Raw genomic sequence first — 57,410 nt, forward strand, 5'->3', positions numbered from 1 at the left:
CTCGATCAGCTCCACGCGGCCCAGCACGTCCGACACCGGCGCGCCCTGCTTCGGGTGCACGCGCAGGCCCTCGGGGCGCACGCCGAGGAAGCCGTCGTTCGGGAGGCGCCCGCCGGTGGCCGCAGAGAAACTCGGAATGGCAGTTGCCGACACCATGTTCATCGACGGCATGCCGATGAACTGCGCGACGAACTGGTTGGCCGGGCGGTCGTACAGCTCCAGGGGCGTGCCGACCTGCTCGATGAGCCCGTCTTTCAGCACCACCACGCGGTCGGCCAGCGTCATGGCCTCGACCTGGTCGTGCGTCACGTAGATCGTGGTCGCGCCGAGCGCGCGGTGCAGCTTGTGGATTTCCACGCGCGTGTTGCCGCGCAGCGCCGCATCGAGGTTCGACAGCGGCTCGTCGAAGAGAAACACCTTCGGCGCGCGCACGATCGCGCGGCCAATGGCCACGCGCTGGCGCTGGCCGCCCGAGAGGTCCTTGGGCGTGCGGTCCAGGTACTGCGTGAGGTTCAGCGTCTTGGCCGCGTACTCGACCTTGGTCCTGATCTCGTCCTTGGCCACGCCCGCGAGCTTGAGCGCGAAGGACATGTTGTCGTACACGCTCATGTGCGGATAGAGCGCGTAGCTCTGGAACACCATCGCGAGGTCCCGCTTGCCCGAGGGCGCCCAGGTGATGTCCTTGCCGTCGAGCATCAGGTTGCCGCTGGTGATCGGCTCCAGGCCCGCGATCAGCCGCAGCAGCGTCGACTTGCCGCAGCCCGAAGGCCCGACGAAGACGATGAATTCGCCCTTCTGGATTTCGAGATCGACGCCCTTGATGATGTTGACGTCACCAAAGCTCTTCTTGATGTTCTTGAGTTCGAGGTAGGCCATGAGATGTCTCCCTTTTCTTTACTTGACGGCGCCGAAGGTCAGGCCTTGCACCAACTGCTTTTGGCTGAACCAGCCGAACACGACGATGGGCGCGATGGCCATGAGCGACGCGGCCGACAACTTGGCCCAGAACAGGCCCTCGGGGCTGGAGTACGAGGCGATCAGCGTCGCCAGCGTGCCGGCCTTGGCGGAGGTGAGGTTCAACGCCCAGAAGGCCTCGTTCCAGCTCAGCACCAGGCACAGGAGCCCGGTCGATGCGAGGCCGCCGACCGACAGCGGCATCACGACATGGCGGAACTCGGTCCACAGGCTCGCGCCGTCCATGCGCGCGGCCTCCAGGATCTCGTTCGGGATGTCCTTGTAGGCGCTGTAGAGCATCCACACCATGATCGGCAGGTTCGACAGCGTGAACACGACGGTGAGCGCGGTGAGCGAATCCAGCATGCCCGCGGTCTGCGCGAGCACGTAGATCGGCACCAGCGCGCCGACGGCCGGCATCATCTTGGTGGAGAGCATCCACATGAGGATGTCGCGCGTCTTCTTCGTGCGGAAGAACGCCATCGAGTACGCCGCGGGCGCCGCGATCAGCAGGCCCAGGATCGTCGAACCCAGGCTGGTGATGAGCGAGTTGCGCGCGTACAGCAGGTAGTCGCTGCGGCGCTGCACTTCGCCGAAGTTGTCCAGCGTGGGCTCGAAGATGAAAAGCGGCGGCACGTGGATCGCCTGCAACTCCGTCTTGAAGGCCGTGAGGAACAGCCAGCCGAGCGGGAAGAACAGGAGCAGCGCCACGGCCCACGCACCGACGGTGCGCAGCAGCTGGGGAAGGAAGTTGCTGGGTTGCATGGTCGTTCCTTCAGTCGAGGTTCTTGCCGATGATGCGGATGAGGAACACCGCGACGATGTTCGCGAGCACCACCGCGAAGAGCGCACCGGCGGAGGCCACGCCCACGTCGAAATTCATCAGCGACTGCTTGAAGATCAGGTAGGTCATGTTCGTGCTCTCGTTGCCCGGGCCGCCATTGGTGGTGATGGCGATCTCGGCGAACACGCTGAGCAGGAAGATCATCTCGATCATGATCACCACGGCCATCGGGCGGCCCAGGTGCGGAATGGTGAGATAGAAAAAGCGCTGGAACGAGCTCGCGCCGTCCATGCGCGCGGCCTCCATCTGCTCGCGGTCCAGCGACTGCAGCGAGGTGATGAAGATGAGGCACGCGAAGGGCAGCCACTGCCAGGCCACCATGATGATCACCGAGAGCAGCGGCACGTCGGTGAGCCAGTCCACAGGCTGCGCGCCGAAAAAGCGCCACACGTCGGCGAGCACGCCGTAGATGGGGTTCATCATCATGTGCTTCCACAGCAGCGCGTTGACCGCCGGCATGACGAAGAACGGAGAGATGAGCAGCACCCGCACGATGCCGCGGCCCGGGAAGGGCTCGTTCACCAGGAGCGCGAGCAGCACGCCGAACACCACGGTGATGACGATCACGCTGCCGATGAGCAGCAGCGTGTTCCACGTCGCGGGCCAGAAGTCGGGGTCGGTGACGAAGTAGTGAAAGTTCTCGATGCCCGCGAACGTGCGTTCGCCGGGCTGCATGAGGTTGTAGTTCACGAAGGAGAAGTACAACGTCATCAACAGCGGCACGATCATCCAGAGGAAGAGCGTGAGCACGGCGGGCGCCATGAGGGCCCGGGGCAGGAGTCTTTTCATTGTGTGTTCCTCACTGGCTGCTGGCTGCTGCCCCCTCTCCCGTGCGCGGGAGAGGGTTGGGGTGAGGGCGTGCAGCGCTTCCCATGGGCACGCCGCCCCCTCACCCTGGCCCTCTCCCCGCGGGGGAGAGGGAAACAGGCGCTTACTTGTACTGGCCCGACTTCTTGATCTCGCGCTCGGCCAAGGTCTGCGAGGTCTTGAGCGCCTGGTCGACCGTGACCTTGCCCGAGAGCGCCGCGCTCATCTGCTGGCCCACGCCGGTGCCGATGGCCTGGAACTCGGGAATCGCCGCGTACTGCACGCCGACGTAAGGCGACTTGGGCAGCGTGCTGTCGCTCAGGTTGGCGCTGTCGATGGCCTTCTTCTCGGCCGCCGCGAACTTGGCCACCTTCTGGAACTCGGGGTTCGCATAGGTCGACTTGCGCGTGCCGGTGGGCACCGAGCCCCAGCCGCTTTCCTTGGCCACCAGGTTGACGTACTCCTTGGAGGTCGCCCACTTCACGAAGGTCTGCGCAGCGGCGCCCTTGGTCGAGCTGGCGGGAATCGCCAGGTTCCAGGTCCACAGCCAGTTGGCGCCCTTGGGCGTCACGGCCACGGGTGCCTGCGCGAACGCGACCTTGTCGGCCACCTTCGATTGCTTCGGATCGCTGATGAAGGATGCCGCGATGGTCGCGTCCACCCACATGCCGCACTTGCCTTCGTTGAAGAGGGCCAGGTTCTCGTTGAAGCTGTTGGCCGAGGCGCCCGGCGGGCCGTAGGCCTTCATGAGGTCCACGTAGAAGGTGATCGCATCCTTCCAGGGCTTGGTGTCGATCTGCGGCTTCCATTGCATGTCGAACCACTGGCCGCCGTTGGTGTTGACCAGCGTCGTGAGGAAGGCCATGTTGTCGCCCCAGCCCGGCTTGCCGCGCAGGCACATGCCGTACACGCCCGCCTTCGGGTCATGGATCTTGCCGGCCAGCTCCTTCACCTGCGCCCAGGTGGGCTGCTCGGGCATCTTGAAGCCCACCTTGTCGGCCAGGTCCTTGCGGTACATGAGCATCGAGCTCTCGCCGTAGAAGGGCGCCGCGTAGAGCTTGCCTTCGTACGAGAGGCCCGCGCGAATGGCGGGCAGCAGGTCGTCCGCGTCATAGGCGGCGTCGGTGGCGATGGGCTGCAGCCAGCCCTTCTTCGACCAGATCGGCGCTTCGTACAGGCCGATGGTCATCACGTCGAACTGGCCGCCCTTGGTGGCGATGTCGGTGGTCACGCGCTGGCGCAGCGTGCCCTCTTCCAGCGTGACCCACTTGAGCTTGATGTCGGGGTTGGCTTTCTCGAAGAAGGGGGTGAGCTTCTGCATCTCGATCATGTGGCCGTTGTTCACGGTCGCGATCACGAGTTCGGTGGCGGCCTGGGACACGAGCCCCGTGCCGAGGAGTGCGAGGACGAGGCCCGCTTTCAGAAAACGCTTCATGTTGTCTCCTAGAGGTGAGCGACGCCCTCCTGTTGTCGGGTCGCCGTGGGGGGATTCTGGAGAAACTCAGTTGCGGCTTTGGTACTTCGTCGGTTACCTCCAGTACTTTCATGCACTGGTTGGCTAGTGAATTCCCTAATTGGTGCAACACAGCATGGAAAACCGCAAGCCAAAGGCCTCAGGCGAACTTCAGGTACCGCCGCCCAGCAGCTGGCGCCGGAACTGCGCGGCCGCCGGCGAGAGCGCGCGGTCCTCGCGGGTGATGAGGCAGATGGGCGGCACGCGCACCGGCAGCTCCACCGGCACGGTGCGCAGCACGCCCAGCCGGGCGTAGTGACTGGCTTGCGAGGCCGGCATCACGGCCGCCATGTCGGAGTTCTCCAGCAGCGCCGTGATGGCGATCGGCGATGCCGTTTCGATGATGTCCAGCCGCGCCTGGATGCCCGCCTCCCGCATCGCCGCCTCGAAGCGCCCGCGCTGCGGCGAGCCCGGCGGCTGCAGCACCCACGACCAGCCCGCCATCTCGGCCAGCGTGACGGCGCTCGCGCGCTCGAGCACCGGGTGCGCCGCGCGCACCACCACCACCTGCGACTCGCCCAAGAGCGGCACGCTCGCGTACTTCGCCTCGTCGTGGCCGTCGGTGAGCCGGCCCAGCACGAGATCGACATCGCCCTGCTCCAGCTGCGCCTGCATCACGTCGCTGGTCTCGACCACCACCGAGACAGCCACCTGCGGATGACGCCGGTGGTACTCCACCAGCGCCGGCGCCAGCAGCTCGGGCACGGCACCCGGCACGCTGCCCACGCGCAGCGCGCCGCTCAGGCCCGAGCGCAGCGCGAGCATTTCCTCGCGGGCGGTGCCGAAGTCGCTGAGCACGCGGCGGGCGTAGCGGATGAGGATCTCGCCGTAGGGCGTGGGCTCCATGCCGCGCGCGAGGCGCTCGAAGAGCTTTTCGCCGAGCGACTCTTCCAGCTGCTGCAGCAGCTTGGTGGCCGCGGGCTGGCTGATGTTCATGGCTTCGGCCGCGCGCCCGAGGTGGCGGTGGGCGTCGAGCCGGGCCAGCAGCAGCAACTGGCGCGGCCGCACGAGGAGCATCAGAGAGGCATCGGTCAGGCCCGGGGTTGCATCGGTCATGCACAAAAGTATATGGAGCTTCGGGCTTTTACGATTGGATTGCGAGGGTGAAGCTCCGTAGGCTCGGGCCAAACAGAACAGGAGACAACCCGATGAGCCTTTCTTCCCTGGCCCGCGCGGCCGGCATCGCCGCATTGGCGCTGGCCGCAACGGCAGCCGGCGCCCAGCCCAGCTATCCCGACAAGCCCCTGCGCATCATGGTGGGCGCTTCGCCCGGCGGCGGCACCGACATCCTCGCGCGCGTGCTGGCCGACAAGTTCGCGCCGGTCTTGAAGCAGCCCGTGACGGTGGAGAACCGCCCCGGCGCCTCCAACACCATCGCCGGCGAACTCACCGCGCGCGCGCCGGCCGACGGCGCCACGCTGCTCCTGGCCACCAACACCGCGCAGGCGGTGGCGCCGCACATCCTCAAGCTCAAGTACGACCCGCTGAAGGACCTCGTGCCCATCGGCCTCGTGGCCGTGATGCCCAATGTGCTGGTGGTGTCGGCCAGCTCGCCCTACAAATCGGTGAAGGACCTCGTGGCCGCCATGGCCGCCAAGCCCGGCGGCTTCAAGTACGCGTCGTCCGGCATCGGCAGCACGCAGCACGTGGGCGGCGAGGCCTTCAACCTGGCCACCGGCATGAAGTCGATCCACGTGCCCTACAAGGGCAGCTCGCAGGCGCACATCGACATCATCTCGGGCGAGGTCGACATGATGTTCGACAGCACCTCCTCGGCCATGGGCCAGATCAAGGCCGGCAAGTTCCGCGCGCTGGCCGTGAGCGCGCCGCAGCGCTCGCCCGAGCTGCCCGACGTGCCCACGCTCGCCGAGCAAGGGATCAAGGGCGCCGACGTGTCCACCTGGTACGGCCTCTACGTGACGGCCGGAACGCCCCGCCCCGCGGTCGACAAGCTCAACGCCGAGCTCGTGCGAACGCTCAAGCTGGCCGACGTGCAGGCGCGCATCAAGGCGCTGGGCGGCGAGACCGGCACGCTCACCGGCGAGCCCTTCGCGGCGATGAACAGGCAGGAGTTCGACCACTACGGCCAGCTCGTGCGCGACGCCAACATCAAGGCCGAATGAGGCCGCCCTCCATCTCACTCACTTGAACCTCCCGACCATGTCCACTTCATCGAAAACCCCGCGCGTGATCTCCGCCAAGCCCCGCATCGTCGTGCTGCTGGGCGACCCCAGCGGCGTCGGCCCCGAGATGGCCGTGAAGCTGCTCGCGCGCCAGCGCAACCTGGACGCCGCGCGCGTGCTGCTGATCGCCGACCCGGTCGTGCTGGCCGAGGGCGAACGCGTGGCCGGCGTGAAGCTCGATGCGCTGCAGGTCGAGGGCCTGAACGACCTGCGCTTCGAGGACGGGCGGCTGAGCCTGTACCTGCGCGACTGGATGGAGGGCGAGGCGCCGGTGCTCGGCGAATCGAACGAGCGCTCGGGCCGGGCCTCGTTCGAGGCGCTCGAGTACGCGACGGTCACAGTGCGGCGCGGGCAGGCCGACGCGATCGTCTTCGCGCCGCTCAACAAGCATTCGCTGCGCCTGGGCGGCCTCACGCACGAGGACGAGCTGCGCTACATGCAGGAGCGCTTCGCGGTCGCGGGCTTCGTCTGCGAGTTCAACCTGACCGGATCGCTCTGGACCTCGCGCGTCACCTCGCACATTCCGCTCAAAGACGTGGCGAGCCACATCACGGTCGAGGGCGTGGGCGACGCGGTGAAGATCATCGCGCAGGCGCTGCGCCGCGCGGGCGTGGCGCAGCCGCGCATCGCGGTGACGGGGCTCAACCCGCACGCGGGCGACGGCGGCTCCATCGGCATGGAAGAGATCGAGATCATCGCGCCGGCCATCGCGCAGCTGCGCGCCGAAGGCTACGACGCGCGCGGCCCGTTCTCGCCCGACACGGTGTTCATCGGCGCGCGCCGCGGCGACGTGGATGCGGTGGTCTCGATGTACCACGACCAGGGCCAGATCGCGATGAAGCTCATGGGCTTCGAGCAGGGCGTGACGCTGCACGGCGGGCTGCCCGTGCCCGTGGCCACATCGGCCAGCGGCAGCGCCTTCGACATTGCCGGCAAGGGCATCGCGCAGATCGAAGGGCTGCAACAAGCATTCGATCTGTGCGTGCGGATGGCGAGCGGCGGTGCGCCTCTGAAGGTGCCCGCCGAGGCTGCCGCGGCCTGAGGCCCCTTAAGAACTCAGGCGCTTCAGAAGGCCCGCCGTCGAGGCGTCGAGCCCCATGATGTCGCCCGAGGCGAGGCGCGGCTCGATGTCCCTGGCCAGCACCTTGCCCAGCTCCACGCCCCACTGGTCGAAGCTGTTGATGCCCCACAGCGCACCGCTGGTGAACACGCGGTGCTCGTACAGCGCCAAGAAGGCGCCGAGCGATTCAGGCGTGAGCTTCTCGAACACGAAGAAGGTGCTCGGCCGGTTGCCCGGAAAGTTCTTGTGGCCGCCCTCGTCCAGCTTGCCCACCATCAGCGCCTGCGCCTGCGCGAGCGCGTTGGCCAGGAGCTTGGGGTGGTGGCCTTCGAGGTCGTGCGCCGCATCGCGCACCGCCACGAATTCGAGCGGGATCACGTCGGTGCCCTGGTGCAGCATCTGGAAGTAGGCGTGCTGGCCGTTGGTACCGGGCTCGCCCCAGAGCACCGGCGAGGTGCCGAACGCCACGGGCTTGCCGCTCGCATCGACCTGCTTGCCGTTGCTCTCCATCTCCAGCTGCTGCAGGTAGGCCGGCACACGCTTCAGGGCGCTGTGGTACGGCGCGATGCTGCGGCTCGTGAACTTGTGGAAGTTGCGGTACCAGACGTCCAGCAGGCCCAGCCGCACCGGCAGGTTCTTCTCGAGCGGCGCGGTGCGGAAGTGCTCGTCCATCGCATGCGCGCCCGCAAGCAGCCGCCGGAATCCGTCGGCGCCGATCGCCAGCGCGATCGGCAGACCGATGGCCGACCACAGCGAATAGCGTCCGCCCACCCAGTCCCAGAAACCGAAGGTGGTGTCGATGCCGAACTTGTTCGCGGCCTCGACATTCGTCGTGAGCGCGGCAAAGTGGCCGGCGATGTCCGTGCCGCCCGACTGCTCGTACCAGCGCTTGGCCGAGAGCGCGTTGGTCATCGTCTCGGCGGTGGTGAAGGTCTTGGAAGCGATCAGGAACAGCGTGTGCTCCGGCGCCAGGTCGCGCAGCACGCCCGCCAGTTCATGGCCGTCGACATTCGAGACGAAATGAAAGCGCTTGCCCGGCGCGGCGAACTCGGCGAGCGCCAGCACCGCCATCTGCGGGCCGAGGTCGGAGCCGCCGATGCCGATGTTGACCACGTCGGTGATCGTGTGGTCGCCGCGCACCTTCTCGGCATAGGCCAGCATTGCGTCGAGCGTTTCGTGCACTTCGCGCAGCTTGTCGGCCGTCTTGCCGACCTTCGCATCGGCGGGGGCGCGCAGCAGCGTGTGCAGCACCGCGCGGTCTTCGGTATTGTTGATGTGCTCGCCCGCGAACATCGCGTCGCGGTGCGCCTCGAGGCCGCACTCGCGGGCCAGCGTGAACAGCAGCTCTTCGGTGCGCGCGTCGATCAGGTTCTTGGACAGGTCCGCGAAGACGAAGGGCGCCTCCTGGCTGAAGCGCTCGAAGCGCCCCGCGTCGTCCACGAAGGCGTGGCGCACGTCGAACTGGCGGCCCGCCGTCTCGAAGGCGGACTGCAGTTGCGCCCAGGCCGGCGCACGGTCGCAGCGTTGGGTCATTGCCATGTTTACTTGCCGCTTTCCTGCATGAGCTTCTCCAGCTTCACGGCATCGGCCGCGAAGGCGCGGATGCCTTCGGCGAGCTTCTCGGTGGCCATCGCGTCTTCGTTCAGCGCGAAACGGAAGGCCGGCTCGTCGTAGCTCAGCTTCTCGGCGTCGGGCTTGGGGGCGGACTTGGCCAGGGCATGTTCGAGCGGCTCGTTGCTCGCGGCCAGCTCGGCCAGCAGCTCGGGGCTGATGGTCAGCAGGTCGCAGCCGGCCAGCGCCTGGATCTGCCCGACGTTGCGAAAGCTCGCGCCCATCACCTCTGTCTTGATGCCGTGCTGCTTGTAGTAGTCGAAGATCTCGCGCACCGACTTCACGCCCGGGTCGTTGGCGCCCGCGCTCGCGGCTTCGTCCCACTTGGCGCCGGCCGACTTCTTGTACCAGTCGTAGATGCGGCCGACGAAGGGCGAGATGAGCTGCACGCCCGCCGCGCCGCAGGCCACGGCCTGCGCGAACGAGAACAGCAGCGTGAGGTTGGTGCGGATGCCGCGCTTTTGCAGTTCGCGCGCGGCCTCGATGCCTTCCCAGGTGGAGGCCACCTTGATGAGCAGGCGCTTCTCGGTGTCGATGCCTTCGGCCTTGTAGAGCGCCACGATGCGCTCGCCGCGGGCGATGGTGGCGGCCGTGTCGAACGACAGGCGCGCATCGACTTCGGTGGAGACGCGGCCCGGGATGATCTGGAGGATCTCGGTGCCGAAGTTGACCAGCAGGCGATCGATGACTTCATCGAGCGGCTTGCCCGCATGCTTCTTGACGGTCTGGTCCAGCAGGGGGCGGTATTCGGGCTTCTGAACGGCCTTCAGGATCAGCGACGGGTTGGTGGTCGCGTCCTGCGGCTTGGAAATGCTGAGCTGCTTGAAGTCGCCGGTGTCGGCGACGACGGTGGTCCACTGGCGGAGGGCATCGAGTTGGTTCATGAAATCATTATCCTGTGCGGGTTGTGACAAGTCCTGCACGCAGTTGCGCGTCGGCCGATGTTTTCATGCGCACCGTAGCACGGGTTTTCGCGCACATCCATCGGCCTTCTGCCCGCAGGGTTGTCGGCCGCCCTGCCCTACAGGCGCTGTGGTCCGTGACTGACGACGCGGCCCTGTCGGCGAGGGCTACCCTGAGTGTTACGAGCGATTTACGCCGAACGTCTTACCCCCAGGAGTGCCCCATGTCCCCTCGCCAACGACGCCCCGCCGCAGCCCCCGCCGGCCCCGCTTTCGACGACCGCCGCACTAGCCAGGCGATCGGCGCGATGGCCACGGCCTTTGTCGTCGGCGGCCTGGCAACCTGGCTCGCGCTGGGGGCCGCGCGCACCGCCCGCGCGCAGCCGGCCGGCCCGGCCGACGGCGCACCGCTGATGCGCGCCCCGCTGCAGGTGGTGGCGCCCGTGGACCTGCAACGCTATGCCGGCATCTGGCACGAGCAGGCCCGCCTGCCCAACCGCTTCCAGAAAACCTGTTCGGGCCCCGTCACCGCCGAGTACACGCCGCAGCCCGACGGCACGGTGCAGGTGGTCAACCGCTGCGTGCGGGCCGACGGCAATTTCAACGAGGCCATCGGCGCGGCACGCGTGGTGCCGGTGGCGGGCCAGCCCGGCGCGGGCCGACTCGAAGTGCGCTTTGCGCCCGCGTGGCTCGGCTGGCTGCCGATGGTGTGGGCGGACTACTGGATCCTGAAGCTCGACCGCGACTACCAGGTGGCGCTGGTGGGCACGCCCGACCGCGAATACCTCTGGGTGCTGTCGCGCGCGCCGCGCCTGGACGACGCGGCACTGCAGGTCGAGCTGGACTACGCGCGCAGCCTGGGCTTCGACGCCGACAAGGTGGTGCTCACCGGCAGGTAGCGCGAGAGCTGCGCCGGCAGCATGTCCGGCGCGGTGCAGTGAATCGCCTGCCAGCCGAAGGCGCGTGCCGCCTCGACATTGGCGGCCGAGTCGTCGATGAACACCGTTTCTGCCGCATCGAGCGCATGGCGCACCGCCAGCACTTCGAAGATTTCACGATCCGGTTTGATGAACTTCACGTCGCCCGAAAAAACGCCGCCGTCGAAGCGCCGCATGAATGGGTGCCGCCGCTCGAGCGCACGCGCATACGGCGCGGGCATGTTCGAGAGGTAGTAGAGCCGCAGCGGCTGGCCGGCTTCGCGGTGGGCGAACAGTTGCTCGAGCATGTGGACGGTCACCTCGATGGCTTCGAGGCGCTCGCCCAGGTTGCCGAGCATGGCATCGAGTCGATCCGCCGGCAGCGAGAGCCGCGCCGCCATGCGGGCGATGGCATCGTCCAGCGTGCGGGTGCCGCAATCGAAACTGGTCCAGTCGTCGTGATGGAACATCGCCCGGCCCAGCGCCGCGGCGGCGGCTTCAGTGGGCGCGTGGGGCGCGAGATGGGCCTGTACCAGCCGTGTGGGCTCCCATGCGAGCAGCACGGCGCCAAGATCGAAAACCACGTTCATGGCGCCATTGTTTCATGCGCCCGGCACCACGCTCACGCCATGGGCTCGCAGGGACAAGGTGGTCTCGGCGCCCGCGGCCAGGGGTTGCGACAGGTCGGTGGAGACCACGAAGACCGGACCCAGCGTGGTGTCGAAGCCGTATTCGTAGAAGCTGCCGAGGTACGCGGCCTTGCGCAAGGTGGCGGGCAGGCCACCGGCCGCGCCGATTTCCCACGCCTCGGGCCGCACCGCCACCTTCACCGTGCCGGGCGCGACCGCGTGGCGCGGCGTGAGGCGCAGCGGGCCGAGCGTGACGCTGCCGTCGGCCTCCGCCACGCCGGGGAACACCATCGCCTCGCCCATGAAGCCCGCGACGAACTCGCTCTCGGGCCGGCCGTAGAGCTGCTCGGGCGTGCCGCGCTGGGCGATCACGCCGTGGTCCATCACGATGATCTGGTCGCTCACCGCCAGCGCCTCGCTCTGGTCGTGCGTGACGTAGGCGACGGTGAGCTTCAGCCGTTGCTGCAGCGCGCGGATTTCTTCCCGCATCTCGCGGCGCAGGCGCGCGTCGAGGTTGGAGAGCGGCTCGTCGAAGAGCAGCACCGCGGGTTCGAGCACCAGCGCGCGCGCGAGCGCCACGCGCTGCTGCTGGCCGCCCGAGAGCTCGCTCGGCAGGCGCTCGTCGAAGCCGACGAGGCCCACGCCCCGGAGCGCCTCGCGCGCCCGCGACGTGGCCTCGTCCTTCTTCACGCCGCTCATGCGCAGGCCGTAGCCCACGTTCTCGATCACGTTCATGTGCGGGAACAGCGCATAGCTCTGGAACATCATGCTCACGTTGCGCTCGGCGGGGCCGAGCGTCGTCACATCGCGCCCGCCCATGAAGATCGAACCCGCGGTCGGCGACTCGAGCCCCGCGATCATGCGCAGCGTGGTGGTCTTGCCGCAGCCCGAGGGGCCGAGGATGGTGGTGAGCGTGCCGACCGGCACCTCGAAGCTGATGCCCTTCACCGCCATCGGCCCGTTCCTGTCGGTGCCGTAGCGCTTGGTGACGTTGCGGAATTCGATGCCGTTCATACGGAGAGGCTTTCCATTTTGTGATGCCCTTGGTGATCGGGCGTGGCCCCGCGCCGGCCCAGCTTGCGCTCCCCGACCACGAACTGCACCAGCGCGATCGCCAGCGACATCAGGATCATGAGCACCGTGCAGTACGCGAGCGCGATGCCGTAGTCGCCATTGCCCACGCGGCCGATGATGTAGGTGGTGGCGAGTTCGTTCTCGGCCGTGACCAAAAAGATCACCGCGCTCACCGTCGTCATCGCGCGCACGAAGCTGTAGACCAGCGCGGCCACGAGCGCGGGCTTGAGCAGCGGCAGCACCACCTTGAAGAGCGTCTGCGAGGTCGAGGCGCGCAGCATCAGCGAGGCCTCGTCGAGCGAGCGGTCCAGCTGCTTGAAGGCCGCGGTGCCGGCGCGCACGCCCACCGGCAAATTGCGGAACATGAAGCAAAGCACGATGATGAGCCCGGTGCCCGTGAGCTCCAGCGGCGGCACGTTGAAGGCCAGGATGTAGCTCACGCCGAGCACCGTGCCCGGAATCGCGAAGGCCAGCAGCGCGCCGAATTCGAAGATGCCCTGCCCCTTGAACTCGTTGCGCGCCAGGAGCCACGCGATCAGCAAACCGAGCGCCGCGGTGATCGGCGCCGAGATGCCCGCCAGCTTGAGCGTGGTGATGAGCGAGTTCCACGCCGTGCCCGCCCACACCAGCCCGAACTGGCCCCACTCCAGCGCGAACGCGTTCTTGAAGTGGTTGAGCGTGAAGCTGTAGTCGCGGCCCCAGGTCTGCACGAAGCCGCCCGCGAAGGCGAAGAGGTAGACCACCGCGGTGAAGGCGATCCACGGCAGCGCGATGCAGTAGATGGTGCGGCGCACGCCGTCGGGCAGCGCCATCGCGATGCCCGCGTCGCCCTTGCCGCTCACGGTCGTGTAGTTCTGCTTGCCCAGCAGGCCGCGCTGCAGCGCGAACACGCCGAGCGCGAACAGCGTGAGCACCCAGGCGAGCGAGGCCGCGCGGCCCTGGTCGTACTGCGCGCCGACGATGGCGAAGAAGATGTCGGTCGACAGCACCGAGAACTGCCCGCCCACCACCACCGGGTTGCCGAAGTCGGCAATGCTCTCGATGAAGCCGACCAGGAAGGCGTTGGCCAGCCCGGGTTTGAGCAGCGGCAGCGTGATGGTGAAGAAGGTGCGGCGCCGGTCGGCGCGCAGCATCTGCGCGGCCTCCTCCAGGCTGGGCGCGATGCCCTGCACCACGCCGCGCATGATCATGAAGGCGATGGGCGTGAACGCGAAGAGCTGCGCCACCAGCACGCCCGGCATGCCGTAGAACCAGCGCGTCGGCTCGATGCCGAACACGTTCTCCAGCAGCTGGTTGACGATGCCCGCGCGGCCGAACAAGAGGATGAGCCCCAGGCCCACCACGAACGGCGGCGTGATGATCGGCAGCAGCGCCAGCACCCGCAGCACGCCCTGCCCGCGCTTGCTGCCGCGCTCGGCCATCAGCGCCATCAGCGTGCCGAGGAAGGTGGTGCCTGCCGCCGTGAGCAAGGCCAGCACCAGCGTGTTCCACGCCACGCCGCAGCGCACCCCTCCCGCCAGGCACCCCAGGCCCCAGATGCGCTCGGTGAACACGCGAGCGACGAAGGCGCCGATCGACCACTGCCCGTCTTCGTTGAAGAACGCGCCCGAGAGCGCCTTGCTCACCGGGTAGGCGATGAACAACGCCATCAGCACGCCGCAGCCGATGACCGCGGCCGCGACGAAGAGATCGCCCTTGAAGAGCCCGAGCCGCGCGATGCCGAAGGCCGCCAGCAGCACGAGCGCCGTGAGCGCCACGAAGCCGCCCGCGCCGACGCCGAACTGGTTGATCGCCAGTTCGCCGAAGTGCGTGTTGAGCGCCGCGAAGCTCCAGCCGCGCGCGCCGATGGTGAAGCCCGCGACCGCGAGGCCGATGGCCCCGATCGCGCCGCCCGCCAGCAGCCAGCGCCCTTGGCCTCGGCCCGGCGGCAGCCAAGCGCCGACCGCGCACATCAAGAGACCCGCCAGCCCGATGAAGAGCCAGCCGCGCCCCTGCGTCGCGGCCTGCATCAGGCCGTTGGCGCCCTCGGCCTGCCCGAAGACCTGCGGAACGGCCTCGTACCAGGTCGCGTCCTGGATCGCATACCAGGGCAGCAGCAGATACGCCGCAAAACCCAGCGCGACCCAGGCCCAGATCCAGCGCTGCGAGCGCCGGGCGGCGGCCACTGAAGCCGGATTGACCGGCCCGGTGCCGGCAGCAACGGTAGCCACTGGCTCAGCGCGGCAGCGAGTTGACGTCCTTTTCCCAGCGCGCGATCAGGCGCCGGCGTTCGGCGCTGGCGCCGTACTTGGCGTAGTCGTAGTTGATGAACTTGATCTTCTTGAAGTCGGGAATGCGCGGATCGAGCTTGGCGCCCACGTTGCTGGGCAGCTGGAACTGCTTGTTGGCAGCGCCCAGCTCCTGCGCGGCGGGCGTGAGCGCCCATTCGTAGAACTTCCTGGCCGCGTCCAGGTTGCGCGCGCCCTTGATGATGCTCATGGAGCCGATCTCCGCGCCGGTGCCGTCGCTCGGCGTGATGGTTTCGACCGGAAAGCCCTGCATCTTCTCGCCCGGGCCGTCGTGCACGAAGCTGATGGAGATTGCGGTCTCGCCGCGCGCCACCGCCTTGATCGGGCCGGTGCCCGAGCGGGTGTACTGGCCGACGTTCTTGTGCAGCGCCTTCAGGTACTCGAAGGCCTTGTCCTCGCCCATCATCTGCACCAGCGTGGCGATCATGGTGTAGGCCGTGCCGCTCGATGCGGGGTTGGCCACCTGGATGTCGCCCTTGTACTCGGGCTTGAGCAGGTCGGCCCAGGTCTTGGGCACGGGCAGCTTCTTCTTGGCGAGCAGCTCGGGGTTGTAGCCGAAGCCGAGCGGCCCCGAATAGATGCCCACGGTCTTGTAGCCCGACTGCTTGGCCTGCTGCTGGGCCCAGGGGTGCAGCTGCGCGAGCGTGGGCGACTTGTATTCGAGCGTGAGGCCCTGCTCGGCCGCCTGCAGGTGCGGATCGCCCGTGCCGCCGAACCAGACGTCGGTCTTGGGGTTCTCCTTCTCGGCGATCAGCTGGGCCAGCGCCTCGCCCGAGCCCTTCAGGGCCATGTTGATGCGAACGCCCGTGGTGCGGGCGTAGACGGTGGAGATCACGTTGCACCATTCGGCCTGGACCGAGCAGATCACGTTCACCGTCTGTGCCGATGCGGCGGCCGACAGGCCCACGAGCGCGGCTGCGCAAAAAAGCTTCTTCATTTGGTATTTCCCTGCCTCGTGCATAAAAAAAGGCCTTGCGGCCTGGGGGCAGCGTAGCTTTAGTACAGGTCGGGGGAATCGGTACAAGTACCATCGCGACTGGCGCGCCGGCAGGCCCGGACGTCTCCAGGCACTCAGACAAAGGAAAGTTTTCTCATGAGCTTCGATCTCGTTCTGTTCGGCGGTACTGGCGATCTCGCGTGGCGCAAACTCATGCCCGCGCTGTTCCAGGCCTTCCGGCACGGCAGCCTCCCGCAGGACGGACGCATCGTCGGCGTGGCGCGGGACGACCTGTCGGACGACCAGTACCGGGAGCTCATCCAGTCGCGCTTCAGTGCGGTCGAAGGCGCCAAGCGCCCCTCCCCGGAAGAGTTCAAGAAGTTCGCGTCGATGCTGCACTACCTGCGCATGGACCTGTCCAAGCCCGACGACTACGCCAAGCTCGCCGAGCTGCTCAAGCAGCGCGATGCCTCCACGGTCGTGATGTACGTGGCCACGGCGCCCGCCCTCTTCACGCAGGTGGTCGAGCAGATCGCCGCGGCCGGCCTGAATGGCCCGAAGACCCGCATCGTGCTGGAGAAGCCGCTCGGCCACGACCTCGCCTCGAACCGCGCGATCAATGCAGCGGTGGGCAAGGTGCTCGAGGAGAAGCAGGTCTTTCGCATCGACCATTACCTGGGCAAGCCCTCGGTGCAGAACCTGTTCGCGATGCGCTTCGGCAACGCGCTCTTCGAACCCATCTGGCGCCGCGAGCACATCGCCAACATCCAGATCACCATTGCCGAAGACCTGGGCGTGGAGAAGCGCGGCGCCTTCTACGACCAGACCGGCGCGCTGCGCGACATGGTGCAGAACCACGCGCTGCAGCTCTTGTGCGCGATCGGCATGGAGCCGCCGATCAACTCGCACGCCGATGCGATCCGCGACGAAAAGCTGAAGGTGCTGCGCGCCCTGAAGCCCTGGACGCCCGAGAGCCTGAGCCTGCACGCGATCCGCGGCCAGTACACCGCCGGCACCGCCTACGGCGAGCGGGTGCAGGGCTACCGCGACGAGCCGGGCGTGGACCCCGACAGCCGCACCGAGACCTTCGTCGCGCTGCGCACCGAAATCGCCAACTGGCGCTGGGCCGGCGTGCCGTTCTACATCCGCACGGGCAAGCGCCTGGCCTCGCGCGATGCGCGCATCGAGGTCAACTTCCGCCCGACGCCGCATGCGATCTACCGCGCGCCCGCGGGCAACGTCAACAAGCTGGTGATCAACCTGCAGCCCAAGGACGGCCTGGAGCTGCACATGCTCGCGCAGGCGCAGGACAACCGGCAGCGCAACGGCAACCAGAGCGCCGCCGCGCAGCTCGCGCCGGTGCAGCTGGACCTGGACTTCGACAAGCGCTTCGGCGTCGAGCGCGTGGGCGCCTACGAGCGCCTGCTGCTCGACGTGATCGACGGGCGCCTGAACCTGTTCGTGCGCAGCGACGAACAGGAAGAGGCATGGCGCTGGGTGGAGCCGCTGATCGAGAGCTGGGAATCGGACGGCGGCCCGCGGCCCTACGCGGCCGGCACCTGGGGCCCCAGCGCATCCAGCGCGATGATTGCGCGCGACGGCTTCTCGTGGGGCGAAGAGCAGTAACTCAGGCCCTGAAGGCGCGAAGGAACCGTCGCGAGCGCCCCGAGGTCGCGTCGAGGACCGCAGCCGTACTGGCGTACGGCGAGGACCGCAGGTGCGAGATCGGGGTGCGCAGCAGGTTCATTCGCGCCTTCAGCCGAACTGCACGCAGCGCATGCTGAGCGTGCCGGACTGGAACCCCTCGTAGACCGTCTTTGCGCGCTCGCCCGCGCCGGCGGCGCCGAGCGCGTAGAGGAACGGGAAGTAGTGATCGGGCATGGCCACCGCGGTGGATGCGCCTTCCAGCTTTTCATAGCCGATCAGCGCGCGGTCGTCGCGGCCCGCGAGCGCTGATTTCACCGTGTCGTCGAAGGACTGCGCCCAGGGGCGGCTCGCCTTCGGGCCGTCGGCGGTGCCGCGGTCGGTGGCGCGCAGGTTGTGCACCACGTTGCCGCTGCCCATCACGAGCACGCCCTTGTCACGCAGGGCCATCAAGTCACGGCCGACTGCATAGTGGAAGGCGGCGGGCTTGTCGTAGTCGATGCTGAGCTGGAAGACCGGGACGTCGGCCTTCGGATAGAGGTGCTTGAGCACAGACCAGGTGCCGTGGTCCAGGCCCCATTGCTCGGTGGCGATCACCGGCGCCTGCTTCACCGCGCCGACGGTTTCGCGGGCCAGCGCCGGATGGCCGGGCGCGGGGTACTCGACGTCGAACAGCGCCTGCGGGAAGCCGCCGAAATCGTGGATCGTCTTCGGCTTCGCCTGTATGCCGACGCCGGTCGCGCCGCGGCTCAACCAGTGCGCCGACACGCTGAGGATGGCCATGGGCGGCGGCAGCTCCCGGCCCCAGGCCGAGAGGCGGCGTGTGAATGCGTTGTCGGCGATGGCGTTCATCGGCGTGCCGTGGCCGATGAAGATGACCGGCATCCGCTGCGACGGCGCGCCGGCCGCCTGCACCGTGCAAGCGAGGGAAGCCAGCACGGCGGTCGCGCCCAGGGCGGTGCCCATCAGAAAGCCTCGGCGGCCCAGTTCGGAGGTAGCGAGTGTCGTCATTGGCATGGCCCGCACTCTGCAACGGATTCCCGCGCAAGGCGGTGCCTTTGCGCACACTTTTTCAGAACGGTCTCATTTCCTCGCCAGCACGGGCTCCCGCAATGGGCCGCCCTTGACCACCAACTGCACCATCACCGCCACCACGATGTTGAGCACCAGCGCAGTCAGCCCGGTGTACAGCGTGTAGCTGCCGTCGCCGATCACGAAGGTGTGCACGGGCTTGATGCCGTCCGAGAACGCCAGCCAGCTGCCGCCCACCAGCCCCACGGCCCATCCGGCAAGCAGCGCCGGCGCGCGGAACCAGCCGAAGAACAGGCCGAACACCACCGACGGAAAGGTCTGCAGGATCCACAGGCCGCCCAGCAACTGCAGGTCGAGCGCGAACTGCGTGGGCAGGAACAGGATGAACACCAGCGCCCCCAGCTTCACGACCAGCGAGACGATCTTCGCGACCTTGGCCTCGCCCGCCGGCGTGACGTCGGGCTTGACGTAGGCCTTCCAGAAATTGCGCGTGAACAGGTTGGCCGCGCCGATCGACATCACCGCCGCCGGCACCAGCGCGCCGATGGCGATGGCCGCGAACGCGAAGCCCGCGAACCACGAGGGGAACAGCGCGTTGAAGAGCGCGGGCACCACGTCGTTGTTGCTCTTGACCGTGAGGTGGGCCGCATAGGCCATGTAGCCCAGCAGCGCGATGAGGCCGAGCAGCACCGTGTACGCCGGGAGGAAGACGGCGTTCTTGCGGATCGTGTTGGCGCTTTTGGCCGCGAAGATGCCGGTGAGCGTGTGCGGATACATGAAGGCCGCGAGCGCCGAGCCGAGCGCCAGGCTCGCGTACGGCAGGTACTGCGCGGGCTTGAGGGTGAGGCCGGTCGCGCCGCCCTTGGCCGCGAAGGCATCGCCGGCCGCATGGAACACGCTGCTGTAGCCACCGAGCTTCATGGGCACCAGCACCACCGCGACCAGCACCACGATGTAGATCATCAGGTCCTTCACGAACGCGATGAGCGCCGGCGCACGCAGCCCGGCCGAATAGGTGTAGAGCGCGAGGATCACGAAGGCGGCCGCCAGCGGCAGTTCGCCCGTGAGGCCCAGCGCCTTGATGACCACCTCCATGCCGACCAGCTGCAGCGCGATGTAGGGCATGGTCGCGACCACGCCGGTCACGGCGATGGCCAGTTCCAGCGCGCGCGAGCCGTAGCGCCCGTACACCACGTCGGCCGCCGTCACATGGCCCGCCTTGTGCGCCGCATGCCAGAGCTTGGGCATGATCACGAAGACGATCGGGTACACGAGGATGGTGTAGGGCAGCGCGAAGAAGCCATAAGCGCCCACCGCATAGACCAGCGCGGGCACGGCGATCACGGTGTAGGCGGTGTAGAAGTCGCCGCCCACGAGGAACCAGGTGATCCAGGTGCCGAAGTTGCGCCCGCCCAGGCCCCATTCGTCCAGATGGGCGCCCTTGCTGTTCTTGCCTCCGCTCTGCCAGCGCGAGGCCCAGAAGCCCATCACCGTGACCAGCAGGAAGAAGAACACGAAGACCGAGAGCGCGGTCCAGTTGATGTGGCCGTCCATCATTCGTCTCCCTCTTCATACCCGCTGCGGTACACGATCCAGATCAAGAGCGCCGTGATCGGCACCCACAGCAGCTGGTACCAGTAGAAGAAGGGAAAGCCGAACAACTCGGGCAACGGGCTGTTGTAGAACGGAAGCCACAACAGACCCACGAAGGGCAACAGGAGCAGGGCCCACATGTGCTGTTCTCCTTGGTGTGATTTTTACGAAAGCACCAAGGAGTTATAGACCCAAAGCCGAACACGCGGCGCCGACCCGGAATAAGGAGCGGTGCTAGATGCGCCCCTCCTCCACCGCATGGCAAGCCACCTGCACGCCCTTGAGGCTCAGCAGCTTCGGCCGGTCCGCGGAGCAGCGCGCGTTCGCATGCGGGCAGCGCGGATGGAACGCGCACCCCGTCGGCGGGTTCAGCGGATTCGGCACCTCGCCCTGCACCGGCGTGCGCTGGCGGCCCGTGTGCTTCATCTGCGGGATCGCGTCCAGCAGCATGCGCGTGTACGGATGCTGCGGATCGGCGAAGAGCTTCTCTTTGTCCGCCACCTCGACCAGCCGGCCCAGGTACATCACGCCGACCTGGTCGGCCACATGGCGCACGACCGCGAGGTTGTGCGAGATGAAGAGGTAGGTGAGGCCTTGCTCCCGCTGCAGGTCCTTCATGATGTTGAGCACCTGGGCCTGCACGCTCACATCGAGCGCGGAGGTGGGCTCGTCGCACACCAGGAACTCCGGCTGCGTCGCGAGCGCGCGGGCGATCGAGATGCGCTGGCGCTGGCCGCCGGAGAACTGGTGCGGGTACTTGCTCATGTCCAGCGGCGAGAGGCCCACCGACTTGAGCAGTTCGCCCACGCGCTCGCGCAGTTCGGCCTTGCCGCTGAGGATGCCGTGCTCGCGCAGCGGTTCGCCGATGATGTCCTCGACGATCCAGCGCGGGTTCAGGCTCGCGTAGGGGTCCTGGAAGATCATCTGGATGCGGCGGCGGAGCTTCCGGCCTTCGGGGGTCTTGAAGGCGGCGTGCGCGTCCTGTCCATCGAACTGCAGGCCGCCGCGCGTGGGCGCGTAGAGGCCGACGAGAAGGCGCGCGACGGTGCTCTTGCCGCAGCCCGATTCGCCCACCAGCGCGAGCGTCTTGCCGCGCTCGATGGAAAAGCTCACGCCGTCCACCGCATGCAGCAGCACGCGCGGCTTGCGCTCGAGCACGCGGTTGAGCCAGGGCGGCGAGACGTCGAAGGTGCGCGCGAGATCGTGCGCGACGACCAAGGGCTCGCCGGCTGTTTCCTTGCGGGGTTCGATCACGGCGCTCATCGCGTCACCTCCGCGATGGGTTCGGCCGCTTCGGGCGTGGCGCGTTCGCCTGCGGCCAGCGCGTCGTGGTGCTTCGCGGCGATCTCCGCCTGGCCCGCATGCGGGTCGGCCGCGTCGTGCAGCCAGCAGGCCGCGCGCGTGGCGCCCGCGTGCAGCAGCTCGGGCCGCTCGGTGAGGCAGCGCGCGAAGGTGCGCGGGCAGCGCGGGTTGTAGGCGCAGCCCGCCGGAATGGCGTTCAGGCGCGGCATCGCGCCGTCGATCTGGTTGAGGCGCTCGCGGTCGCTCGCCATGTCGGGAATCGAGGCCATCAGGCCCGAGGTGTAGGGGTGCGCGGGCTGGTGGATCACTTCGTGCACCGGGCCGATCTCGGCGATGCGGCCCGCGTACATCACGGCCACGCGGTCGCAGGTCTCGGCGATCACGCCCATGTCGTGCGTGATGAGCATCACGGCCGCGCCGCGGTCCTTGCAGATGCGCTTGAGCAATTGAATGATCTGCGCCTGGATCGACACATCGAGCGCGGTGGTCGGCTCGTCGGCCACGATGAGCTTGGGCTCCGCGGCGAGCGCGAGTGCGATCACCACGCGCTGGCGCATGCCGCCGGAGAACTGGTGCGGGAAGTGATCGATGCGCTGCTCGGCCGCCGGGATGCCGGTGTCCTGCAGGAGGCTGATGGCGCGCTTGCGGGCTTCGGATTCGGTCACCGGCAGGTGCGCGCGGATGGTCTCGATGAGTTGCCGGCCCACGGTGTAGAGCGGGTTCAGCGAAGTGAGCGGGTCCTGGAAGATCGCGCCGATCTTGCGGCCGCGGATGGGGCGCATCGCATCGAAACTCAGGTTGTCGATGCGCTGCCCTTCGAGCAGGATCTGCCCGCTGGCCACGCGGCCCGGCGGCTCGAGCAGGCCGATGATGGCCGCGCCCGTGAGCGACTTGCCGGCGCCCGATTCGCCCACCACGCCGAGGATTTCGCCGGGCGCGATGTCGAAGGAAATGCGGTCGATCGCGCGCAGCGTGCCGCGGCGGTGCGGAAATTCGACGACGAGGTCTTGGACCTGGAGCAGCGTCATGGTGGCGTTCTCCTTTTCTCTTCAGCGCAGGCGCGGATTGAGCGCGTCGCGCAGCCAGTCACCGAGCAGGTTCACGCTCAGGGCGATGAGCACCAGCATCAGGCCGGGAAACACCGTGATCCACCATTCGCCCGAGAACAGGTACTGGTTGCCGATGCTGATGAGCGTGCCCAGCGACGGCGAAGTCGGCGGCACGCCGACGCCCAGGAACGAGAGCGTGGCCTCGGTGATGATCGCGGTCGCGACCTGGATGGTGGCCAGCACCATCACCGGCCCCATCACGTTGGGCAGCACGTGGCGCAGCATGATGCGCACGGGCGCGACGCCGGTGACGCGCGCGGCCTGCACGTATTCCTTGTTGCGCTCCACCAGCGTGGAGCCGCGCACGGTGCGCGCGTACTGCACCCAACCCGTGAGCGAGATGGAAATGATCAGCACGCCGAACGCGAGCGACTCGTGCGCGCCCGGGAAAAGCGCGCGGCCGACGCCGGCGATGAGTAGCGCGACCAGGATGGGCGGGAACGACAGCATCACGTCGCACACGCGCATGAGGAACGAATCGAGCCAGCCGCCGAGAAAGCCGGCCAAAAGGCCGAACACCACGCCGACGACGACCGAGAGAACCACCGAGACGACGCCCACGATCATCGAGATGCGCGCGCCGTAGATGACGGCCGAGAGGATGTCGCGGCCCTGGTCATCGGTGCCGAGCAGGTACTTGGACGAGCCCTCCGCGCTCCATGCGGGCGGCAGGCGAGCGTCGCCGAGTTCGAGCGTCGCGAGGTCGAAGGGGTTGTGCGGCGAGACCCATCCGGCGAACGCCGCGCAGAACAGGCAAGCCAGCGCGATGAGCGCCGCCACCATCGCCACGGGCGAGGTGCGAAAGCTGTAGCCGACGTCGCTGTCGAGCCAGCGGGCGAGTGTTTTTTTCATCGCCGGGCCGCCCCAAGATGAAAAACGGCCCCCTCGGGGGGCAGCGGACATTGCGCAGCAAGGGGAGCGTGGGGGTTGATTTTCATCGTGTGGCAAATGGAATGGGCCCGCAAGAAGCGGGCCCATGGTCGGGCCGTCAGGCCGCCCGAGGGGCGGCCGGGGGAATCACTTGATGCTCATCCACTTGAAGTACATGAAGTTGTCGGCCAGTTGCACCAGCTCGACCTTCTTGCTCACGCCCCACGCGAGCGACTGCTGGTGCAGCGGCAGCGTGCCGATGTCGTCCGCATGCAGCTTGAAGGCTTCCTTGATGAGCTCGTTGCGCTTGGTCTTGTCGGTCTCGGACTGGATCTTCTTGGTCAGCTCGTCCAGCTTCGGGTTGCAGTACGCGCCCAGGTTGAACTGGCCCGTGCCCTTGTCGTCGGGGCAGGCGGTCAGCGAGCTCAGCGCGTTGTGCGCGTCGTAGGTGGTCGGGGTCCAGCCGAGCATGTAGAAGCTGGTGTCGCGGCGCAGGATCTTGGGGAAGTAGGTGCCCTTGGTCTCGGCGGCCAGGTTGATCTTGACGTTGATGCGCGCGAGGTTGGCGGCCACGCTCTGGCAGATCTGGCCGTCGTTCACGTAGCGGTCGTTCGGGCAGTTCATCGTGACCTCGAAGCCGTTGGGGTAGCCGGCTTCGGTCATGAGCTTCTTGGCGGCCTCGACGTCGTAGGGCAGGCGCTTGTCCTGCTCGGCGGTCCAGCCGTTGATGCCGGGGCCGACCAAGAGGCCCGTGGGCCGCGAGGCGCCGCGCATCACGGTGCGCTGGATGCCGGCGATGTCGATGGCCTGGTAGAAGGCCTGGCGAACGCGCTTGTCCTTGAACGGGTTCTTGCCCTTGATGTTGGAGTACTGCAGTTCGTCGCGCTTCTGGTCCATGCCCAGGAAGATGGTGCGCAGTTCGGGGCCGGTGATGACGCGGGCGGTGGGTGCGGCATTGATGCGCGCGATGTCCTGCACGGGCACCGGCTCCATCACGTCCACTTCGCCCGAGACCAGCGCGGCCACGCGGGTGGCGGGATTGGCGATGGGAGTGAAGACGATCTCTTGCGCGTTGCCTTCGATCTTGCCCCAGTAGGTGCCGTTGCGCGTGAACACGGTGCGCACGTTCGGCTGGCGCTCGCGCACGCGGAACGGACCGGTGCCGTTGGCCTTGAAGGAGGCGGTGTTCTCGATGCCCTTGCGGCGGTCCACGGGCTTGGTGGCCTGGTTTTCCTCGCACCACTTCTTGCTCATGATCATGGTGAGCGAGATGACGTCGGGCAGGATCGGGAAGGGGCCGTTGGTCTCGATCTCGATGGCGAGGTCGCCGACCTTGCGCACGGCCTTGATGTCGCTCAACGTGGCGCGCATGTCGGAGCCGTCGCCCTGGGCGCGCGCGAAGCTGAAGACCACGTCGTCGGCGGTGAACGGCGTGCCGTCGTGGAAGACCACGCCCTTGCGCAGCTCGAAGCGCCAGACGTTCGGCGAGGTCTGCTTCCAGCTGGTGGCCAGCAGCGGCGCAAGGCTCAGGTCCTTGTTGCGCCCCACGAGGGTTTCATAGACGTTGGCGGTGACGCTCAACTGCAGCGACTCGTTGAGCGAGTGCGGATCGAGCGACAGCGCGTCGCCCTGGTTCGCGATCCGGATGGTCTGCGCGCTCGCGACCAGGCTGACGGCGCCCAGTGCGCACACGGCGGCGGCCGCGGCCACTTTTTTCTTGAAACTCATGGGGACACTCCTCGGGTTGAAATCGAACACATCACGATGCCGCGGTGGCGGCTGCTTTCCCTGGCTGCGTGCTGCGGGTAGCAGCAAGCGGCATGCCCTGCTCGATGAGGCCGGCATGCAGCGCGGCGCCCAGCGGCAGGATCTCGTCGTTGAAGTCGTAGCGGCTGTTGTGCAGGAACGCGCCTTCACGCACGTCCTGGCCGATGCGCAGGTACGCGCCCGCCTTTTTCTGCAGCATGAAGGAGAAGTCTTCGGCGCCCATGCTGGGCTCCATGCTGCGGTCGACATTCTTGGCACCCACCAGCGACTCGGCCACGTCGGCCGCGAACATCGCCTCGGGGGCGGTGTTGATGGTGGCCGGGTAGATGCGCTCGTACTTGATGGTGGCGGTGGCGCCGAAGCCGCCGGCGATCGCCGTGCACAGCTCGGTCAGGCGCTGCTCGACCTGGGCCTGCACCCGCGCGCTGAAGGTGCGCACCGTGCCGACCAGCGTGGCTTCGCCCGGGATCACGCTCATCGCGCCGAGATCGCCCGCCTGCACCGCGCAGATGCTGACGACGGCCGCATCGATGGGGCGCACGTTGCGCGAGACGATGGTCTGCGCCGCGGTGATGATGTGCGCGGCGACCACCACCGGGTCGATGGTCTGGTAGGCATGCGCGCCGTGGCCGCCCTTGCCCTTGATCTGGATGGTGATGCGGTCGGCCGCGGCCATCATCGCCCCGCGGTTGATGCCCACGGTGCCGGCCGGCATCGCGGGCCAGTTGTGCATGGCGTAGACGGCATTGACCGGGAAGCGGTCGAACAGACCATCCTCGATCATCACGCGCGCGCCGGCGAAGCCTTCTTCGCCGGGCTGGAAGATCAGCACGGCGGTGCCGTCGAAATCGCGTGTCTCGGCCAGGTAGCGCGCGGCGCCCACCAGCATGGTGGTGTGGCCGTCGTGGCCGCAACCGTGCATGAGGCCGTCGTTGGCGGAGCGCCAGCCGAAATCGTTGTCCTCGCGCATGGGGAGGGCGTCCATGTCGGCGCGCAGGCCGATCATGCGGCCGCTGGCGGTGGACTTGCCGCGGATCACGCCGACCACACCGGTCTTGCCGATGCCTTCGTGGATCTCGTCGACGCCGCAGGCGCGCAATGCCTCGCGCACGCGGCCGGCGGTGTAGACCTCTTCGAAGCCGAGCTCGGGGTGTGCGTGCAGGTCGCGGCGGAAAGCCGTGATCTCGGGATAGAAACTCGCGATGTGGGCGAACGCCCTTCCGGATGCCGTGAGGCGCGGAGCCGATGCCGTCATGTTCAATGTCCTCCGGCCTTGCCCACGCGCAACCGCGGATCGACCACGAAGTACAAGAGGTCGACCACGAGGTTGATCACGACGAAGATCAAGGCGATGAGGCACAGGTAGGCGGCCATCACCGGAACGTCGGCGAAGGTCACGGCCTGGATGAACAGGAGGCCCATGCCGGGCCACTGGAAGACCGACTCGGTGATGATGGCGAAGGCGATGAGGCCGCCCAGCTGCAGGCCGGTGATGGTCATCACCGGCACCAGCGTGTTCTTGAGGGCGTGGCCGAAATGGATGGCGCGGTTCGAAAGGCCGCGGGCACGCGCGAACTTGATGTAGTCGGTGCGCAGCACCTCGAGCATCTCGGCGCGCACCAGCCGCATGATCAGCGTGAGCTGGAAGATCGCGAGCGTCACCGCCGGCAGCACGATGTGGTGCCAGCCATCGACCTTGAAGAGGCCGCTCGTCCACCAGCCGAACTGCACCGTCTCGCCGCGCCCGAAGCTCGGGAACCAGCCCAGCAGCACCGCGAAGACGAGGATCAGCAGGATGCCGATCAGGAAAGTGGGCAGCGACACGCCGAGCAGCGAGACCGTCATGAACACCTGGCTCAAAAACGTGCCGCGGCGCAGAGCGGTGTAGACGCCCATCGGGATGCCGATGAAGAGCGCCAGCGCGGCCGCGACGAGCGCGAGTTCCAGCGTGGCCGGGAACCGCTCGCCGATCAGGCGCGACACCTTGGCGCCCTGGCGCAGGCTCAGGCCGAACTCGCCTTGCGAGGCATTGACGAGAAAGTGCCAGAACTGCACGAAGAAGGGACGGTCGAGCCCCAAGGCGGCGCGCATTTCACGGATCTGCTCGGGCTTGGCGTCCTGGCCCAGCAGGAAGACGACGGGGTCGCCGACGTATTGGAACAAGAGGAAGGCAATGAACGCGACCGCGATCATCACGATCACGGCCTGGATCAGGCGGCGCAGTACAAAGGCAATCATTAGCAAACAAAGTGATCGGGCATGCTAGCAGTGCAAGGTGCGTGCCCGCACGGGGGTTCCCCGGGGGTGCACACACATGGTGCTCATTGCCAACACTCTGTTCTTTGCAGCGGCAAAACGAAAAAAGCCACTCGACTTGCGTCGAGTGGCTTTTGAGCTTTTAGCTTTGATGCTGGCTTACGCCAGCGTCAAATCAGAAAGCGTGACGGATACCGAAGTCGTAGCCGGTCGAGGTCTTCGGGGTGAAGCCACCGGTGGTCACGAACGACGGGCCGCCAACGGTCAGAGCTGCACCGTTCTTGTTGCTCACACGAGCGATCGTTGCGTACAGAGCCGTGCGCTTCGACAGGTTGTGCACGTAGCCGATTGCCAGCTTGTTGGCCTTGCGGTCAGCCGGAGCCACTGCGAACGGGTTGAACGGATCTGCAGCGACGTTGTCGTCATACTTGACAGCCGAGTACGAAGCGCGGATCAGGCCAGCACCGACCGGCACGGTCACGCCGAGCAGGTAACCGGTCAGGTCAACGTCAGGACGGCCGCCCAGGAACGGTTCGGTTTCGTAGTCCAGCTTGTTCTTCGAGCGCGACACTTCACCGAAGAGCTTCACAGGACCGAAGTCGTACGAAGCGCCGAGGTTGAAGGTGTTGACCTTGTTGGTCGTGCCGACGTAGAACTGGTCGCCAACGGTGCTGCTGCCGTAGGCAGCTGCGATGTCCAGAGGACCGTTTGCGTAGCCGAAGCGGCCACCGATGTAACGACCAGCGCGCGAGTTGTTCGCGGCGTCAGGCGTAGCGGTACCAGGGCTGTACTTGGTCTTTTCGCTGAACGAGTACTGCAGTTGGCCGTAGAAACCACCCAGGTTCGGCGGCAGGAAGTAGCCGATGCTGTTGCTCGTGCGGGTGTAGTTGCTGGTGCTGACATTGGTGATGCCAATCACAGGTGCAGGAGCTGCACCGGCGAAATTGGCGAAAGCCGACGAAGCCGTGAAGACCAGGTTGGTGCCGACGCCGTTGGTGCCGAACGGATCGAACACGGTGTCGTTCCAGAACGTGGCGGAGTAGTCACGACCCAGACGCAGTTCACCGAAACCACCCGACAGGCTCACGGTCGAACGACGAGCGAACGTCGAAACGCCTTGCTGGCCGTCGTCATTGGTGATCGGAGCTTCGAGCCAGAAGCTGGCTGCCAGGCCACCACCGAGGTCTTCCGTACCACGGAAGCCCAGACGGCTGGAGTTGTAGCCCGAATTAGCCAGTTCGCGGCGGCTTGCCTTGACGCTACCCTGGTTCACGTAGAACGGGTTCAGGAACGTAGCACCGTTCAGGTCACGCGAGGTGGACGAGTAGCCGCTGATCGACGCGTCGACCACACCGAACAGCGTGACGGACGACTGAGCCGAGGCAACACCGGCAACAGCCAGGGCAGCCAGAGCAACTAGAGATTTTTTCATTGCAAGTTTCTCCAAGGTTAAACATAGGGCTCCGGTGCGAAGGGCTCACCGTGACTGGCACTTTGTGCTCCCACCGGACCCCGGGCCAACCTCCTTTTGGGAAGTTGTTGCTATTGCACCAGAGCCGCTTCGGCAGGGCAAAACAAATCGCCCGAAATCTCGGATGGCCACGGCGTTTCGTTGCAGTCCTGCAACAAAGGACTTAGCCCATCCGCCACACCACAATGCGGAACAAAACCGTAACTTTTTGCAGCGCTATCGAGGTGCGGTCAAATAGCTGCATGACGCTCTTGCTAGACCCCGTCCTGACCGCGGCAGACGCGGCATTGCGCACCCTTTTCGCCCGTCCTCATGCAACCCGGGCCATGCCCGCTCCGGCGCAGGCACTCGGCGAAATGGACGAAAAACAGCGTCGCGATGCCGGCGCATTGATGCGAGTCAACCATGTCGGGGAAGTCTGCGCACAGGCGCTTTACACCGCCCAGGCCGCCGTGGCGCGCGATCCAGCCCTGCGTGCCCAATTCGTTGAAGCCGCGCACGAAGAGACCGATCACCTGGCCTGGACGCGACAACGCCTGGACGAACTCGGCGCCCGGCCTTCGCTGTTGAACCCGCTCTGGTATGCCGGCGCCTTCGGCCTTGGCCTTGTCGCCGGACGCCTGGGCGATCCGCTGAGCCTGGGTTTCGTCGCGGAAACCGAACGTCAGGTGGAAGCCCATCTCGACAGCCATCTGGATCGGCTTCCGCCGGCCGACAGCGCCTCCAGGGCCGTGGTCGAGCAGATGAAGCTCGACGAGGCGCGCCATGCGGCGCAAGCCATCGATGCGGGCGCCGCAGAACTCCCGGCGCCGGTCAAGGGCCTCATGCGCCTGGCCTCTCGCGTGATGACCACGCTGGCGCACCGCATCTAGAAGAAGCGCAAGCGGGTCGCCTCAGGTTTCGACCAGATCGAAACTGGTGGTTATCTCGGCGGTCTTCGCCAGCATGATGCTGGCCGAGCAATAGGTTTCGTGGCTCAACGCGACCGCGCGCTCCACCGCAGAGGCCGGAATCCCCTTGCCGGCCACGGTGAAATGCATGTGGATCTTGGTGAAAACCTTGGGGTCCTTCTCCGCGCGCTCGCTGGTCAGCTTGACGCTGCAGCGCTCGACGCGGTGGCGGCCTCGCTTCAATATCAGCACGACGTCGTAGGCGGTGCAACCGCCCGTGCCCGCAAGCACCGTTTCCATCGGCCTCGCCGCGAGGTTCTGGCCGCCGTTTTCCGGCTTGGCCGCGTCGGGGGCGCCATCCATCATCAGGACGTGGCCGCTGCCCGTTTCGGCGACGAAACCCATGGCCGAACGCGTTCCCGCGTCGCCGGTCCAACTTACTGTGCATTCCATGATTTTTCGGATTCCAGTCGGGATGCCGGGCAAAAACGCACGCTGGCATCGATTTGTGTGGGAAATTTGTGTGGGAAAAGCATCACTCGCTTGTTGCAACGCAACAAACAGTCGATATACTTTATTTCATCGCGCATACGTTTGCGCTCACAGTTGTCTCCTCCACCCTTCCAATTGGTGGATTTAGCCCCGAGTTGCAAAACTCGGGGCTTTTTTCTTTCTGGACCGCCCCGGGCCAACCAGGACAGCGCGAGTGCCGGCCAGCCGGGCGCCTCTTATCATCGCCGGCTAGCCAATGAAAACTCCCCTGGAAAAAACCGTGCGCACCGCACCCGCTCCGGCGCCCCTGACGCCCCTCGCTCCCCTCACGCCCGCCGACTACCTGCGCAAGATCCTCAACGCCAAGGTCTACGACGTGGCCGTGGAATCCGCGCTCGAAAAGGCCAGCGCGCTCAGCGAGCGCCTGGGCAACACCGTGCTGCTCAAGCGCGAAGACCAGCAACCGGTGTTCAGCTTCAAGCTGCGCGGCGCGTACAACAAGATGGCGCACCTCAGTGCTGCCCAGTTGGCCAGCGGCGTGATCTGCGCCTCGGCCGGCAATCACGCGCAAGGCGTCGCGCTCGGCGCGCGCAAGCTCGGCACCCGCGCGGTGATCGTCATGCCGGTGACCACGCCCAGGCTGAAGATCGACGCCGTGCGCGGCTTCGGCGGCGAAATCGTCCTGCACGGCGACAGCTATTCCGATGCCTACCTGCATGCCCTCGAATTGCAGAAGCAGCAGAACCTGACCTTCGTGCACCCCTTCGACGATCCGGACGTCATCGCGGGCCAGGGCACCATCGCCATGGAAATCCTGCGCCAGCACCAGGGCCCGCTCGACGCGGTCTTCGTCGCGATCGGCGGCGGCGGCCTCATCTCCGGCGTGGCCAACTACATCAAGGCCGTGCGTCCCGAGATCAAGGTGATCGGCGTCCAGATGAACGACTCCGACGCAATGATGCAATCGGTCGCGGCCCGCCAGCGCGTGAACCTGCCCGACGTGGGTCTCTTCTCCGACGGCACCGCCGTCAAGCTGGTCGGCGAGGAAACCTTCCGCATCGCCAGCGAACTGGTCGACGAATACATCGCCGTCGACACCGACGCGGTCTGCGCCGCCATCAAGGACGTCTTCGTCGACACGCGCAGCATCGTCGAGCCCGCAGGTGCGCTGGCCGTGGCCGCGATCAAGCAGTACGCGGCCGACCACGGCCGCCACGGCGAGACCTACGCCGCCATCCTGTGCGGCGCCAACATGAACTTCGACCGGCTGCGCTTCGTGGCCGAGCGCGCCGAGGTCGGCGAGGAGCGCGAAGCACTCTTCGCCGTCACGATCCCCGAGGAGCGCGGCAGCTTTCGCCGCTTCTGCGAACTGGTCGGCGAACTGCCCGCGAGCGATGCCAAGGAATCCGGATCGACCGGCGGCGCGCTGCGCAACGTGACCGAGTTCAACTACCGCATCAGCGACGCGGCCAAGGCGCACGTGTTCGTCGGCCTCACGACGTCGGCGCGCGGCGAATCGGCCATCATCGCCAGGAGCTTCGGCGACCACGGCTTCGACGCGCTCGACCTCACGCACGATGAGCTCGCCAAGGAGCATCTGCGGCACCTGGTCGGCGGGCGCACGGGCCTTGCGCACGACGAGCGCCTGCTGCGCTTCGTGTTCCCCGAGCGTCCCGGCGCGCTGCTCAAGTTCCTGAGCCTGATGCGGCCGAACTGGAACATCAGTCTCTTCCACTACCGCAACCAGGGCGCCGACTACGGCCGCATCCTGGTCGGGCTGCAGGTGCCGGCCGGCGACGCCGCGGCCTTCGATGCGTTCCTCGAGAACCTGGGCTATCCCTGCGTCGAGGAAACGGCCAATCCGGCCTACCGGTTATTCCTGCAAGCTTGAGGCGACGTTCGCGTGCAACGAAAAGAGCCGGCGTGACAGCCGGCTTTTTTTCATTGTTGCGGCAGCAGGCTACTGCGCTGCTGCTGGCGCCTGACCTTGCTGCTGTTGCGACGCGTCGGGCTGGGGCGCCGGCGGCGGCATCGCCACGGCCGGCATGGTGGACGGCAACACCCCAGCCGAGCGCTGCGCCGGCGCCTGGGCCGTCGCGGGCATCGGCGACACGCCGGAGATCGGCGGCGGCGGTAGCCCCGCGCTGATCGGCGCGCGCACCGGCAGTTGCAGCGTGAAGGCCGGCGGCCCGTCGACCTGCGCACCGAGCGTCGCCGCGCGCACGCCCACCGACTGCAGCATGTAGTTGTCGCCGACGCGCGAGCCGACGCGGAACGGCTTGGGCGGCTTGCCGTCGATGGCGATCAGCGCAGCGCCCTGATTCGACGGATCGGCCACCACGCCCACCAGCGCAAAGCGGCTGGCCGCCTCGGGGGCTGCGGGCGCGGCCGTCTGCGCGGACACCACGCCGAGCAACCGCCCGACCGCCTCGGCATCCGCCGTGACCGAGGGCTTGGGCATCGCGGCCGCGGCAGCCACGGCATCGACCGGCGAAGACAGGCGCAAGGCCCAGAACACCGCAGCACCGGCGGCCAGCGCCCAAAGCCCCGTCGTTGCAAGTGGGGCATGCCAGCGGGCAGCGGAGTAAGGACTTGTCATGGGCGCGGATTATCATGCAGCGCGCTTTCCGAATCATGTCGCCCAACCTATGAACAAATTCCTTCGTGCCGCTTCCCGCACCGCCCAGCGCGGCTTCACGCTGATCGAACTGATGGTGGTGCTGGTCATCATCGGCGTGCTCGCCGCGCTGATCGTGCCGAACGTGATCGAGCGCGCCGACGACGCCCGCGTGACGGCCGCCCGCACCGACATCAACAACCTGATGCAGGCGCTCAAGCTCTATCGCCTGGACAACCAGCGCTACCCCACGGCCGAGCAGGGCCTGCAGTCGCTGCTCACGCGCCCCACCGTCGGCCCGGCCGCCCCGAACTGGAAGCCCTACGTCGAGAAGCTGCCCAACGATCCGTGGGGCCACCCCTACCAGTACATGAACCCGGGCATCAAGGGCGAAATCGACGTGCTCTCGTTCGGCGCCGATGGACAGAACGGCGGCGAGGGCAAGAATGCCGACATCGGCAGCTGGCAATAGCGGCAACGGCACATCGCGCGGCTTCACGCTGCTCGAGCTGATCATCGTGATCGCGATCATCGCGATCGCCACCGCCAGCGTGAGCTTTGCCATGCGCGACACCAACGCGGCCAAGCTCGACCGCGAAGCCGACCGGCTCGCCGCTCTCCTCGAATCCGCCCGCGCCCAGTCGCGGGCCAGCGGCGTCGCCGTGCGGTGGCGCCCCGTCGAAGGCAGCTTCGTCTTCGATGGCCTTCCCGCCGATGCGCTCCCGAGCGGCTGGGTCGCCGAAGGCATCACCGCCCAGGCCGCGCTCGGCAACGGCACGCTGGTTCCGGGGCTGCAGCTGGGGCCCGATCCGATCATCGCGGCGCAGCAGATCACGCTCTATTCCGCCGGCCCGCCCGCGCGCGCGCTGCGCATCGCCACCGACGGCCTGCGCCCCTTCACCGTCCTCCCCGTGCCATGAGACTGCGGCGCACGTTGGCCAGCGGCGGCTTCACGCTGATCGAAGTGCTGATCGCGCTGGGCATCGTCGCGCTCGCGCTGGCCGCGGGCTCGCAGGCCACCATGTCGCTCACGCGCAATGCGCAGCGCCAGTCCGACCTGGTGCTGGCCGACCTCTGCGCCGAAAACGAACTCGCCAAGGCCCGGCTCGCGCGGCAGATGCCGGCCGTGGGCGACTCGGGCTCCATCTGCGTGCAGGCGGGCGTTTCGTTCAACGTGACGACCTCGACCGTGCCCACGCTCAACCCGAACTTCCGGCGCGTGGACGTGCAGGTGCGCGACGAAGGCGACTCGCCGATCCTGCGCATCTCGACCGTGGTGGGGCGCTTCTGATGAAGACGAAGAGGAAGGCGAAAGCGCCGCGCGGCTTCACGCTGATCGAGCTGCTCGTGGCCATCTCGGTGATGGCGCTCCTCTCGCTCGTGAGCTGGCGCGGGCTGGACAGCATGTCGCGCGCCACCACGCAGAACCAGCAGCGCGCCGATGCCATCCTCACCCTGCAGGCCACGCTCGCCCAATGGGGCGCCGACCTCGATGCGGTGACCTCGATCGCGCAGACCCGCCCCATCGACTGGGACGGCAACGTGCTGCGGCTCACGCGCCGCGGCAGCGACCCGATGGCGCCCAGCATGCAGGTGGTGGCCTGGACCCTCAGGGCAAGCGCCGAAGGCCCGCGCTGGCAGCGCTGGCAGTCGCAGGCCTTCACCACGCGCGGCGAGTGGCAGCAGGCCTGGAACCTCGCGGCTTCCTGGGCGCAAGGCGGCGGCGGCACGCAAGGCGGCTACAACGACGTGGCGCTCATGCCCACCAGCGGCTGGCAGCTCTATTACTTCCGCGACAACACCTGGACCCCCGCGAGCTCGCTGCCCACGACGCCGGCCACGCCGGCCAACCCCGCGGGCCCGATCGTCAACATGCCCGACGGCGTGCGCCTGGTGATCAGCCTGCCGCCCGGCGACGGGCTGTCGGGCACGCTCACGCGCGATTGGGTCAAGCCGATCGTGGGGGGTGCGCGGTCATGACGAAGCGCGTTCCTGCATTCATGCGCCGTGCACGCGGTGCACGCGGTACACGCGGTGCACGCGGTGCACGCCGCCAGTCCGGCGCCGCCCTGCTCGCCGCGATGCTGACGGTGATGCTCGTGGCCACCTTCTCCGCGGCCGCGCTGTGGCAGCAATGGCGCGCGGCCGAAGTCGAAGGCGCCGAGCGCGCGCGCGTGCAGGCGGCCTGGGTGCTGATCGGCGCGCTCGATTGGTCGCGCCTGATCCTGGCCGAAGACGGCCGCGCCGGCGGCCCCGACCACCTGGGCGAACCGTGGGCCGTGCCGCTTGAAGAGGCGCGCCTCACCAGCTTTCTCTCGGCCGAGAAGAACGTGGCGAGCGACAACCTCGATGGCCTGCCCGACGCGTTTCTCTCGGGCCGCATCGTCGATGCCCAGTCCAGGCTCAACGTGCTGACGCTGGTCGATGCGGGCAAGCCGGTGCCGGCCAGCGTCGCCACTTTCACCCGGCTCTTCAACCTGCTGGGCCTGCCGGCTTCGGAACTCAGCCAGATGACCACGGGGCTCGCCAGGGCGCTGTCCACCGGCACCGACGAGGCCTCGGGCGGCGGCGATGCGGGCAATGCGCCGCTGATGCCGCAGGAGGTCTCGCAACTGGTGTGGCTCGGGCTCTCGCCCTCGACCGCTGCCGCCATCGAGCCCTACGTGACGATCCTGCCGGTGCGCACCACGCTCAACCTCAACACCGCCAGCGCCGAGGCCATCAGCGCCAGCATGGAAAACCTGCCGATCGCCAGCGCGCGGCAGCTGGTGGACAGGCGCACCCGCTCCTATTTCAAGACCATCGACGAGGCCAACGCCGGGCTGCCCAGCGGCGGCTCCCGCTTCAACGCGGCCCAGCACGGCGTGGGCACCCAGTTCTTCGAGGTCTACGGGCGCCTGCGCCTGGACCGCACCTGGGTCGAGGAGCACTCGCTCCTGCAGCGCAACGGTGTCACGGTGACGACGGTCTGGCGCACCCGCGGCGCCGGCGCAACAACCACTCCGGTCAAACCCTGAGTGTGGTTTACATATATTGATCAAAACGCCTTATAACGCCCGTCACATCTGTCGAGTACGCTATTTAAATAATAGCAATTGACTGTCAGACGCCCTCCTACAATCACCGGCTTTTCCGACACCCCCTCCATGACCCCGCTGCTGCTCATTGCCCCACTGCCTCCGGCCGACGCCGCGGGTGAGTACGACTGGGCCCAGGCCGGCGACGACGGCATTGCATTGCGCAACCAGGGCCGCGCGCTGCTGGCGCTCCTGCCCTCGGGCAGCGAAGTCACGCTCGGCATTCCTTCGGCGGCGCTGTCGTGGCACCGCGTCACGCTGCCCAAGGGCAGCATGGGCAGCGCCTCGAAGCTGCGCGCCGTGCTCGACGGCCTGCTCGAAGAGCACCTGCTGGACGACCCCGAGGCCCTGCACTTCGCGCTGGAGCCCGACGCGAAGGCCGGCGGGCCGGTGTGGGTGGCCGCCTGCAACCGCATCTGGCTGCGCAGCATCGTGCAGGGGCTCGAAGCGGCCGGCCGCCGCGTCGTGCGCATCGTCCCCGAATTCGCGCCGCAGACGGCCGACGGCCCGCCGCTGCTGCAGATCACCGGCGAACCCGAAGCCCCGCAGCTCACCGTGAGCGATGCCGACGGCGTGGTCTCGCTGCCGCTGGTCGGCGCGGGGCTCGCACTGTCGGGCGGCCTGCCGCTCGATACCGCCGTCATCACCACCGAACCCGCGGTCGCCGAGGCGGCCGAGCACCTGCTGGAGCGCCGCGTGCCGATCGTGCAGGCGCCGCAGCGCTGGCTCAACGCCGCGCGCACGCCGTGGGAGCTCGCACAGTTCGACCTCGCCGCAACGGGCCGCGCGCGCGCAGGCAAGAAATTCGCCTCGGTGCTGCAGACGCTGCGCTACGCACCCGAATGGCGCGCCGCGCGCTGGGGCGTCGTCGTGCTGCTGCTGACACAGCTCATCGGCCTCAATGCCTGGGCCTGGAAGGAGCGCAACGCGCTCGAGGCCAAGCGCCAGGCCGCCAAGACCGTCCTCACGCAGACCTTTCCCTCGGTGAAGATCGTGATCGACCCGCAACTGCAGATGACGCGCGAAGTCGCGGCGCTGCAGCAGGCCGTGGGCGACGTGGCCGCAACCGATTTCGAACCCATGGTCGGCGCCCTCGCCACCAACCTTCCGCCCGGCCGAACCCCTTCAGCCGTCGACTACACCGGTGGCCAGCTGCGCCTGCGCGGCCTCGGGCTGCAGCCGTCGGAGGTCTCGCAGATCACCGGCGCGATGGCGCCGCGCGGCTACAGCGTGCGCACCGAGGGCGATCTGCTGCTCGTGCAGGCCGAGGCCACCCCCCGATGAACTTCAGCGAACAACTCAAGGCCCGCTGGGCCGCCCTCGCGATGCGCGAACGCCAGATGGTCGGCGGCGCCATCGCGCTCGTGGCACTGGCCTTGCTCTGGTGGATTGCGCTCGCCCCCGCGTTGCGCACGCTGGCCGCGGCACCGGCCGAACACGCGCAGCTCGATGCGCAATTGCAGCAGATGGCCACCTTGCAGAACCGCGCGAAAGCGCTGCAGTCGCAACCGCGCCTGGCTCGCGACGACGCGCTGCGCTCGCTCGAAACCTCGGTGCGAGAAGTTCTCGGCGTCAACAACGCGCAACTCATGACGGCCGGCGGCGATGGCGCCACCGTCACGCTGCGCGCCACGCCCGCCAGCACGGTCGCCCAGTGGCTCGCGCAGGCGCGTGGCAATGCGCATGCGGTGCCGCGCGAAGTGCACCTGACACGCGCGCCCGCCACCCCGCCGGCACCGGGCAACAAAGACGCACCGCAGCTTCCGCAGGTGCGCTGGGAGGGCACGGTCGTGATGGCGTTGCCCGCCCCCCGATGAACAGCCCGGCATGGTGACGCGCGCTCCTCTTTCCCCGCTCTCCGAGCCCAAGCCGCGGCGCGGCTGGCGCTGGGCCCTCGTCGGCATCGCGATCGGCGCGGTGCTCGCGGTGGCGCTCTTCGCCCCCGCGCGCTGGCTCGCCTCGGCGCTGTCCAGCTGGAGCCAGGGCCGGCTGCTGCTGGTCAATCCGCGCGGCACGGTCTGGAACGGCGCGGCCGCCGTGGTGTTCGCCAGCGGCTCCGGCAGCGCGCAGGCCGTCTCGCTCCCCGGCCTCCTGCACTGGCGCCTGCGGCCCAGCTTCAGCGGCATCTTCGCCTCGCTCGATTTGCCCTGCTGTGCCCCGCGCCCTCTCGAACTCAAGGCCAGCCCGCGCGGCAACGGCATGAAGGTCGACTGGCTGGACGGCCGCTCGCGCTGGCCCGCCACGATGCTCACGGGCCTGGGCGCGCCGTGGAACACGCTCAAGCTCGACGGCGCGCTCGACCTTTCCACCAAGGCCTTCTCGCTGCAATGGGACGGCCCCGTGCTGCGCATCGCGGGCCAGGCCACGCTCGATGCCACGGATGTTTCCTCCAGCCTGTCGACCCTCAAGCCGATGGGCAGCTACCGGCTCTCGCTCGAAGGCGGCAACAGCCCCACGCTCCTGCTGAGCACGCGCGAAGGCAGCCTGCAGCTGAACGGCAGCGGCAGCTGGAACGGCACAACCTTTCGCTTCAACGGCGAAGCCAGTGCCGCGGCCGGCCGCGAAGACGCTCTTTCCAATTTGTTGAACATCATCGGACGGCGCGACAACGCGCGTTCGATCATCACCCTGGGTTGACCATGATGAAGCCACTGTCCACGCCCGGCGCACGCCTGGGCATCGTCGCGCTCGCGGCGCGCCTGCTGATCGCGGCGTCGTTCCTGCAGGTGCTGCCGCCCGCCTTCGCGCAGGGCGACGCGCCGCGCCGCGGCGAGCCGATCACGCTCAACTTCTCCAACGCCGACATCGAGGCCGTGGCCCGCACCATGGCGGTGGTCACCGGGCGCGACGTGGTGGTCGATCCGCGCGTGAAGGGCACGATGAACCTGGTGACCGACCGCGCCATCCAGCCGGCCGCCGCCTTCAACCAGTTCGCCTCGGCGCTGCGGCTGCAGGGCTTTGCGGTGGTGGAGGCCGACGGCCTCTACAAAGTGGTGCCAGAGGCCGACGCCAAGCTGCAGAGCAGCACGGTGAACACCTCGATCGGCGCCACCGCATCGTCGGGCAGCAACCAGATCGTCACGCAGATCTTCCGGCTCAACTACGAATCGCCCAACAGCCTGCTGCCGGTGCTGCGCCCGCTGATTCCGCCGAACAACACCATCAACGTGAACCCGGGCAACAACTCGCTCGTGATCACCGACTACGCCGACAACATGCGCCGCCTGGCGCGCATCATCGCGGCGCTCGACGTGCCCAATGCGTCGGACATCGAAATCATCCAGCTCAAGCATTCAGTGGCCAGCGACCTGCTGCCGCTCGTGCAGCGGCTGGTCGACGGCAGCGGTTCGGGCGCGGCGCCGGGTGCTGCGCCGGGCGCGGTCGATGCGTCGTTCCGCACCACGCTGCTGGCCGATCCGCGCAGCAATTCGCTGATCCTGCGCGCGGCCAACCCTGCGCGCGCGCAGCTGGTGCGCACGCTGGTCGAGAAGCTCGACCGCGCGCCCGCGGAAAGCAGCAACGGCCTGGCCGGCAACATCTACGTGGTCTACCTGAAGAACGCCGATGCGGTGCGCCTGGCAGCCACGCTGCGCGCCGCGATGGCGGCCAACCAGCAGTCCACGCCGGGCTCGCCCGGTGCCGCTGGCGGCGGCGGCAGCAGCCCCGCGCCGCAGCAGGCCAGCTTCCAGCAAAACAACCAGAACAGCTTGAGCGGCAACAGCGGACAGGGCGGCTCCGCAGCCGCCAACGCGCCGCTGAACAACGCCAACCAGCCTTCGACCGGCGGCCAGATCCAGGCCGACCCGTCGACCAACTCGCTGATCATCACGGCGCCCGAGCCGCAGTACCGGCAGATGCGCGCGGTGATCGACCGGCTCGACGGCCGGCGCGCGCAAGTGATGATCGAGGCGCTGATCGTCGAGGTGAACGCCACCAAGGCGGCCAGCTTCGGCGTGCAATGGCAGAGCGCGCTGGGCAACAACGCGCTCATCGGCACCAACTCGTCGCTCAGCGGCGCGAACATCCTGGCGCTGACGCAGGCCATCGCCACCAAGAACCCGGCCGGCATCCAGCTCGGGCAGGGCCTGAACCTGGGCATTGCCGGCAAGATCGGCGGCCAGTACATCCTGGGCGCCATTGCCAACTTCTTCAGCAACGACAACGACGCCAACGTGCTGTCCACGCCCAACCTGCTGACACTGGACAACGAAGAGGCCAAGATCGTGATCGGCCAGAACGTGCCCTTCCCCACCGGCTCGTACGCGAGCACGTCGGGCTCTGTGGGCATCAACCCGTTCACCACCGTGGAGCGCAAGGACGTGGGCCTCACACTGCGCGTGCGCCCCACGATCAACGAGAACGGCACCGTGAAGATGCAGATCTTCCAGGAGATCTCCAGCGTCGCGGCCGGCACGCTCACCGACCCGAACGGCCCCACGACGGACAAGCGCTCGCTCGAGTCGAGCGTGCTGGTGGACGACGGCGGCCTCGTGATGCTCGGCGGCCTGCTGTCGGACACCTACGGCACCAGCATCGACAAGGTGCCGCTCGCGGGCGACATCCCGGTGGTGGGCAACCTCTTCAAGAGCGAGAACCGCTCGCGCAGCAAGAAGAACCTCATGATGTTCCTGCGCCCGGTGGTGATGCGCGACGCCGCATCGACCGAGGCCTTCGCCTACGACCGCTACGACCAGATCCGCGGCCTGCAGCAGGTGGTGCAGCCCAATGCCGACAACGTGATGCTGCGCTCCGTCGATGCGGCGCCCATCCTGCCGCCCTCGCCGCCGCTGGGCACCACGACCGGCCGCAGCGGCAGCCTGCGCGAGCAGGGCACGCAACTGATCCCGCCGCCCGCGTTGCCGGCCGACAACCGCAAGCTCGCCCCGAGCCCCCTGCGCGGCGCCCTGCCTCCCACCGCCGACCCGGTCAGCGCGCGCGAACTGCCTTGATGTCCATGCGCTACCCGCTTCCCTACGCGTTCGCACGCAGCCAGCAACTCCTTCTCGAAGAAGCCGACGACGGCCGCTACACGCTGTGGATGTCGTCGCACCCCGCGCGCAGCGCGGTCGGCGAGGTGGCGCGCAAGTACAGCGTGCAGGCCTTCGAGGTGCTGGCCGACGCGGCGCTCGCACAGCGCATCAGCGCGGCCTACGCGCAGGGCGAATCGAGCGCCGCCGCGGTGGTGAGCGAAGTGCAGAACGACGCCGACCTCTCGCGCATGATGCAGGAGCTGCCGGCGGTCGAAGACTTGCTGGCCAGCGCCGGCGACGCGCCCATCATCCGCATGCTCAACGCGCTGCTCACGCAGGCCGCGCGCGACGGCGCGAGCGACATCCACATCGAGCCCTACGAGCGGACCTCCTCCGTGCGCTTTCGCATCGACGGCACGCTGCGCGAGGTGGTGCAGCCCAACCGCGCGCTGCACGCCGCGCTGATCTCGCGCCTGAAGATCATGGCCGACCTCGATATCTCCGAGAAACGGCTGCCGCAGGACGGGCGCATCAGCTTGCGCATCGGCACGCGCGCGGTCGACGTGCGCGTCTCCACGCTGCCGAGCGCGCACGGCGAACGCGCGGTGCTGCGTTTGCTGGACAAAAGCGAATCGAAACTCACGCTCGAATCGGTGGGCATGCAGGGCGACACGCTGCAGCGCTTCGAGAAACTCATCACGCAGCCGCACGGCATCATCCTGGTGACCGGGCCGACCGGCTCGGGCAAGACCACCACGCTGTATGCGGCGCTGGCCCGGCTCGATGCGAGCCGCAGCAACATCATGACGGTGGAAGACCCCATCGAGTACGAGCTGCCGGGCGTGGGCCAGACGCAGATCAACGCGAAGATCGAACTCACCTTCGCCAAGGCCCTGCGCGCGATCCTGCGGCAGGACCCGGATGTGATCATGATCGGCGAAATCCGCGACTTCGAGACCGCGCAGATCGCCATCCAGGCGTCGCTCACCGGCCACCTGGTGCTCGCGACGCTGCACACCAACGACTCGGTCAGCGCCGTCACGCGTCTCACCGACATGGGCGTCGAGCCATTCCTCCTGAGCTCGTCGCTCCTGGGCGTGCTCGCGCAGCGCCTCGTGCGCAAGGTCTGCACCAGCTGCGGCGGCGCGGGCTGCGACGTCTGCGGCCAGACGGGTTATCAGGGCCGCACCGGCATCTTCGAATTGCTGGTGGCCGACGAAACCGTGCAGGGCCTCATCCACAGCAAGGCGGCCGAGAGCGAACTGCTCCAGGCCGGCGCGCGCGGCGGTCTCAGGCTCATGCGCGAAGACGGCGAGCGGCTGGTGCAGGCGGGCATCACCTCGCGCGCAGAACTCTTGCGCGTCACACGCGACTAGCGGCCAGCGCCCCACCTCGTCACACCCGCCATGCCCGCCTATTCCTTCGAAGCCATCGACGCCAGCGGCCAATCGCGCGAAGGCGTGCTCGAGGCCGACACCGCGCGCAGCGCCCGCAGCCTGCTGCGCGCGCAGGCGCTGATTCCGCTGTCGGTCACGCCGGTCGGCAGCGACCACATCAACGGCACCGGCCAGCGCAGCAGCCTGAGTCGCTGGCTGGGCGGCGGCAAGCGCGTCTTCAATTCCACAGGCCTTGCGGTGTGGACGCGCCAGCTCGCGGGCCTCGTCTCTTCCGGCCTGCCGCTCGAACGCGCGCTCACGGCGCTCACCGACGAAGCCGAGTCCGAACCGCAGCGCAACCTGGTCGCGTCGCTGCGCGCCGAGGTCAACGCGGGTTCGCCATTCGCGCGCGCGCTGTCGGCGCACTCGCGCGAGTTCTCGCCCATCTACACCGCGGTGATCGGCGCCGGCGAGCAGAGCGGCAACCTGGGCCTCGTGCTCGATCGCCTGGCCGACGACCTGGAAGAACGCCAGGCGCTGCAGCAGAAGCTGATCGGCGCGGCGCTGTACCCGGCCATCGTCACGCTGGTGGCGATCGTGATCGTGATCTTTCTCGTGAGCTACGTGGTGCCGCAGGTGGCGCAGGTGTTCGCGGGCACCAAGCGCTCGCTGCCCTTTCTCACCACCGTGATGCTCTCGCTGAGCGCGGGCGTGCGCAACTACGGCTGGTGGATGCTGGGCGGCGTGGTGCTCACCGCCATCGGCGTTCGCGTGGCGCTCGCGCAAGAGGCGTTCCGCCTGAAGTTCGATGCGGCCTGGCTCAAGCTGCCGCTGGTGGGCAAGCTCGCGCGCGGCTACAACGCGGCGCGCTTCGCCAGCACGCTCGCGATGCTGGCCACCGCTGGCGTGCCGATCCTGCGCGCGCTGCAGGCGGCCTCCGAAACACTGGGCAACCGCGCGATGCGCGCCGACGCGCTCGACGCGCTGGTGCTGGTGCGCGAAGGCGCGCCGCTCGCTTCGGCGCTCGCGCAGAAGAAACGCTTTCCGGGCCTCGTGTCGATGTTCGCGCGCCTGGGCGAGCAGACCGGCACGCTGCCGCTGATGCTGCAGCGCGCGGCCAACCAGCTGGGCGCCGAAGTGCAGCGGCGCGCGATGCGCCTGGCCACCATCCTGGAGCCGCTCCTGATCGTGGCGATGGGCGGCGTGGTGATGCTGATCGTGCTGGCCGTGATGCTGCCGATCATCCAGCTGAACCAGTTCGTCAAATAACCCCAAGGGAGCCTCGCCGCCATGGCCAATCGGAGCTACCTGTTCGCCAGCCCGTTCGTGCCGGGGCCCGATCCCGCGAAGGACGATCCGCGGCAGGTCAAGGGCATCTCGGAGCGCAACTACGACATACCGCTGGTCTACCAGCTGCTGGTGTCCGCGGACGTGCAGCTGTGCCGCTCGATGATCTGGACCAGCCTGGACGAACCGACCGCGCTCGCGGGCCGCGCCGGCGCGGGCATCGGCCGGCTCCAGCAGTTTTTGGCCCGCATCGACCACCCTTCGGTCGCGCCGCTGCGGGACGAGGCCCTGGACTTCCTGAACCGCCACGCCGACCGCAACGGCTACTTCGTGCTGGAGTGCGCCGAGATCCTCGACATGGGCGACGAGCCGCTGGGCGAGCAGGCCGCGAGCCTGCTGCGCGACGTGCAGGACATCGACGCGGAGATCGAAGCCGCCATCGCCCGGCTCGCGCCGAAGAAAAAGAACTTCTGGGAGCGCATCTTCGCGCCGTCGCAGGAGAGCATCGAGGCGCCCCTGCGCGAGCTGGGGCTGGGCTACTGGTCGGATACGCTCTACTACGCGCCCGATGACGCGCCCGATGACGCGCCCGATGACGCGCCCAACGACGCGCCCAACGAAGCGAACTGAATCACCCCATGCCAGTCACCCTCGAAGACAAGCTCGTGGTCGCGATTTCCTCGCGCGCCCTCTTCAACCTCGAAGAAGAAAACCGCATCTTCGAGGCCGGCGACAACGAGGGCTACATGAAGCTGCAGCTGGACCGGCTCGATGTGCCCGCCGCCCCCGGCATCGCGTACTCGCTGATCCGCAAGTTGCTGCGCTTCAACGACGATGGCGTGCAGCGCGTGGAAGTGGTGATCCTTTCCCGCAACGACCCGGTCTCGGGCATGCGCATCTTCAAGTCGAGCGCGGCCGCCGACATCAAGCTGCAGCGCGGCGTGTTCACGCAGGGCCGCCCACCATTCGGCTACCTGCGCCCGCTGCGCGCACATCTCTTTCTCTCGGTCAATGCGCAGGACGTGCGCGAGGCGCTGGTCGCGGGCTTTCCGGCCGCGCGCGTGCTGGTCGAATCGGTGAAGGCGAGCGACGCCTGGCCCAACGAAGTGCGCATCGCCTTCGACGGCGATGCGGTGCTGTTCTCCGACGAAGCCGAGCGGGTGTTCCAGGCCGAGGGGCTCGACGCCTTCCAGGCGCACGAGTTGAGCAAGGCCGACCTGCCGCTGCCCGAAGGCCCGTTCAAGCCGCTGCTGATGGCGCTGCACCGGCTGCAGATGGCGGGCAATGCGCAGATGCGCATTCGCACCGCGCTGGTCACCGCGCGCAGTGCGCCGGCGCACGAGCGCGCGATCCGCACGCTGATGAACTGGAACATCCGCGTGGACGAAGCGATGTTTCTCGGCGGCCTGCCCAAGGGCGAATTCCTGCGCGAGTTCGAGCCTGATTTTTTCTTCGACGACCAGACCGGTCACGTCGATGCGGCTTCGCGGCATGTGCCCGCGGGGCATGTGTCCAGCGGCATCAGTAACGAGGGCTGACCCCCAGGCTTCGCGCACTTCGTGTCGCTTCGCCAACCCCCTTGCAGGGGGCAATATCTGCGGCCCGGCAAAGCCGGTTCCGCGATATTCGTTGAACGATACCGCCCACTTTGAAGTGCTGAATCCGCGCGTCGTCACGCGCACGACTTCGCTCTGTCATCGCGCATTCATTGCCGCGTAACGCGCGCTTCTTAGCCTCGCTGTCTGTTCGGTGCGCAGTGCCCTTGTGGCACTTTTTTTTTGCCGCGCCGGCTTCCATCCCTCCGACAGACAGACCCACCGGCTTACTCCGATGCGCCCGATCACACCTTCGCACGCCCCGCTTTCCACGCGCTGGCTCCTGCCCCTTGCCACGTCCATCGTGCTTGCCGCCTGCGGCGGCGGCGGTGGCGGCGGCCCCGCGTTCCCGCTCGTCAACGTGCCACCTGCCAACAATGGTGGTGGTGGTGTTGGCGGCGCCAATCCGCCGGCATCCGGCACGAACCAGGGCAAGAGCGGCCCCAAGGCACTCGTCGTCGAGATCGACGGCCTCACGCACGCCGCCCTGCGCGATGCGATCGCGCAGAACAAGGTGCCCGCGCTGCAGTCACTGCGCATCGCACCGGCATGGACCGGCGGCGCCAACGGCACGCCGAGCGAACAGCGCACCACCGACGGCCCGGGTTGGGCCACGCTGCTCACGGGCACCTGGGTGCCGCGCCACGGCGTGCGCTGGGACACGGCCGAGCAGCGCATCGACGCGAAGCTCGCGCCCTCGGTCTTCGCGCTCGCCAAGCAGAACAAGGCGGCCGGCTACAAGACCGCTTCGGTCACGGCCAATGTGCTCTATCCGCAGCTCATGGCCAGCGAGAGCGGCACCGTCGACGGCACCGTCGACGGCGCCGTCGATTGCGCGGGCGCCGATGCCTGCGTGACCGAGCGCACCGCGCAGTTCATCGATGCCGGCTACGACCTCACGGTCGCGCAATACGGCGCACCCGCCGCAGCCGTCGGCAATGGCTTGAAGAGCGATGCCTACCAGCGCGCAATCTCGGACACCTCGGCCGCCATCGGCCAGTTGCTCGCACGCATCGCCAAACGCACCGCCAACGATGCGAAGGAGGACTGGCTCGTCATCCTCACGACCGGCCACGGCCTGGATGCCTTCGGCACCGCCACCGGCCTGCAGGCGATCGACAACAAGACCGTCTTCATCGCCAGCAACAAGACGCTGGCCGCGTTGCCGGGCGTCGGCACGGCAGCGCCAGCAGACACCGCGTTGCTGCAACTCGCCGCGGCCACCGACATCGCGCCGACCGTGCTGCGCCATCTCGGCGCGCTGCCGGTCGCCCAGGCCTACACCTTCAACGGACAGGCGCTGCAGGCCGCGACGTCGTTGCGCAATCTCTCGGCCAAGGCCGGCGCGGACAAGACCAGCATCGATCTCGCATGGACGCTCTCGGGCGATGCGAGCGCGCCGGTGCTGGTGCTGCGGGGCGGCAAGCTGGTGGCTGCGCTGCCGGCCGGCTCGACCGCGTACAGCGATCCCATCGTGGCCGATGCCGATGGCGTCTACACCTACCAGTACACCGTCGTTTCCGGCGAAGCCAGCCTCGCGCTCGCCGCGCAGCTGGCCTACGTGAAGCCCGCGACGCTCGCGCCCACGCTGGCGAACGGCCTCGTGAACTACTACCCGCTGGACACGCTGCCCGCCGCGGACCTGAAGAGCGCCTCCACGCTCGCACCGTGGGCGGCCGATGCCAACGGCGGCACCGTGGTCGACGACGGTTTCAAGATTCCCTACAAGGTCAAGGCGCTGCGCGTGGACAGCACGGTGAAGAACGCGGGCGGCTCGGCCGGCTACCGCCTGCTGCAGACCACCGACGTGGCCACCAACCCGGCCGTCACCGCCTACACCCTCGGCTTCTGGGTGCGCACCGACGCCACCTGCAGCCAGGGCGTAAGCAACGGCGCCTCGATGCTCGCCAACAAGAACTACACCACCGGCGCGAACGCGGGCCTGGCGATCGGCCTCTTCGGCAGCTGCGAGATCCGCTTCAACGTGGGCACCGGCAGCGCGCGCGCCGACAGCAACGGCTACGGCCTCAGCGCGGGCCAGTGGGCCTATGTGGCGGTCGTGATCGACAAGGCCAACCTCCAGCTCACCGGCTACGTGTTCGATTCGGCCCGCGCCATGCAGACCGGCAGCGCCACGCTCACGAGCGCGCTGGTCGCGCAGCTGGGAGGCCTGAAGAACGGCATCGGCCTCAACGAAGACGGCACCGGCCAGTACTACCAGCGCGAGACCAGCTCGCCGCGCGGCGCGATGGACTTCAACGAGTTCGCGATCTGGAACCGCGCGCTCACCACCGACGAGCTCGCGAGCATCTTCAAGTCGGGCCAGCCGCTGATGTTGCTGCCCTGAACCGTCCCTGACCACCCCCCGACAACAAACGACTCGAGAGGATCTCCATCATGAATATTCCATTCCTTGCCACGCGCTTCGTGCCCGTGCTGTCCACGCTGGTCGTGGCCTGTGCCCTGTCCGCCTGCGGTGGCGGCAGCGATGGCGGCGGCGGCTTCTTCGGCGGCCTGCCGGGCGCCGGCACGCCGCCCACGACGACCCCGCCGGTCACCACGCCGCCCGACACCGGCGTCGCCCCCGTCAAGAGCTGCGCGCCCTGACCCCGCGCGACATGAACTCCCGCGACATGAACCCGCAGAACGACAAGCCCATGAAGAACTCGCGCCGCAACTTCCTCACGAGCACCGCCACCACCGGCGCTGCCGCCCTCGCGCTCTCGGCCTTTCCGCCGGCCATTCGCCGCGCGCTCGCCATTCCGGCCAACAACAAGACCGGCACCATCCAGGACGTCGAGCACATCGTGATCCTGATGCAGGAGAACCGCTCGTTCGACCACTACTTCGGCACGCTCATGGGCGTGCGCGGCTTCGGTGACCGCTTCACCATTCCGCTGCCCAAGGGGCTCAATGTCTGGCAGCAAGCCGACGACACGGGCAAGCCCGTGCTGCCCTACCACCTGGACCAGACCAAGGGCAACGCGCAGCGCGTTGCGGGCACGCCGCACGACTGGAACGACAGTCAGAACGCATGGGACGGCGGCCGTGCCTACCAGTGGGCCAAATACAAGAAGACGGGCACGGCGCCGTACACCCAGTCCATGGGCTACCTCAAGCAGGCCGAGTTGCCGTTCCAGTTCGCACTGGCCAATGCCTTCACGCTGTGCGACAGCTACCACTGCAGCATGCACACGGGCACCAACTCGAATCGCATGTTCCACTGGACCGGCACCAACGGCCCCACGGGCGCGGGCGTGGCCTCGGTCACCAACGAGTGGGACGACAGCTACACGCCGCCCTCGACCACCGGCTACGAGTGGAAGACTTTCCCCGAGCGCCTGCAGGCGGCCGGCATCAGCTGGATCGTCTATGAAAACATGCGCGACAACTTCGGCGACAACCCGCTCGTGGGCTTCAAGCAGTATCGGCAGGCCAGCGAGGCATCGGGCAAACCAGTCACGAACACCGGCACGGTGCCGGCCTACGACCCGGCCAGCGATGACGTCGGCAACCCGCTGTACAAGGGCATCGCCAACACCATGCCCGGCGCCAATGTGGATGAGTACCTGAACACCTTCCGCAACGACGTGAAGAACGGCAAGCTGCCGCAGGTCTCGTGGATCGTCGCGCCCTCCACCTATTCGGAGCACCCCGGACCGTCCAGCCCGGTGGAAGGCGCCTGGTACGTACAGGAAGTGCTGGACGCGCTCACCGCCGTGCCCGAGGTCTGGAGCAAGACCGTGCTGCTCATCAACTTCGACGAGAACGACGGCTACTTCGACCACTACCCCTCACCGGCCGCGCCCTCGCTGAACCCCGACGGTTCGGCCGCGGGCAAGACGACGCTGCCCGAAGCCGACATCGCCTTCGAGCGCTTCACGCACCCCAAGCCGCCGGGCACCACCCGGCAACCCGCGCCCGATGGCCGCGTCTACGGCCCCGGCGTGCGCGTCCCGATGTACATCGTCTCGCCGTGGAGCCGCGGCGGCTGGGTCAACTCGCAGGCCTTCGACCACACCTCGGTGATCCGCTTCATCGAGGCGCGCTTCGGCGTGAAGGAGCCCAACATCTCGCCGTTCCGGCGCGCGGTGTGCGGCGACTTGACGAGCGCGTTCAACTTCGCAACGCCCAACACCGAGGCGCTGCCCACGCTCGCGGGCCGAACCACGCGCACCGACGCCACCAAGACGCGCAGCGACCAGGAAGCCCTCGCGCAGGTGCCGCTGCCGCTCGATCCGCAACTGCCGCGCCAGGCCACCGGCACGCGCCCCTCGCGCGCGCTCCCCTACGAGCTGCACGTGAGCGCGCGCGCCGATTCGGTCGGCGGCAAGATCCAGCTGCTGTTCAAGAACAGCGGCAAGGTCGCAGCCGTGTTCCACGTCTACGACAAGCTGAACCTCGATCGCCTGCCGCGCCGCTTCATGGTGGAGCCCGGCAAGTCGCTGGACGACGCGTGGAGCGCTATGACCGACAACAGCGGCTTCTACGACCTGTGGGTGCTCGGGCCGAACGGCTTTCACCGCCACTTCAAGGGCGACCTCAATGCGCTGCGCACGAGCGGCGCGAACCCCGAGGTGCGCGTGTGCTACGACATCGCCAACGGCAACGTGTACCTGGAGATGCTCAACGCCGGCACGAACCCCGCGAAGTTCACCGTGCGCGCCAAGGCCTACCGCGACGACGGCCCGTGGGGTGCCACCGTCGCAGGCGGCGCCAAGGCAGAGCAGCAGTGGGTGCTGGCCGGCAGCGGCCAGTGGTACGACTTCGCAGTCACCTGCGATGCCGACCCGGCCTACTACCGGCGCTTTGCCGGCCGCGTGGAAAACGGCAAGCACACGGTGAGCGATCCGGCCATGGGCCTGGCCGACCTGTGAGCGTGATGCCTACCGAAAAACACGGACCCATGAATTCACGCCGCAAATTCCTCACGGGCACCGCCACCACCGGTGCTGCCGCGCTGGCGCTCTCGGCCTTTCCGCCGAGCATCCGCCGCGCCCTCGCGATCCCTGCCAACAACAAGACCGGCACGATCATGGACGTCGAGCACGTCGTGATCCTGATGCAGGAGAACCGCTCGTTCGACCACTACTTCGGCACGCTCATGGGCGTGCGCGGCTTCGGCGATCGATTCACGATTCCGCTGCCCAAGGGGCTGAACGTGTGGCAGCAAAGCGATGCGACAGGCAAACCCATCCTGCCGTACCACTTCGACAGCCGCACGGGCAACGCCCAGCGCGACGGCGGCACGCCGCACGACTGGAACGACAGCCAGAACGCGTGGGACAACGGCCGCATGTACCAGTGGCCGCGCTACAAGACCAACAAGGCGATGGGGTACCACAAGGAGGCCGAGGTCCCCTTCCAGTACGCGCTGGCCAACGCCTTCACGATCTGCGACGCGTACCACTGCGGCATGCACACCGGCACCGACGCGAACCGCTCGTTCCACATCACCGGCACCAACGGACCGACCGCGCAAGGCGTGGCGTTCGTGCGCAACGAGTGGGACGCGATCGACGGCCTGCCCGCATCGGCCAACACCGGCTACACGTGGAAGACGTATGCCGAGCGCCTGGAGGATGCGAGCGTCAAGTGGATCAGCTACCAGAACATGCCCGACGAATGGGGCGACAACATGCTGGGCGCGTTCCAGCAGTTCCGCCAGGCAAACCTCGCCTCGGGCTTTCCGGTCTCCAGCGGCGGCGCGCCGCAAAAGCCCTATGCGCTGACCGGCCAGGCGCTGCCGTACCACGCCTACGACGCGGCCTCCGACAACGCGAAGAACCCGCTCTACAAGGGCGTGGCCAACACGCTGCCGGGCACGACGCCCGAGACCTACCTGGACGCGTTCAAGCGCGACATCCGCGAAGGCAAGCTGCCGCAGGTCTCGTGGATGAATGCGCCCTCGATCTACTGCGAGCACCCCGGTCCGTCGAGCCCCGTGCAGGGCGCATGGTTCCTGCAGGAAGTGCTGGACGCGCTCACCGCCGTGCCCGAGGTGTGGAGCAAGACCGTGCTGCTCATCAACTTCGACGAGAACGACGGCTACTTCGACCACGTGCCCTCGCCCTCGGCGCCTTCGCCCAACGGCGACGGCACCTACGCCGGCAAGACCACGCTGCCCGATGCGGACCTGGGCGCCGAGTACTTCACGCATCCGGCGCCGGCCGGCAGCGGCAGCCAACCCAAGCCCGACGGCCGCGTCTACGGCCCGGGCCCGCGCGTGCCGATGTACGTGATCTCGCCGTGGAGCCGCGGCGGCTGGGTCAGCTCGCAGGCCTTCGACCACACCTCGGTGCTGCGCTTTCTGGAGACGCGCTTCGGCGTGAAGGAGCCGAACATCTCGCCGTTCCGGCGCGCGGTGTGCGGCGACTTGACGAGCGCCTTCAACTTCGCCACGCCCAACAGCGAGGCGCTGCCCACGCTCACGGGGCGCACGACGAAGGCCGATGCCGACCAGCTGCGCACCGCCCAGCAGGCGTTGCCGCAGGTGCCGCTGCCGCTCGATCCGCAGTTGCCGCGCCAGTTCACCGGCACGCGGCCCTCGCGCGCGCTGCCTTACGAGCTGCATGCGAGCGCCAAGGCCGACACGATCGGCGGCAAGGTGCAGCTGTTGTTCGCGAACACCGGCAAGGCGGCGGCGGTGTTTCATGTCTACGACAAGCTCAACCTCGATCGCCTGCCGCGCCGCTACATGGTGGAGCCCGGCAAGACGCTGGACGACGCGTGGACGGTGATGACCGACAACAGCGGCTTCTACGACCTGTGGGTGCTCGGGCCGAACGGCTTTCACCGCCACTTCAAGGGCGATCTCAATCGCCTGCGCGCCGGCGATGCGGCGGTGCCTGAAGTGCGCGTGTGCTACGACATCGCGAACGGCAACGTCTACCTGAGCATGCGCAACGACGGCAAGAACGCCTGCAAGTTCACCGTGCGCGCGAAGGCCTATCGCGGCGACGGTCCGTGGACCGCGACTGTCAACGGTGGTGCGACAACCGACCAGCACTGGGAGCTCGCCGCGAGCGGCCAGTGGTACGACTTCGCTGTCACCTGCGATGCCGATGCGGGCTACTACCGCCGCTTTGCGGGGCGCGTGGAAACGGGCAAGCACACGGTGAGTGATCCGGCGATGGGGTTGGCCGATCTTTGATCTTTTGCGAAGGGGTTCCGGGGTGTGTGCATAGGCCACCGGGTACTCCCCTCCGCGAATGTCCCCCGGGCTTCGCCCTCCTCCTTGATTTCGCTGCGGGGAGTACCCGGTGCCCTGTGCACTTGGGCGCGCTGCTGGTGATCGGCGATCAACCACCGCTCCGAAAGCGCTCGCGCTGATGGTGGGCTCTGTTTCGCGAAATCAAGGAGGAGGCGAAGCCGGGGGACATTCGCGAAACAGAGCCCACCGTCGGCGCGAGTGCCGCCCTGAACAAGCGCATGACGCGCACACGAATACGTCGCAAAGCGCCCCGCGCGTTTCGCACGCTTACACCTCGCCCCCGTCCCGTTCATGGCGATGTCACGCGCATTTTTTAGCCTCGAGTCCAGCGGCCTTCGCGACCTGCGTGAAGTGCCCGCACAACAACACCAAGAGGATCTCTCCCGATGCAACTTCTTTCTTATCCCATGCGGCTCGCACCCGCGTTGATCGTGGCCTGCGTGCTCTCCGCCTGCGGTGGCGGCAGCGATGGCGGCGGCTTCTTCGGCGGTCTGCCCGGCGCCGGCACGCCGCCCACGACGACCCCGCCCGTCACGACGCCGCCCGACACGGGCGTGAAGCCCGAGATGCGCTGCGCGCCCTGATCGCACGACGAGAAACACCCAGAACAACACCATGACCTCACGCCGCAAATTCCTCACGGGCACCGCCACCACCGGTGCCGCCGCGCTCGCGCTCTCGGCCTTTCCGCCGAGCATCCGCCGCGCCCTCGCGATCCCTGCCAACAACAAGACCGGCACGATCATGGACGTCGAGCACGTCGTGATCCTGATGCAGGAGAACCGTTCGTTCGACCACTACTTCGGCACGCTCAAGGGCGTGCGCGGCTTCGGCGACCGCATGACCATTCCGCTGCCCAATGGCCTTGCGGTGTGGCAGCAGCTCGACGACGCCGGCAAGCAGGTGGTGCCCTACCACCTCGATGCGAGCAAGGGCAACGCGCAACGCGTGAGCAGCACGCCGCACACCTGGGTCGACTCGCACAACGCATGGGACGGTGGCCGCCTCTACCAATGGCCGCGGTACAAGAAGGTGAGCAACAAGGCGCCCTTCACGCAGTCGATGGGCTATCTCGCGGAGGCCGAGCTGCCGTTCCAGTTCGCGCTGGCCAACGCCTTCACGATCTGCGACGACTATCACTGCGCGATGCACACCGGCACGCACGCCAACCGCTCGTTCCATTGGACCGGCACCAACGGCCCGAACAGTTCGGCTGGCGGCAACCAGGCCTATGTGAACAACGTCAACCCGTGGAGCTCCACCGGTCCCTCGACCGAGGGCTACGAGTGGAAGACCTATGCGGAGCGCCTGCAGGAAGCCAACGTCAGCTGGATCGTCTACCAGAACATTCCGAACAACTACGGCTGCAATCCGCTCCTGGGCTTCAAGCCGTACCGCAAGGCGAACGAGGCCTCGGCCAAGCCGGTGAGCACCTCGCTGCCGCAAGGCGCATCGCCTGCCTATGCGCCCGGCGACGATGCCGGCAACCCGCTCTACAAGGGCACGGCCAACACGCTGCCGGTGGCGAACCAGGCGGCCTTCGATGCGGGCGCGATCTTCGATGCGTTCCGCGCCGACGTGAAGGCCGGGCGCCTGCCGCAGGTCTCGTGGGTCATTCCACCGGACGTGTACTCCGAGCACCCCGGTCCGTCGAGCCCCGTGCAGGGCGCCTGGTACATCCAGGAGGTGCTGGACGCGCTCACCGCGGTGCCCGAGGTGTGGAGCAAGACGGTGTTCATCGTCAACTTCGACGAGAACGACGGCTACTTCGACCACGTGCCCTCGGCCTCCGCGCCTTCGCCGATTCCGTCGGCCGACCCGGGCGTGAAAATCTTCGCCGGCAAGACCACGCTGTCGGACGCGGACCTGAGCTACGAGTATTTCAACCACCCCAAGCCGCCGGGCATGACCGCCTCGCAGCCCACGCCCGACGGCAACGTCTACGGGCCGGGCATGCGCGTGCCGATGTACGTGCTCTCGCCGTGGAGCCGCGGCGGCTGGGTCAACTCGCAGACCTTCGACCACACCTCGGTGCTGCGTTTCCTGGAGGCGCGTTTCGGCGTGAAGGAAACCAACATCAGCCCGTTCCGCCGCGCGGTGAACGGCGACCTCACGAGCGCCTTCAATTTCGCGACGCCGAATGAAGAGGCGCTGCCCACGCTCGCGGGCCGCCGCAGCAAGGCCGAGGCCGACCAGGTGCGCGCCGCGCAGGACGCGCTGCCGCAAGTCATGCCGCCGGGCGACGGCAAGCTGCCCGTGCAGGTGACGGGCACGCGGCCTTCGCGCGCGCTGCCTTACGAACTGCATGCGAGCGCCAAGGTCGACACGACCGGCGGCAAGGTGCAACTGCTGTTCGCGAACACCGGCAAGGCTGCCGCCGTGTTCCACGTCTACGACAAGCTCAACCTCGATCGCCTGCCGCGCCGCTACATGGTGGAAGCGGGCAAGTCGCTCGACGACACCTGGGCTGCGGCCGCCGACAACGCGGGCAAGTACGACCTGTGGGTGCTCGGGCCGAACGGATTCCATCGCCACTTCCAGGGCGACCTCAATGCCGTGCGCGCGGGCGATGCGGCGGTGCCCGAGGTGCGCGTGTGCTACGACATCGCCAACGGCAACGTCTACCTGAGCATGCGCAACGACGGCAAGGCGGCCTGCAAGTTCACCATTCGCGCCAAGGCCTACCGCGGCGACGGCCCGTGGACCGCGACCGTCAACGGCGGTGCGACGACCGACCAGCACTGGGAGCTCGAGGCAAGCGGGCAGTGGTACGACTTCGCGGTCACCTGCGATGCAGACCCGGCCTACTACCGCCGCTTCGCCGGCCGCGTGGAAACCGGCAAGCACACGGTGAGCGACCCCGCGATGGGCATGCCCGACCTCTGAGCGGCCGCGCGACTTTGCGCGATCTCGCGCAACCTCGCGCGCAGAATGCCGGCATGCTGATCCTTCGACATGCCGACATCCTCGTCACCATGGACGCCGCGCGGCGCGAGATCGCCGACGGCGCCGTGGTGACCGACGGGCCCGCGGTGGCCTGGGCCGGACCCACCGCGGAACTGCCCACCGCGTACCTTGATGCGCTGCGCAACGGACAGGCCGAAGCCATCGACATGCACGGCCATGTCGTGATGCCCGGGCTGGTCAACACGCACCACCACATGTACCAGAGCCTCACGCGTGCCGTGCCCGAGGCGCAGGACGCGGAGCTCTTCGGCTGGCTCACGAGCCTGTACCTGCTGTGGGCGCGCCTCACGCCCGAGATGACCCGCGTCTCGACGCAGACCGCGATGGCCGAGCTGATGCGCTCGGGCTGCACCACCACCAGCGACCATCTCTATCTTTTTCCGAACGGCGCGAAGCTCGACGATTCGATCGAGGCGGCCGATGCCATGGGCATGCGCTTTCATGCGGCGCGCGGCAGCATGAGCGTGGGCCGCAGCGCCGGCGGCCTGCCGCCCGACGAGGTGGTGGAAACCGAGGAGGCGATATTGCGCGACAGCGAGCGCCTCATCGGCCGCTGGCACGACGCCTCGCGTCATTCGATGCGCCGCATCGTGCTCGCGCCCTGCTCGCCGTTCTCGGTCTCGCGCGATCTGATGCGGCTGTCGGCCGAACTCGCGCGCGAGCGCGGCGTGTCGCTGCACACGCACCTGGCCGAGAACGACAACGACGTCGCCTATTCGCGCGAGAAGTTCGGCATGACGCCGGCCGAGTACGCGCAAGACCTGGGTTGGGTCGGCCGCGACGTGTGGCACGCGCACTGCGTGAAGCTGGACGAAGCCGGCATCGCGCTCTTCGCGCGCACCGGCACGGGCGTGGCGCACTGCCCGTGCTCGAACATGCGCCTGGCCTCGGGCATCGCGCCCATCGGAGCGATGCGCCGCGCGGGTGTGCCCGTCGGCCTGGGCGTGGATGGCAGCGCATCGAACGACGGCGCGCACATGCTGGGCGAAGCGCGGCAGGCCCTGCTGCTGCAGCGCGTGGGCTACGGCCCGGCGGCGATGACGGCGCGCGAGGCGCTGGAGATCGCGACGCTCGGCGGTGCGCGCGTGCTCGGCCGCGACGACATCGGCGCGCTCGCGCCGGGCATGTCGGCGGACATCGTGGCCTTCGACATGCGCGGCGTGGCGCACGCGGGCGCGTGGCATGACCCGGTGGCTGCGCTGGTGTTCTGCACGCCGGGGGAAGTCTCGTTGAGCGTGATCAATGGCGAAGTCCGCATCCGGGACGGACGCTTCACGGCGCTCGAATTGCCGCCCCTGCTGGCGAGGCACCGCGCGCTGGCGCGCACGCTGTACGACGGCGCGCGGCATCCGCACACGGCCTAGTGATCGATGCCGAGTGCGCACCTTTGCATTGCGCGTGAACCCCGATTGCCAAGCCTCGGGAACATCTGACGGCGCTCAGCGCCGCATGGTGTCCAGTGACGTAACGGGGGCGCTGTCGTTGCCCCACGAACCGCGGATGTAGGTGAGCACCGCCGCCACCTCCGCGGCATCGAGCACCTGTCCGAACGGCGGCATGCCGTAGGGGCGCGGATTGCCCGCCGTCGAAGGCAGGAAGCCGCCGTGCGAGACCACCTGGATGAGGTTCGTCGGCGGCGACATGTTCACCGCGCGATTGCCTGCCAGCGGCGGGTAGGCGCCGGTCGCGCCCTGGCCCTGGTCGCCATGGCAGTAGGCGCAGCGCTGGTCGTAGATCTTGCCGCCGCGCGCCATCGTGCCGGCATCGCGGCGGATGGGGGCCGCAGAGCGTGTTGGCTCTTCGGGCTTCGCAACGTCGGGCAGGTCTTTCAGGTAGCCCGCCATCGCCGTGAGGTCGGCCTCGCTCAGGTGCTGGGTGCTGCGGAACACCACGTCGGCCATCGGTCCCATCACCGAGCCGCCCGGTGCGGTGCCGGTCTTGAGCAGCGCCACCACATCGGCCGTGGGCCATCCGGCCACGCCGGCCTGGTGCTTGTCGGTGAGCGATGGCGCATACCAGTTCTCTACCGCAATGAGCCCGCCCGAAAGACCGAGCTTGGTCTCCGTCGCACCCAGCGAATTGCGCGCGCCGTGGCAGGCGATGCAATGGCCGAGCCCGTCGACCAGGTACGCGCCGCGGTTCCACTCGGCCGGCTTGCCCGCA

The 57,410-nt window shown here is 67.9% G+C and carries 50 protein-coding genes (1 of these 50 running past the window's edge); 26 read left to right on the forward strand and 24 right to left on the reverse strand.

Going from position 1 to position 57,410, the window contains the following annotated elements; genetic code table 11:
- The 5 genes from JC881_RS28735 to JC881_RS28755 all read right to left on the reverse strand — a co-directional run.
- The coding region (locus JC881_RS28735; protein ID WP_198789198.1) for an ABC transporter ATP-binding protein at positions 1-876 on the reverse strand (876 nt) is incomplete at its 3' end.
- An 18-nt stretch (positions 877-894) separates the two neighbouring features.
- A complete protein-coding gene (locus JC881_RS28740; protein WP_198789199.1) occupies positions 895-1,719 on the reverse strand; it encodes a carbohydrate ABC transporter permease in 825 nt (274 codons plus the stop codon).
- Between the two features lie 10 nt (positions 1,720-1,729).
- Positions 1,730-2,587 carry a carbohydrate ABC transporter permease gene (locus tag JC881_RS28745; protein ID WP_013539655.1) on the reverse strand — a complete coding sequence of 286 codons (858 nt, stop codon included), beginning with the start codon at positions 2,585-2,587 and terminating at the stop codon, positions 1,730-1,732.
- A gap of 142 nt (positions 2,588-2,729) precedes the next feature.
- The gene (locus tag JC881_RS28750; protein ID WP_198789200.1) at positions 2,730-4,040 is read right to left on the reverse strand and encodes an ABC transporter substrate-binding protein; all 1,311 of its coding nucleotides are present in this window, start codon (positions 4,038-4,040) and stop codon (positions 2,730-2,732) included.
- Positions 4,041-4,229: 189 nt separating this feature from the next.
- A complete protein-coding gene (locus tag JC881_RS28755) occupies positions 4,230-5,174 on the reverse strand; it encodes a LysR family transcriptional regulator (protein WP_233102102.1) in 945 nt (314 codons plus the stop codon).
- 92 nt (positions 5,175-5,266) lie between these two features.
- Here JC881_RS28755 and JC881_RS28760 point away from each other — a divergent pair, with 92 nt between their 5' ends.
- Together JC881_RS28760 and JC881_RS28765 are read left to right on the forward strand one after the other, a co-directional pair.
- Complete coding sequence (locus tag JC881_RS28760; RefSeq protein ID WP_198789201.1) at positions 5,267-6,241, forward strand: Bug family tripartite tricarboxylate transporter substrate binding protein; 975 nt, start codon at positions 5,267-5,269, stop codon at positions 6,239-6,241.
- A 37-nt stretch (positions 6,242-6,278) separates the two neighbouring features.
- Positions 6,279-7,343 (forward strand): 4-hydroxythreonine-4-phosphate dehydrogenase PdxA, encoded by a 1,065-nt coding sequence (locus tag JC881_RS28765; RefSeq protein WP_198789202.1) that lies wholly within the window; start codon positions 6,279-6,281, stop codon positions 7,341-7,343.
- A gap of 6 nt (positions 7,344-7,349) precedes the next feature.
- Here JC881_RS28765 and pgi read toward each other — a convergent pair whose 3' ends face one another.
- Both pgi and tal read right to left on the reverse strand, forming a co-directional pair.
- Positions 7,350-8,900 (reverse strand): glucose-6-phosphate isomerase, encoded by a 1,551-nt coding sequence (gene pgi, locus JC881_RS28770; RefSeq protein ID WP_198789203.1) that lies wholly within the window; start codon positions 8,898-8,900, stop codon positions 7,350-7,352.
- Positions 8,901-8,902: 2 nt separating this feature from the next.
- Positions 8,903-9,856 (reverse strand): transaldolase, encoded by a 954-nt coding sequence (gene tal, locus JC881_RS28775; protein ID WP_198789204.1) that lies wholly within the window; start codon positions 9,854-9,856, stop codon positions 8,903-8,905.
- A gap of 242 nt (positions 9,857-10,098) precedes the next feature.
- Between tal and JC881_RS28780 the strand changes: the two genes are divergently transcribed.
- The gene (locus JC881_RS28780) at positions 10,099-10,773 is read left to right on the forward strand and encodes a lipocalin family protein (RefSeq protein ID WP_198789205.1); all 675 of its coding nucleotides are present in this window, start codon (positions 10,099-10,101) and stop codon (positions 10,771-10,773) included.
- On the opposite strand, the gene JC881_RS28785 is transcribed toward JC881_RS28780, so the two are convergent.
- From JC881_RS28785 to JC881_RS28800, 4 genes are read right to left on the reverse strand one after another with little or no spacing between them, the layout of a single operon-like run.
- Positions 10,719-11,381, reverse strand: coding sequence for an HAD family hydrolase (locus JC881_RS28785; RefSeq protein ID WP_198789206.1), 663 nt, complete (start codon positions 11,379-11,381; stop codon positions 10,719-10,721). The genes JC881_RS28780 and JC881_RS28785 overlap by 55 nt on opposite strands.
- Before the next feature lie 12 nt (positions 11,382-11,393).
- Positions 11,394-12,434 carry an ABC transporter ATP-binding protein gene (locus tag JC881_RS28790; RefSeq protein WP_198789207.1) on the reverse strand — a complete coding sequence of 347 codons (1,041 nt, stop codon included), beginning with the start codon at positions 12,432-12,434 and terminating at the stop codon, positions 11,394-11,396.
- On the reverse strand, positions 12,431-14,704 hold the full coding sequence (locus tag JC881_RS28795; RefSeq protein ID WP_198789208.1) for an ABC transporter permease: 2,274 nt from the start codon (positions 14,702-14,704) through the stop codon (positions 12,431-12,433). The genes JC881_RS28790 and JC881_RS28795 overlap by 4 nt, the downstream gene beginning before the upstream one ends.
- Positions 14,705-14,708: 4 nt before the next feature.
- Positions 14,709-15,719: an ABC transporter substrate-binding protein gene (locus JC881_RS28800; protein ID WP_198789209.1), complete on the reverse strand. Its 1,011-nt coding sequence runs from the start codon at positions 15,717-15,719 to the stop codon at positions 14,709-14,711.
- Positions 15,720-15,875: 156 nt separating this feature from the next.
- Between JC881_RS28800 and zwf the strand changes: the two genes are divergently transcribed.
- Entirely contained in the window at positions 15,876-17,345 is a 1,470-nt protein-coding gene (gene zwf / locus JC881_RS28805; RefSeq protein ID WP_198789210.1) for a glucose-6-phosphate dehydrogenase, read from the forward strand.
- 129 nt (positions 17,346-17,474) lie between these two features.
- On the opposite strand, the gene ygiD is transcribed toward zwf, so the two are convergent.
- The 10 genes from ygiD to JC881_RS28855 all read right to left on the reverse strand — a co-directional run bounded on the left by ygiD (position 17,475) and on the right by JC881_RS28855 (position 28,724).
- Positions 17,475-18,374, reverse strand: a complete 900-nt coding sequence (ygiD, locus tag JC881_RS28810) for a 4,5-DOPA dioxygenase extradiol (protein WP_332875309.1) — start codon at positions 18,372-18,374, stop codon at positions 17,475-17,477.
- 72 nt (positions 18,375-18,446) lie between these two features.
- Positions 18,447-19,949, reverse strand: a complete 1,503-nt coding sequence (mctP, locus tag JC881_RS28815; RefSeq protein WP_198789212.1) for a monocarboxylate uptake permease MctP — start codon at positions 19,947-19,949, stop codon at positions 18,447-18,449.
- Positions 19,949-20,128, reverse strand: coding sequence for a DUF3311 domain-containing protein (locus JC881_RS28820; protein WP_093439587.1), 180 nt, complete (start codon positions 20,126-20,128; stop codon positions 19,949-19,951). The genes mctP and JC881_RS28820 overlap by 1 nt, the downstream gene beginning before the upstream one ends.
- A 94-nt stretch (positions 20,129-20,222) precedes the next feature.
- Positions 20,223-21,251: an ABC transporter ATP-binding protein gene (locus JC881_RS28825; protein WP_198789213.1), complete on the reverse strand. Its 1,029-nt coding sequence runs from the start codon at positions 21,249-21,251 to the stop codon at positions 20,223-20,225.
- Positions 21,248-22,318, reverse strand: a complete 1,071-nt coding sequence (locus JC881_RS28830; protein WP_198789214.1) for an ABC transporter ATP-binding protein — start codon at positions 22,316-22,318, stop codon at positions 21,248-21,250. The genes JC881_RS28825 and JC881_RS28830 overlap by 4 nt, the downstream gene beginning before the upstream one ends.
- Before the next feature lie 21 nt (positions 22,319-22,339).
- Positions 22,340-23,251: an ABC transporter permease gene (locus JC881_RS28835; protein WP_198789215.1), complete on the reverse strand. Its 912-nt coding sequence runs from the start codon at positions 23,249-23,251 to the stop codon at positions 22,340-22,342.
- Positions 23,252-23,416: 165 nt separating this feature from the next.
- Positions 23,417-24,997 (reverse strand): ABC transporter substrate-binding protein, encoded by a 1,581-nt coding sequence (locus tag JC881_RS28840; RefSeq protein ID WP_198789216.1) that lies wholly within the window; start codon positions 24,995-24,997, stop codon positions 23,417-23,419.
- Between the two features lie 31 nt (positions 24,998-25,028).
- Positions 25,029-26,291, reverse strand: a complete 1,263-nt coding sequence (locus tag JC881_RS28845) for a M20 aminoacylase family protein (RefSeq protein ID WP_198789217.1) — start codon at positions 26,289-26,291, stop codon at positions 25,029-25,031.
- Positions 26,292-26,293: 2 nt separating this feature from the next.
- Positions 26,294-27,274, reverse strand: coding sequence for an ABC transporter permease (locus JC881_RS28850; RefSeq protein ID WP_198789218.1), 981 nt, complete (start codon positions 27,272-27,274; stop codon positions 26,294-26,296).
- Positions 27,275-27,467: 193 nt separating this feature from the next.
- A complete protein-coding gene (locus JC881_RS28855) occupies positions 27,468-28,724 on the reverse strand; it encodes a porin (protein ID WP_198789219.1) in 1,257 nt (418 codons plus the stop codon).
- Between the two features lie 281 nt (positions 28,725-29,005).
- Here JC881_RS28855 and coq7 point away from each other — a divergent pair, with 281 nt between their 5' ends.
- Positions 29,006-29,635, forward strand: a complete 630-nt coding sequence (coq7, locus tag JC881_RS28860) for a 2-polyprenyl-3-methyl-6-methoxy-1,4-benzoquinone monooxygenase (protein WP_198789220.1) — start codon at positions 29,006-29,008, stop codon at positions 29,633-29,635.
- Positions 29,636-29,656: 21 nt separating this feature from the next.
- Here coq7 and JC881_RS28865 read toward each other — a convergent pair whose 3' ends face one another.
- Positions 29,657-30,106, reverse strand: a complete 450-nt coding sequence (locus JC881_RS28865) for an OsmC family protein (protein WP_198789259.1) — start codon at positions 30,104-30,106, stop codon at positions 29,657-29,659.
- Between the two features lie 295 nt (positions 30,107-30,401).
- Between JC881_RS28865 and ilvA the strand changes: the two genes are divergently transcribed.
- Positions 30,402-32,036, forward strand: coding sequence for a threonine ammonia-lyase, biosynthetic (gene ilvA / locus JC881_RS28870; protein WP_233102103.1), 1,635 nt, complete (start codon positions 30,402-30,404; stop codon positions 32,034-32,036).
- A 69-nt stretch (positions 32,037-32,105) separates the two neighbouring features.
- Here the strand turns inward: ilvA and JC881_RS28875 are convergent, their stop codons facing one another.
- Positions 32,106-32,744, reverse strand: coding sequence for a type II secretion system protein N (locus JC881_RS28875; protein ID WP_198789221.1), 639 nt, complete (start codon positions 32,742-32,744; stop codon positions 32,106-32,108).
- 49 nt (positions 32,745-32,793) lie between these two features.
- Between JC881_RS28875 and gspG the strand changes: the two genes are divergently transcribed.
- From gspG to JC881_RS28975, 20 genes are all read left to right on the forward strand, one after another.
- Positions 32,794-33,234, forward strand: a complete 441-nt coding sequence (gspG, locus tag JC881_RS28880; RefSeq protein WP_013539627.1) for a type II secretion system major pseudopilin GspG — start codon at positions 32,794-32,796, stop codon at positions 33,232-33,234.
- A complete protein-coding gene (locus tag JC881_RS28885) occupies positions 33,209-33,682 on the forward strand; it encodes a prepilin-type N-terminal cleavage/methylation domain-containing protein (RefSeq protein WP_198789222.1) in 474 nt (157 codons plus the stop codon). Before gspG ends, JC881_RS28885 begins: the two co-directional genes overlap by 26 nt.
- A complete protein-coding gene (gene gspI / locus JC881_RS28890) occupies positions 33,679-34,053 on the forward strand; it encodes a type II secretion system minor pseudopilin GspI (protein WP_198789223.1) in 375 nt (124 codons plus the stop codon). Before JC881_RS28885 ends, gspI begins: the two co-directional genes overlap by 4 nt.
- Complete coding sequence (locus JC881_RS28895) at positions 34,053-34,742, forward strand: PulJ/GspJ family protein (RefSeq protein ID WP_198789224.1); 690 nt, start codon at positions 34,053-34,055, stop codon at positions 34,740-34,742. Before gspI ends, JC881_RS28895 begins: the two co-directional genes overlap by 1 nt.
- Positions 34,743-34,762: 20 nt before the next feature.
- The gene (gspK, locus tag JC881_RS28900; protein ID WP_198789225.1) at positions 34,763-35,779 is read left to right on the forward strand and encodes a type II secretion system minor pseudopilin GspK; all 1,017 of its coding nucleotides are present in this window, start codon (positions 34,763-34,765) and stop codon (positions 35,777-35,779) included.
- Between the two features lie 129 nt (positions 35,780-35,908).
- Positions 35,909-37,123, forward strand: coding sequence for a type II secretion system protein GspL (gene gspL / locus JC881_RS28905; protein ID WP_198789226.1), 1,215 nt, complete (start codon positions 35,909-35,911; stop codon positions 37,121-37,123).
- Complete coding sequence (gspM, locus tag JC881_RS28910) at positions 37,120-37,656, forward strand: type II secretion system protein GspM (RefSeq protein ID WP_198789227.1); 537 nt, start codon at positions 37,120-37,122, stop codon at positions 37,654-37,656. The genes gspL and gspM overlap by 4 nt, the downstream gene beginning before the upstream one ends.
- Positions 37,657-37,666: 10 nt before the next feature.
- Positions 37,667-38,476 (forward strand): type II secretion system protein N, encoded by an 810-nt coding sequence (gene gspN / locus JC881_RS28915; protein ID WP_198789228.1) that lies wholly within the window; start codon positions 37,667-37,669, stop codon positions 38,474-38,476.
- Between the two features lie 2 nt (positions 38,477-38,478).
- Entirely contained in the window at positions 38,479-40,788 is a 2,310-nt protein-coding gene (gspD, locus tag JC881_RS28920) for a type II secretion system secretin GspD (protein ID WP_198789229.1), read from the forward strand.
- Between the two features lie 5 nt (positions 40,789-40,793).
- Entirely contained in the window at positions 40,794-42,185 is a 1,392-nt protein-coding gene (locus tag JC881_RS28925; protein ID WP_198789230.1) for a GspE/PulE family protein, read from the forward strand.
- A gap of 30 nt (positions 42,186-42,215) precedes the next feature.
- A complete protein-coding gene (gspF, locus tag JC881_RS28930) occupies positions 42,216-43,454 on the forward strand; it encodes a type II secretion system inner membrane protein GspF (protein WP_198789231.1) in 1,239 nt (412 codons plus the stop codon).
- 21 nt (positions 43,455-43,475) lie between these two features.
- A complete protein-coding gene (locus JC881_RS28935; protein WP_198789232.1) occupies positions 43,476-44,102 on the forward strand; it encodes a DUF7822 domain-containing protein in 627 nt (208 codons plus the stop codon).
- Positions 44,103-44,110: 8 nt separating this feature from the next.
- Entirely contained in the window at positions 44,111-45,010 is a 900-nt protein-coding gene (locus tag JC881_RS28940) for a 5'-nucleotidase (protein ID WP_198789233.1), read from the forward strand.
- A gap of 292 nt (positions 45,011-45,302) precedes the next feature.
- Positions 45,303-47,414 carry a LamG-like jellyroll fold domain-containing protein gene (locus JC881_RS28945; RefSeq protein ID WP_198789234.1) on the forward strand — a complete coding sequence of 704 codons (2,112 nt, stop codon included), beginning with the start codon at positions 45,303-45,305 and terminating at the stop codon, positions 47,412-47,414.
- A 50-nt stretch (positions 47,415-47,464) separates the two neighbouring features.
- On the forward strand, positions 47,465-47,674 hold the full coding sequence (locus JC881_RS28950; protein ID WP_198789235.1) for a hypothetical protein: 210 nt from the start codon (positions 47,465-47,467) through the stop codon (positions 47,672-47,674).
- A gap of 50 nt (positions 47,675-47,724) precedes the next feature.
- Positions 47,725-49,944: a phosphocholine-specific phospholipase C gene (locus JC881_RS28955; protein WP_198789261.1), complete on the forward strand. Its 2,220-nt coding sequence runs from the start codon at positions 47,725-47,727 to the stop codon at positions 49,942-49,944.
- Positions 49,945-49,973: 29 nt separating this feature from the next.
- A complete protein-coding gene (locus JC881_RS28960) occupies positions 49,974-52,220 on the forward strand; it encodes a phosphocholine-specific phospholipase C (RefSeq protein ID WP_198789236.1) in 2,247 nt (748 codons plus the stop codon).
- 446 nt (positions 52,221-52,666) lie between these two features.
- On the forward strand, positions 52,667-52,864 hold the full coding sequence (locus JC881_RS28965; protein WP_198789237.1) for a hypothetical protein: 198 nt from the start codon (positions 52,667-52,669) through the stop codon (positions 52,862-52,864).
- Positions 52,865-52,895: 31 nt separating this feature from the next.
- Positions 52,896-55,166 carry a phosphocholine-specific phospholipase C gene (locus JC881_RS28970; RefSeq protein WP_198789238.1) on the forward strand — a complete coding sequence of 757 codons (2,271 nt, stop codon included), beginning with the start codon at positions 52,896-52,898 and terminating at the stop codon, positions 55,164-55,166.
- Between the two features lie 53 nt (positions 55,167-55,219).
- Positions 55,220-56,611: an 8-oxoguanine deaminase gene (locus tag JC881_RS28975; RefSeq protein WP_198789239.1), complete on the forward strand. Its 1,392-nt coding sequence runs from the start codon at positions 55,220-55,222 to the stop codon at positions 56,609-56,611.
- 75 nt (positions 56,612-56,686) lie between these two features.
- Here the strand turns inward: JC881_RS28975 and JC881_RS28980 are convergent, their stop codons facing one another.
- Positions 56,687-57,410, reverse strand: the 3' portion of a protein-coding gene (locus JC881_RS28980; RefSeq protein ID WP_198789240.1) for a c-type cytochrome. The gene runs 560 nt beyond the window's last position; only the last 724 of its 1,284 coding nucleotides appear in the window; its start codon lies off the right edge, out of view; its stop codon occupies positions 56,687-56,689.

The organism is Variovorax sp. IB41, assembly GCF_016405905.1.
In the GTDB taxonomy this organism is placed as follows: Bacteria; Pseudomonadota; Gammaproteobacteria; order Burkholderiales; family Burkholderiaceae_C; genus Variovorax.

Bases quoted from the DNA above. Each gene is read 5' to 3' on its own strand.
- JC881_RS28845 (WP_198789217.1), bottom strand. From the start codon at position 26,291: ATGACGGCATCGGCTCCGCGCCTCACGGCATCCGGAAGGGCGTTCGCC.
- JC881_RS28955 (WP_198789261.1), top strand. From the start codon at position 47,725: ATGAAGAACTCGCGCCGCAACTTCCTCACGAGCACCGCCACCACCGGC.
- JC881_RS28745 (WP_013539655.1), bottom strand. From the start codon at position 2,587: ATGAAAAGACTCCTGCCCCGGGCCCTCATGGCGCCCGCCGTGCTCACG.
- tal (WP_198789204.1), bottom strand. From the start codon at position 9,856: ATGAACCAACTCGATGCCCTCCGCCAGTGGACCACCGTCGTCGCCGAC.
- mctP (WP_198789212.1), bottom strand. From the start codon at position 19,949: ATGGACGGCCACATCAACTGGACCGCGCTCTCGGTCTTCGTGTTCTTC.
- JC881_RS28945 (WP_198789234.1), top strand. From the start codon at position 45,303: ATGCGCCCGATCACACCTTCGCACGCCCCGCTTTCCACGCGCTGGCTC.
- JC881_RS28750 (WP_198789200.1), bottom strand. From the start codon at position 4,040: ATGAAGCGTTTTCTGAAAGCGGGCCTCGTCCTCGCACTCCTCGGCACG.
- JC881_RS28830 (WP_198789214.1), bottom strand. From the start codon at position 22,318: ATGACGCTGCTCCAGGTCCAAGACCTCGTCGTCGAATTTCCGCACCGC.
- gspM (WP_198789227.1), top strand. From the start codon at position 37,120: ATGAACTTCAGCGAACAACTCAAGGCCCGCTGGGCCGCCCTCGCGATG.
- JC881_RS28800 (WP_198789209.1), bottom strand. From the start codon at position 15,719: ATGAAGAAGCTTTTTTGCGCAGCCGCGCTCGTGGGCCTGTCGGCCGCC.
- gspN (WP_198789228.1), top strand. From the start codon at position 37,667: ATGGTGACGCGCGCTCCTCTTTCCCCGCTCTCCGAGCCCAAGCCGCGG.
- JC881_RS28885 (WP_198789222.1), top strand. From the start codon at position 33,209: ATGCCGACATCGGCAGCTGGCAATAGCGGCAACGGCACATCGCGCGGC.
- JC881_RS28780 (WP_198789205.1), top strand. From the start codon at position 10,099: ATGTCCCCTCGCCAACGACGCCCCGCCGCAGCCCCCGCCGGCCCCGCT.
- JC881_RS28760 (WP_198789201.1), top strand. From the start codon at position 5,267: ATGAGCCTTTCTTCCCTGGCCCGCGCGGCCGGCATCGCCGCATTGGCG.
- pgi (WP_198789203.1), bottom strand. From the start codon at position 8,900: ATGGCAATGACCCAACGCTGCGACCGTGCGCCGGCCTGGGCGCAACTG.
- ilvA (WP_233102103.1), top strand. From the start codon at position 30,402: ATGAAAACTCCCCTGGAAAAAACCGTGCGCACCGCACCCGCTCCGGCG.
- JC881_RS28960 (WP_198789236.1), top strand. From the start codon at position 49,974: ATGAATTCACGCCGCAAATTCCTCACGGGCACCGCCACCACCGGTGCT.
- zwf (WP_198789210.1), top strand. From the start codon at position 15,876: ATGAGCTTCGATCTCGTTCTGTTCGGCGGTACTGGCGATCTCGCGTGG.
- JC881_RS28790 (WP_198789207.1), bottom strand. From the start codon at position 12,434: ATGAACGGCATCGAATTCCGCAACGTCACCAAGCGCTACGGCACCGAC.
- JC881_RS28865 (WP_198789259.1), bottom strand. From the start codon at position 30,106: ATGGAATGCACAGTAAGTTGGACCGGCGACGCGGGAACGCGTTCGGCC.
- gspF (WP_198789231.1), top strand. From the start codon at position 42,216: ATGCCCGCCTATTCCTTCGAAGCCATCGACGCCAGCGGCCAATCGCGC.
- JC881_RS28970 (WP_198789238.1), top strand. From the start codon at position 52,896: ATGACCTCACGCCGCAAATTCCTCACGGGCACCGCCACCACCGGTGCC.
- gspK (WP_198789225.1), top strand. From the start codon at position 34,763: ATGCGCCGTGCACGCGGTGCACGCGGTACACGCGGTGCACGCGGTGCA.
- JC881_RS28855 (WP_198789219.1), bottom strand. From the start codon at position 28,724: ATGAAAAAATCTCTAGTTGCTCTGGCTGCCCTGGCTGTTGCCGGTGTT.
- ygiD (WP_332875309.1), bottom strand. From the start codon at position 18,374: ATGACGACACTCGCTACCTCCGAACTGGGCCGCCGAGGCTTTCTGATG.
- coq7 (WP_198789220.1), top strand. From the start codon at position 29,006: ATGACGCTCTTGCTAGACCCCGTCCTGACCGCGGCAGACGCGGCATTG.
- JC881_RS28875 (WP_198789221.1), bottom strand. From the start codon at position 32,744: ATGACAAGTCCTTACTCCGCTGCCCGCTGGCATGCCCCACTTGCAACG.
- JC881_RS28755 (WP_233102102.1), bottom strand. From the start codon at position 5,174: ATGACCGATGCAACCCCGGGCCTGACCGATGCCTCTCTGATGCTCCTC.
- JC881_RS28940 (WP_198789233.1), top strand. From the start codon at position 44,111: ATGCCAGTCACCCTCGAAGACAAGCTCGTGGTCGCGATTTCCTCGCGC.
- JC881_RS28825 (WP_198789213.1), bottom strand. From the start codon at position 21,251: ATGAGCGCCGTGATCGAACCCCGCAAGGAAACAGCCGGCGAGCCCTTG.
- JC881_RS28975 (WP_198789239.1), top strand. From the start codon at position 55,220: ATGCTGATCCTTCGACATGCCGACATCCTCGTCACCATGGACGCCGCG.
- JC881_RS28965 (WP_198789237.1), top strand. From the start codon at position 52,667: ATGCAACTTCTTTCTTATCCCATGCGGCTCGCACCCGCGTTGATCGTG.
- gspI (WP_198789223.1), top strand. From the start codon at position 33,679: ATGAGACTGCGGCGCACGTTGGCCAGCGGCGGCTTCACGCTGATCGAA.
- gspD (WP_198789229.1), top strand. From the start codon at position 38,479: ATGATGAAGCCACTGTCCACGCCCGGCGCACGCCTGGGCATCGTCGCG.
- JC881_RS28925 (WP_198789230.1), top strand. From the start codon at position 40,794: ATGCGCTACCCGCTTCCCTACGCGTTCGCACGCAGCCAGCAACTCCTT.
- JC881_RS28935 (WP_198789232.1), top strand. From the start codon at position 43,476: ATGGCCAATCGGAGCTACCTGTTCGCCAGCCCGTTCGTGCCGGGGCCC.
- JC881_RS28740 (WP_198789199.1), bottom strand. From the start codon at position 1,719: ATGCAACCCAGCAACTTCCTTCCCCAGCTGCTGCGCACCGTCGGTGCG.
- JC881_RS28840 (WP_198789216.1), bottom strand. From the start codon at position 24,997: ATGAGTTTCAAGAAAAAAGTGGCCGCGGCCGCCGCCGTGTGCGCACTG.
- JC881_RS28950 (WP_198789235.1), top strand. From the start codon at position 47,465: ATGAATATTCCATTCCTTGCCACGCGCTTCGTGCCCGTGCTGTCCACG.
- JC881_RS28850 (WP_198789218.1), bottom strand. From the start codon at position 27,274: ATGATTGCCTTTGTACTGCGCCGCCTGATCCAGGCCGTGATCGTGATG.
- gspG (WP_013539627.1), top strand. From the start codon at position 32,794: ATGAACAAATTCCTTCGTGCCGCTTCCCGCACCGCCCAGCGCGGCTTC.
- JC881_RS28835 (WP_198789215.1), bottom strand. From the start codon at position 23,251: ATGAAAAAAACACTCGCCCGCTGGCTCGACAGCGACGTCGGCTACAGC.
- JC881_RS28785 (WP_198789206.1), bottom strand. From the start codon at position 11,381: ATGAACGTGGTTTTCGATCTTGGCGCCGTGCTGCTCGCATGGGAGCCC.
- gspL (WP_198789226.1), top strand. From the start codon at position 35,909: ATGACCCCGCTGCTGCTCATTGCCCCACTGCCTCCGGCCGACGCCGCG.
- JC881_RS28765 (WP_198789202.1), top strand. From the start codon at position 6,279: ATGTCCACTTCATCGAAAACCCCGCGCGTGATCTCCGCCAAGCCCCGC.
- JC881_RS28895 (WP_198789224.1), top strand. From the start codon at position 34,053: ATGAAGACGAAGAGGAAGGCGAAAGCGCCGCGCGGCTTCACGCTGATC.
- JC881_RS28820 (WP_093439587.1), bottom strand. From the start codon at position 20,128: ATGTGGGCCCTGCTCCTGTTGCCCTTCGTGGGTCTGTTGTGGCTTCCG.